At 62.2% G+C, this 56,409-nt stretch carries 52 protein-coding genes, 1 tRNA gene and 1 pseudogene (2 of these 54 running past the window's edge); 33 read left to right on the forward strand and 21 right to left on the reverse strand.

Annotated elements, in window-relative coordinates; genetic code table 11:
* On the reverse strand, positions 1 to 500 hold the 5' portion of the coding sequence (locus CVS28_RS09625; RefSeq protein WP_103465473.1) for an LLM class flavin-dependent oxidoreductase. Its footprint begins 568 nt before the window's first position; only the first 500 of its 1,068 coding nucleotides appear in the window; it begins with the start codon at positions 498 to 500; the stop codon falls past the left edge of the window.
* 96 nt (positions 501 to 596) lie between these two features.
* On the opposite strand from CVS28_RS09625, the gene CVS28_RS09630 reads away from it, so the two are divergent.
* A complete protein-coding gene (locus tag CVS28_RS09630) occupies positions 597 to 1,187 on the forward strand; it encodes a CGNR zinc finger domain-containing protein (RefSeq protein ID WP_103465472.1) in 591 nt (196 codons plus the stop codon).
* A gap of 45 nt (positions 1,188 to 1,232) precedes the next feature.
* Here CVS28_RS09630 and CVS28_RS09635 read toward each other — a convergent pair whose 3' ends face one another.
* The gene (locus CVS28_RS09635; RefSeq protein ID WP_103465471.1) at positions 1,233 to 2,180 is read right to left on the reverse strand and encodes a GlxA family transcriptional regulator; all 948 of its coding nucleotides are present in this window, start codon (positions 2,178 to 2,180) and stop codon (positions 1,233 to 1,235) included.
* Positions 2,181 to 2,243: 63 nt separating this feature from the next.
* Here CVS28_RS09635 and CVS28_RS09640 point away from each other — a divergent pair, with 63 nt between their 5' ends.
* Together CVS28_RS09640 and CVS28_RS09645 are read left to right on the forward strand one after the other, a co-directional pair.
* Positions 2,244 to 2,933 (forward strand): isochorismatase family protein, encoded by a 690-nt coding sequence (locus CVS28_RS09640; RefSeq protein WP_341476404.1) that lies wholly within the window; start codon positions 2,244 to 2,246, stop codon positions 2,931 to 2,933.
* Between the two features lie 92 nt (positions 2,934 to 3,025).
* Entirely contained in the window at positions 3,026 to 4,378 is a 1,353-nt protein-coding gene (locus tag CVS28_RS09645) for a flavin monoamine oxidase family protein (protein ID WP_103465620.1), read from the forward strand.
* A gap of 128 nt (positions 4,379 to 4,506) precedes the next feature.
* Here CVS28_RS09645 and CVS28_RS09650 read toward each other — a convergent pair whose 3' ends face one another.
* A complete protein-coding gene (locus CVS28_RS09650) occupies positions 4,507 to 5,454 on the reverse strand; it encodes a hypothetical protein (RefSeq protein ID WP_103465470.1) in 948 nt (315 codons plus the stop codon).
* Between the two features lie 207 nt (positions 5,455 to 5,661).
* On the opposite strand from CVS28_RS09650, the gene CVS28_RS09655 reads away from it, so the two are divergent.
* Positions 5,662 to 7,338 (forward strand): serine hydrolase, encoded by a 1,677-nt coding sequence (locus CVS28_RS09655; RefSeq protein ID WP_103481371.1) that lies wholly within the window; start codon positions 5,662 to 5,664, stop codon positions 7,336 to 7,338.
* A gap of 46 nt (positions 7,339 to 7,384) precedes the next feature.
* Positions 7,385 to 7,603, forward strand: a pseudogene (locus CVS28_RS09660) (IS1380 family transposase); the annotation flags it as partial.
* Positions 7,604 to 7,924: 321 nt separating this feature from the next.
* Here CVS28_RS09660 and CVS28_RS09665 read toward each other — a convergent pair.
* The 3 genes from CVS28_RS09665 to CVS28_RS09675 form a co-directional block, all read right to left on the reverse strand.
* A complete protein-coding gene (locus tag CVS28_RS09665) occupies positions 7,925 to 8,959 on the reverse strand; it encodes an LLM class flavin-dependent oxidoreductase (RefSeq protein ID WP_103481373.1) in 1,035 nt (344 codons plus the stop codon).
* Entirely contained in the window at positions 8,956 to 9,606 is a 651-nt protein-coding gene (locus CVS28_RS09670) for an alpha/beta hydrolase (RefSeq protein WP_103481374.1), read from the reverse strand. The genes CVS28_RS09665 and CVS28_RS09670 overlap by 4 nt, the downstream gene beginning before the upstream one ends.
* 940 nt (positions 9,607 to 10,546) lie before the next feature.
* The gene (locus CVS28_RS09675; protein ID WP_103481375.1) at positions 10,547 to 11,263 is read right to left on the reverse strand and encodes an NADPH-dependent F420 reductase; all 717 of its coding nucleotides are present in this window, start codon (positions 11,261 to 11,263) and stop codon (positions 10,547 to 10,549) included.
* A gap of 389 nt (positions 11,264 to 11,652) precedes the next feature.
* Between CVS28_RS09675 and CVS28_RS09680 the strand changes: the two genes are divergently transcribed.
* The gene (locus CVS28_RS09680) at positions 11,653 to 12,849 is read left to right on the forward strand and encodes a cation:proton antiporter (RefSeq protein ID WP_103481376.1); all 1,197 of its coding nucleotides are present in this window, start codon (positions 11,653 to 11,655) and stop codon (positions 12,847 to 12,849) included.
* Here the strand turns inward: CVS28_RS09680 and CVS28_RS09685 are convergent.
* A complete protein-coding gene (locus CVS28_RS09685; protein WP_103481377.1) occupies positions 12,822 to 14,291 on the reverse strand; it encodes a carboxylesterase/lipase family protein in 1,470 nt (489 codons plus the stop codon). The two genes, CVS28_RS09680 and CVS28_RS09685, sit on opposite strands and share 28 nt — an antisense overlap.
* Before the next feature lie 223 nt (positions 14,292 to 14,514).
* Between CVS28_RS09685 and CVS28_RS09690 the strand changes: the two genes are divergently transcribed.
* The 3 genes from CVS28_RS09690 to CVS28_RS09705 all read left to right on the forward strand — a co-directional run bounded on the left by CVS28_RS09690 (position 14,515) and on the right by CVS28_RS09705 (position 19,017).
* A complete protein-coding gene (locus tag CVS28_RS09690; RefSeq protein WP_103465462.1) occupies positions 14,515 to 15,096 on the forward strand; it encodes a TetR/AcrR family transcriptional regulator in 582 nt (193 codons plus the stop codon).
* Positions 15,097 to 15,337: 241 nt separating this feature from the next.
* Positions 15,338 to 16,609, forward strand: a complete 1,272-nt coding sequence (locus CVS28_RS09695) for an MFS transporter (protein WP_103481378.1) — start codon at positions 15,338 to 15,340, stop codon at positions 16,607 to 16,609.
* Between the two features lie 176 nt (positions 16,610 to 16,785).
* Entirely contained in the window at positions 16,786 to 19,017 is a 2,232-nt protein-coding gene (locus tag CVS28_RS09705) for a glycoside hydrolase family 3 C-terminal domain-containing protein (protein WP_103481380.1), read from the forward strand.
* A gap of 52 nt (positions 19,018 to 19,069) precedes the next feature.
* Here CVS28_RS09705 and CVS28_RS09710 read toward each other — a convergent pair whose 3' ends face one another.
* Positions 19,070 to 20,815 carry a BCCT family transporter gene (locus CVS28_RS09710; protein ID WP_103481381.1) on the reverse strand — a complete coding sequence of 582 codons (1,746 nt, stop codon included), beginning with the start codon at positions 20,813 to 20,815 and terminating at the stop codon, positions 19,070 to 19,072.
* A gap of 931 nt (positions 20,816 to 21,746) precedes the next feature.
* Between CVS28_RS09710 and CVS28_RS09715 the strand changes: the two genes are divergently transcribed.
* Positions 21,747 to 22,457, forward strand: a complete 711-nt coding sequence (locus CVS28_RS09715; protein ID WP_133159095.1) for a hypothetical protein — start codon at positions 21,747 to 21,749, stop codon at positions 22,455 to 22,457.
* A 69-nt stretch (positions 22,458 to 22,526) separates the two neighbouring features.
* On the opposite strand, the gene CVS28_RS09720 is transcribed toward CVS28_RS09715, so the two are convergent.
* A complete protein-coding gene (locus tag CVS28_RS09720; protein WP_103481383.1) occupies positions 22,527 to 23,189 on the reverse strand; it encodes a DUF998 domain-containing protein in 663 nt (220 codons plus the stop codon).
* 244 nt (positions 23,190 to 23,433) lie between these two features.
* Entirely contained in the window at positions 23,434 to 25,212 is a 1,779-nt protein-coding gene (locus tag CVS28_RS09725) for an ABC transporter ATP-binding protein (protein WP_103481424.1), read from the reverse strand.
* A gap of 178 nt (positions 25,213 to 25,390) precedes the next feature.
* Between CVS28_RS09725 and CVS28_RS09730 the strand changes: the two genes are divergently transcribed.
* From CVS28_RS09730 to CVS28_RS09750, 5 genes are all read left to right on the forward strand, one after another.
* A complete protein-coding gene (locus CVS28_RS09730) occupies positions 25,391 to 25,888 on the forward strand; it encodes a histidine kinase (RefSeq protein WP_103465455.1) in 498 nt (165 codons plus the stop codon).
* Positions 25,889 to 25,975: 87 nt separating this feature from the next.
* Entirely contained in the window at positions 25,976 to 26,827 is an 852-nt protein-coding gene (locus CVS28_RS09735) for a DUF4097 family beta strand repeat-containing protein (RefSeq protein ID WP_103481384.1), read from the forward strand.
* A gap of 46 nt (positions 26,828 to 26,873) precedes the next feature.
* The gene (locus tag CVS28_RS09740; protein ID WP_103481385.1) at positions 26,874 to 27,818 is read left to right on the forward strand and encodes an ATP-binding cassette domain-containing protein; all 945 of its coding nucleotides are present in this window, start codon (positions 26,874 to 26,876) and stop codon (positions 27,816 to 27,818) included.
* Positions 27,815 to 28,651: an ABC transporter permease gene (locus CVS28_RS09745; protein WP_103481386.1), complete on the forward strand. Its 837-nt coding sequence runs from the start codon at positions 27,815 to 27,817 to the stop codon at positions 28,649 to 28,651. The genes CVS28_RS09740 and CVS28_RS09745 overlap by 4 nt, the downstream gene beginning before the upstream one ends.
* A 115-nt stretch (positions 28,652 to 28,766) precedes the next feature.
* Positions 28,767 to 29,285: a hypothetical protein gene (locus CVS28_RS09750; protein ID WP_103465451.1), complete on the forward strand. Its 519-nt coding sequence runs from the start codon at positions 28,767 to 28,769 to the stop codon at positions 29,283 to 29,285.
* Positions 29,286 to 29,326: 41 nt separating this feature from the next.
* On the opposite strand, the gene CVS28_RS09755 is transcribed toward CVS28_RS09750, so the two are convergent.
* Positions 29,327 to 29,884: a CGNR zinc finger domain-containing protein gene (locus CVS28_RS09755; protein ID WP_103481387.1), complete on the reverse strand. Its 558-nt coding sequence runs from the start codon at positions 29,882 to 29,884 to the stop codon at positions 29,327 to 29,329.
* A gap of 26 nt (positions 29,885 to 29,910) precedes the next feature.
* On the opposite strand from CVS28_RS09755, the gene CVS28_RS09760 reads away from it, so the two are divergent.
* Positions 29,911 to 30,135 carry a hypothetical protein gene (locus CVS28_RS09760; protein WP_103465449.1) on the forward strand — a complete coding sequence of 75 codons (225 nt, stop codon included), beginning with the start codon at positions 29,911 to 29,913 and terminating at the stop codon, positions 30,133 to 30,135.
* Between the two features lie 74 nt (positions 30,136 to 30,209).
* On the opposite strand, the gene CVS28_RS09765 is transcribed toward CVS28_RS09760, so the two are convergent.
* The gene (locus CVS28_RS09765) at positions 30,210 to 30,695 is read right to left on the reverse strand and encodes a nucleoside deaminase (RefSeq protein ID WP_103481388.1); all 486 of its coding nucleotides are present in this window, start codon (positions 30,693 to 30,695) and stop codon (positions 30,210 to 30,212) included.
* A gap of 295 nt (positions 30,696 to 30,990) precedes the next feature.
* Between CVS28_RS09765 and CVS28_RS09770 the strand changes: the two genes are divergently transcribed.
* The 3 genes from CVS28_RS09770 to xdhC are packed head-to-tail and all read left to right on the forward strand — an operon-like array spanning position 30,991 to position 35,707.
* Positions 30,991 to 32,466 carry a xanthine dehydrogenase small subunit gene (locus CVS28_RS09770; RefSeq protein ID WP_103481389.1) on the forward strand — a complete coding sequence of 492 codons (1,476 nt, stop codon included), beginning with the start codon at positions 30,991 to 30,993 and terminating at the stop codon, positions 32,464 to 32,466.
* Entirely contained in the window at positions 32,463 to 34,859 is a 2,397-nt protein-coding gene (xdhB, locus tag CVS28_RS09775; protein WP_103481390.1) for a xanthine dehydrogenase molybdopterin binding subunit, read from the forward strand. Before CVS28_RS09770 ends, xdhB begins: the two co-directional genes overlap by 4 nt.
* An 8-nt stretch (positions 34,860 to 34,867) precedes the next feature.
* A complete protein-coding gene (xdhC, locus tag CVS28_RS09780; RefSeq protein ID WP_103481391.1) occupies positions 34,868 to 35,707 on the forward strand; it encodes a xanthine dehydrogenase accessory protein XdhC in 840 nt (279 codons plus the stop codon).
* Here the strand turns inward: xdhC and CVS28_RS09785 are convergent.
* Positions 35,704 to 36,753 carry an NADP-dependent oxidoreductase gene (locus CVS28_RS09785; RefSeq protein WP_243399804.1) on the reverse strand — a complete coding sequence of 350 codons (1,050 nt, stop codon included), beginning with the start codon at positions 36,751 to 36,753 and terminating at the stop codon, positions 35,704 to 35,706. The genes xdhC and CVS28_RS09785 overlap by 4 nt on opposite strands.
* Positions 36,754 to 36,882: 129 nt before the next feature.
* Here CVS28_RS09785 and CVS28_RS09790 point away from each other — a divergent pair, with 129 nt between their 5' ends.
* Genes CVS28_RS09790 through CVS28_RS09800 form a run of 3 tightly spaced genes read left to right on the forward strand, consistent with a single transcriptional unit; the run spans position 36,883 to position 40,121 of the window.
* Complete coding sequence (locus CVS28_RS09790) at positions 36,883 to 37,461, forward strand: TetR/AcrR family transcriptional regulator (protein ID WP_103465443.1); 579 nt, start codon at positions 36,883 to 36,885, stop codon at positions 37,459 to 37,461.
* A 31-nt stretch (positions 37,462 to 37,492) separates the two neighbouring features.
* Positions 37,493 to 38,713, forward strand: a complete 1,221-nt coding sequence (locus CVS28_RS09795) for a YihY/virulence factor BrkB family protein (protein ID WP_103465442.1) — start codon at positions 37,493 to 37,495, stop codon at positions 38,711 to 38,713.
* Positions 38,714 to 38,717: 4 nt separating this feature from the next.
* Positions 38,718 to 40,121: a mycothione reductase gene (locus CVS28_RS09800; RefSeq protein ID WP_103481393.1), complete on the forward strand. Its 1,404-nt coding sequence runs from the start codon at positions 38,718 to 38,720 to the stop codon at positions 40,119 to 40,121.
* A 305-nt stretch (positions 40,122 to 40,426) separates the two neighbouring features.
* On the opposite strand, the gene CVS28_RS09805 is transcribed toward CVS28_RS09800, so the two are convergent.
* On the reverse strand, positions 40,427 to 41,068 hold the full coding sequence (locus CVS28_RS09805; RefSeq protein ID WP_103481394.1) for an NAD(P)-dependent oxidoreductase: 642 nt from the start codon (positions 41,066 to 41,068) through the stop codon (positions 40,427 to 40,429).
* A 129-nt stretch (positions 41,069 to 41,197) separates the two neighbouring features.
* Here CVS28_RS09805 and CVS28_RS09810 point away from each other — a divergent pair, with 129 nt between their 5' ends.
* Together CVS28_RS09810 and CVS28_RS09815 are read left to right on the forward strand one after the other, a co-directional pair.
* Entirely contained in the window at positions 41,198 to 41,581 is a 384-nt protein-coding gene (locus CVS28_RS09810) for a winged helix-turn-helix transcriptional regulator (protein WP_103465439.1), read from the forward strand.
* Positions 41,581 to 41,829, forward strand: coding sequence for a hypothetical protein (locus CVS28_RS09815; protein WP_103465438.1), 249 nt, complete (start codon positions 41,581 to 41,583; stop codon positions 41,827 to 41,829). Before CVS28_RS09810 ends, CVS28_RS09815 begins: the two co-directional genes overlap by 1 nt.
* Positions 41,830 to 42,080: 251 nt before the next feature.
* On the opposite strand, the gene CVS28_RS09825 is transcribed toward CVS28_RS09815, so the two are convergent.
* The 3 genes from CVS28_RS09825 to CVS28_RS09835 all read right to left on the reverse strand — a co-directional run bounded on the left by CVS28_RS09825 (position 42,081) and on the right by CVS28_RS09835 (position 45,019).
* Positions 42,081 to 42,533, reverse strand: coding sequence for a DUF3817 domain-containing protein (locus CVS28_RS09825; protein WP_103481396.1), 453 nt, complete (start codon positions 42,531 to 42,533; stop codon positions 42,081 to 42,083).
* Positions 42,534 to 42,593: 60 nt separating this feature from the next.
* Positions 42,594 to 43,517, reverse strand: coding sequence for an oxygenase MpaB family protein (locus tag CVS28_RS09830; RefSeq protein WP_207767489.1), 924 nt, complete (start codon positions 43,515 to 43,517; stop codon positions 42,594 to 42,596).
* Positions 43,518 to 43,594: 77 nt separating this feature from the next.
* Entirely contained in the window at positions 43,595 to 45,019 is a 1,425-nt protein-coding gene (locus CVS28_RS09835) for a DUF4232 domain-containing protein (RefSeq protein WP_165788120.1), read from the reverse strand.
* Positions 45,020 to 45,183: 164 nt separating this feature from the next.
* Between CVS28_RS09835 and CVS28_RS19685 the strand changes: the two genes are divergently transcribed.
* Positions 45,184 to 45,360 carry a hypothetical protein gene (locus CVS28_RS19685; protein ID WP_165788121.1) on the forward strand — a complete coding sequence of 59 codons (177 nt, stop codon included), beginning with the start codon at positions 45,184 to 45,186 and terminating at the stop codon, positions 45,358 to 45,360.
* Positions 45,361 to 45,430: 70 nt separating this feature from the next.
* Entirely contained in the window at positions 45,431 to 45,895 is a 465-nt protein-coding gene (locus tag CVS28_RS09840) for an SRPBCC family protein (RefSeq protein ID WP_103465434.1), read from the forward strand.
* Between the two features lie 140 nt (positions 45,896 to 46,035).
* Here the strand turns inward: CVS28_RS09840 and CVS28_RS09845 are convergent, their stop codons facing one another.
* The 3 genes from CVS28_RS09845 to map form a co-directional block, all read right to left on the reverse strand.
* Entirely contained in the window at positions 46,036 to 46,536 is a 501-nt protein-coding gene (locus CVS28_RS09845) for a universal stress protein (RefSeq protein ID WP_103465433.1), read from the reverse strand.
* A 164-nt stretch (positions 46,537 to 46,700) separates the two neighbouring features.
* Positions 46,701 to 47,513 (reverse strand): putative protein N(5)-glutamine methyltransferase, encoded by an 813-nt coding sequence (locus CVS28_RS09850; RefSeq protein ID WP_103481398.1) that lies wholly within the window; start codon positions 47,511 to 47,513, stop codon positions 46,701 to 46,703.
* Positions 47,514 to 47,567: 54 nt separating this feature from the next.
* Complete coding sequence (gene map, locus CVS28_RS09855; RefSeq protein WP_103465431.1) at positions 47,568 to 48,335, reverse strand: type I methionyl aminopeptidase; 768 nt, start codon at positions 48,333 to 48,335, stop codon at positions 47,568 to 47,570.
* A 69-nt stretch (positions 48,336 to 48,404) separates the two neighbouring features.
* On the opposite strand from map, the gene CVS28_RS09860 reads away from it, so the two are divergent.
* Positions 48,405 to 49,106 (forward strand): DNA alkylation repair protein, encoded by a 702-nt coding sequence (locus tag CVS28_RS09860; protein WP_103481399.1) that lies wholly within the window; start codon positions 48,405 to 48,407, stop codon positions 49,104 to 49,106.
* A gap of 3 nt (positions 49,107 to 49,109) precedes the next feature.
* Here CVS28_RS09860 and mptB read toward each other — a convergent pair whose 3' ends face one another.
* Complete coding sequence (gene mptB / locus CVS28_RS09865) at positions 49,110 to 50,699, reverse strand: polyprenol phosphomannose-dependent alpha 1,6 mannosyltransferase MptB (RefSeq protein WP_133159096.1); 1,590 nt, start codon at positions 50,697 to 50,699, stop codon at positions 49,110 to 49,112.
* A 96-nt stretch (positions 50,700 to 50,795) separates the two neighbouring features.
* Between mptB and CVS28_RS09870 the strand changes: the two genes are divergently transcribed.
* From CVS28_RS09870 to CVS28_RS09895, 6 genes are all read left to right on the forward strand, one after another.
* Complete coding sequence (locus CVS28_RS09870; RefSeq protein WP_103481401.1) at positions 50,796 to 52,355, forward strand: glycosyltransferase family 87 protein; 1,560 nt, start codon at positions 50,796 to 50,798, stop codon at positions 52,353 to 52,355.
* A gap of 61 nt (positions 52,356 to 52,416) precedes the next feature.
* The gene (gene orn, locus CVS28_RS09875) at positions 52,417 to 53,019 is read left to right on the forward strand and encodes an oligoribonuclease (protein ID WP_103465427.1); all 603 of its coding nucleotides are present in this window, start codon (positions 52,417 to 52,419) and stop codon (positions 53,017 to 53,019) included.
* Positions 53,020 to 53,190: 171 nt separating this feature from the next.
* Positions 53,191 to 53,263 (forward strand) — tRNA-His (locus CVS28_RS09880).
* Between the two features lie 119 nt (positions 53,264 to 53,382).
* Positions 53,383 to 53,955: a peptide deformylase gene (gene def, locus CVS28_RS09885; protein ID WP_103465617.1), complete on the forward strand. Its 573-nt coding sequence runs from the start codon at positions 53,383 to 53,385 to the stop codon at positions 53,953 to 53,955.
* A 188-nt stretch (positions 53,956 to 54,143) separates the two neighbouring features.
* Positions 54,144 to 55,589, forward strand: coding sequence for a sugar porter family MFS transporter (locus CVS28_RS09890; RefSeq protein ID WP_103481402.1), 1,446 nt, complete (start codon positions 54,144 to 54,146; stop codon positions 55,587 to 55,589).
* Positions 55,590 to 55,769: 180 nt separating this feature from the next.
* A protein-coding gene (locus CVS28_RS09895; protein ID WP_243399805.1) for an acyltransferase domain-containing protein crosses the window boundary here: on the forward strand, positions 55,770 to 56,409 show its 5' portion. The gene runs 221 nt beyond the window's last position; the window shows 640 of its 861 coding nt (coding positions 1-640); the start codon lies at positions 55,770 to 55,772; the stop codon falls past the right edge of the window.

The following is a 56,409-nucleotide window of genomic DNA, read 5'->3' on the forward strand; positions in this document are numbered from 1 at the left end:
ACGGCGGGCACATCTTTGTAGGGGTGACCTTCGGGGAAATCATTTCCCAGGAATCCCAACAGTTCTGCGACTTGCTCGGGAAAGCTGTCATTTGCCGCGTGGTTGCGGCGCAGGGCCGCAGCGGTTGCTCCATCGGTGCCCGGTGCCCGCCCCAGACCGAGGTCGATTCGCCCCGGGGCCATCGCCTCGAGCATGCCGATCTGTTCCGCGATCACCAGAGGCACATGGTTGGGCAGCATGATCCCTCCCGCTCCTAACCTGATGCGGGTGGTCTCGCCGGTGAGCCTGGCCATCATGAGTTGTGGCGATGGGATCGATGCGCCGGGCATGGCATGGTGTTCGGACATCCAGAACCGCTGGTATCCTCGCCGATCGGCCAGCTGCGCCAACGAGATAACTTCATCGTAGGATTCTTGGGCTGAAACACCGACACCAGTAAGTGCATTGTCGAGTACCGACAAAACGAAGGGGGCGGTGCCGGAAAGACTTGGCTTGCTCATGAACTACCTCACTTATCACGGGATAATGTTGTTTTTGACGTGATAATCCACTGTAGGGGTTTATCACGCCAAAGTGCAACTGATACCGTGAGTACTATGACAAAGGTCCCCCTGCCCCCCGCCCCAGGCACCGCCGAACATCCGTGCCTAGCGTTGGTTAACAGCATCGTAACGCTGCCCGGCGGGCACCGGGTCGATGAGCTCAACAACCCGGAAAATGCCACCGAATGGCTTGTGATGCACGACCTCGCACCCGTTGACACCGGATTGCTGACCTACTGCCAACTTCAGCTCACGGATCTAAGGGAGAACCTCCGCAGGGTGCTGGAGTCGCACACCGAAGGCGTTGCGCCCAACGCTGAGTCGATGGACAGCATCAACCGTGCCTTGACGGCAGTGCCCAGCGCGGCGTTGCTGCAATACGACTTCACTAAAGGGCTGCTGCGGGTTGCGAACCACCCCACGACTCAGCTCGTCGATCACGCCATGGCTCAAATCGCCGAGGATGCCGCCGCGTTGTTGACCGGCCCGGATGGGCACCGCATCGCGAGCTGCGCCTCCGCACCGTGTGATCGGTTCATGGTTCGAACGCATGCAAGGAGGCAGTGGTGCTCAGAACGCTGCGGCGCCAGGCAGCGGGCCAATCGCGCCTATGCCCGTAAACTGGACACCTCTCCGGCCGGATGACCTGGGCGCTTCCATGGCACTTCAAGGATGAGCCTCGAGAGAAACCTAGCGACTGGTGAAGCGGGTTCGGTAGGAAGTCGGGGTCGTGGCATAGGCCGCGACGAAGTTCTGGCGAAAGGTCACCGGACTGCCGAAGCCGCAGGACTCTGCAATGCGGGCAATACTCCAATTTGTGGTCTCCAGCAGTTGCCGGGCATCGTCGAGCCGACGACCCAGTACCCAGCGCGCCGGTGAAAGCCCTGTGACTTCCTTGAACCTGCGAGTGAAATTCCGTTTGCTCATGGTGGCGTGCGCCGCCAAGGCCTCCACCTCAAGGTCCTGGTCCAGGTTCGCCAGCGCCCACTCAATTGTCCTGCCCAAGGGCCCGTCCATGTCAGGATCCTGAAGTGGCCGGGCAATGTACTGAGCCTGATCGCCTTCACGGTGCGGGGCGATGACGATATGACGCGCCACGGCCGCCGCGGCCACCGAACCCAGACGTGTTCGCACAATATGCAGGCAAGCATCCAAGGCCGAAGCGGTGCCAGCCGAGGTGAGCACATCACCGTGGTCTATATAGAGCGCGGAGTCGTCAAACGCCACGGCATGCGCCTTGACCGCCACGGCCAGGGCGGCATCCCAATGCGTCACCGCCGTGCGGCCATCAAGGACGCCGCTGCACGCCACCGGATATGCACCCAGGCACAGGCCCGCAATCATGGCTCCCCGCTCATGGGAATCTCGTACCAGTCGAAGGAGGGCCTCGGAGGGATCAGGCAACCCTGACAACCACGATGGAAACACCACAAGGTCAGCATCATCGGCAACCTCGGGCCCGAAGACGTCCCCAATCACGTACCCTTCGGCACTGCGCACCGACTGGCCGACCTCGGTAAAAACCCGCGCCTGCCAGTCGTCGCCCAGGCCAAGCCGCGCGACTTCGCCGAAGACGAGTAGCGGGGTCGCCAGGTGGAACATGGTCATGCCGTCGAAGGCGTGGATGGCAATCTTCATCTTGGCCTATTTCCATCGAAGATGTGCATATACGCCACTCACTGTACCTGAGAGTCCGATGACATGCTGGAATCACCAACCAAAGACAACGAATGGGAGCCCACCATGGCTGCACTGCGCCGCGCACTCGTCATCATTGATGTGCAGAATGACTACTTCACCGCTGGGGGACCGCTGGAGATCCAGTACCCAGATCGCCATGAGTCCCTGGCCAACATCACTAAGGCAATAGATCTCGCCGAAGCGCAGGGGATGCTTGTTGCCGTGGTTCAGCACCAGTACCCGGCCGGGGCCCCGGTCTTCGCCGAGGGTTCGGAGGGCTGGAAGCTGCATCCGGAGATTTCCGCCCGCCGCAAGGATTCGTGGAAGCATATCGTCAAGAGCTACGCCAGTGTCTTCGCCGGTACCGACTTCGAAGCTTGGCTGCGATCCAACGATATCGAGGCCATCACAGTGGTGGGCTACATGACCAACAACTGCGATCTGGCCACCGCAGCGGCCGCCGAACCGCTTGGCTTCGAGGTTGAAGTGCTCTCCGATGCCAGTGGCGCGGTCCACCTAGCGAACGAGGCTGGTCAGGTCGGCGCGCAGCAGCTGCACGAGACGCTGATGGTACTGCTGCATTCCAACTTTGCCACCGTTACCACCACGAATGACTGGATCCACGCCGTCGAGTCCGGGGCCGCCCTGCCCAAGGGCGGCCTGGGATCCTCCGCCGTGCAGGGTCAGGCCGCGTTCGCGCCAGTAGCCTGACCAATTAGATGCCTTTGACCTAAGGCTGGGGCTGTATCGCTACAGCCCCAGCCTTAGTTATGTGACTGAATGAGTATGTGGAGGATCTTGGCATGTTTGACGTGGACGTAGTTGTCGTGGGTGGGGGCCTAGCCGGCCTCAGTGCCGCACGAAAGTTGGTAGCGGCAGGCAAGACAGCGATCGTTCTTGAAGCCCGTGACCGGGTGGCAGGCCGAAACATGGGTGGCTTTCTCAGCAACGGAGTTCCCGTGGAGATGGGAGGCCAATGGGTCGGCCCCACGCAGGATGCGGTGCTTGGGCTCATCGAGGAGCTGGGACTCGAGACTTTCCACAGCTTCGATCAGGGCGAAGCCCTGACCATGTTCGACGGGAACTTGGTTCGCTACTCGGATAGGACGTTCGGGCTTCCGCCTGAATCGGCCGTGGAGGTTGGCCGGCTCTGGGACCAGCTGGAAGACTTGGCTTCAACGGTGGCGATTGGTGAACCTTGGGAAACCAAGGGGGCCCATGACTTGGACCGCCAGACCCTTGACTCCTGGCTCGTCTCCCACACCGAAGACAGCCTCGCCCGACGGTTCTTCCGCATCCTCGTCCCTGCGCTGTTCTCTGCCGAGTCTCCCGAACTTTCACTCCTGCACTTTCTTTTCTACGTCAAATCCGGGACCAGTCTGGATTCACTGATGAACACCACCGGAGGTGCCCAAGAGAGACGGGTCGTCGGCGGAACTCACCTCATTTCTGAACGGATGGCCGAAGCGCTGGGCAATGCGGTAAGGCTCAATAGCGTGGTTCGGACCATCCACCAGAACGGGACCGGCGTCGTCGTCGAGTATGAGGGCGGTAGCGTCACAGCGCAGCACGTCATCGTCGCGATACCGCAAACGCTGGCCGGTCGGATACGGTACTCCCCTCCCCTTCCCGCGCTGCGCGATGGGCTCACCCAGCAGATGCCAGCCGGAGCCGTCATCAAGTTCCACATCGGATATGACACGCCATTCTGGCGCGAGGACGGACTCAACGGCAGTGTGTGGAGTTTCGACGACGCTTTCAATGTCGTCTTGGACAACAGCCCGAATGACGGATCCTGCGGGGTGTTGGTCGGCTTCCTTGAAGGCTCCCATGCCCGCACCGCCAGTTTGATGGGCGCAGAGGAACGCCGCGGACTCGTCATCGAGGCCCTGGTGAAGTACTTCGGAGAGAAGGCAGCTGATCCGTTCGACATCGTGGAGCAGGACTGGACGGCTGAGGAATTCACCCGCGGATGCTACGGCGGACGGCTTGGTGCCGGCGCCTGGACGCAATACGGCAAGGCTCTCGCTGCCCCAGTGGACCGCATCCACTGGGCAGGCGCGGAGACCTCCTCAATCTGGAACGGCTACATGGACGGCGCGATCCGCTCCGGTCTCCGTGCAGCGGATGAAATCCTCCACACCACACTGAACTAACAGACCGACGGGACTCTAAGGTGCTCGCGCAATCTCTGGCGCAGGTTCGAGCGCCTAGGTGTGGCGCAGTCATGATGAGGCCATTCTACGATCCGTCCTGACACGACGGCGGTCGAAGGCACCACCGCTCAGCGCGCGGTGGGCTTCCCGTCCGCGGCCCACGCCACACCCAAGGCGAACAATGTGGACACGCCGTACTGCTCCATTGCCGCCGCAATCCGACGCCGACCCGTTCGGGGGTTGATCCCGAGCCTGCGAGATGCCGCGTCGAGAGTGACGCCCTGCTTCATCAGCACAAGAAGCGGCGCCCACGGCTGCTCCACACCACCGACCGGCTCGCCGCGTCGCCAGAGCTCGCGGAACAGGCTTCGGCCCAACTCGGCGAGGGACGCGCTACGGACTCCGACCACGCTGGACGGCCACCCCTCGCCCCATTCGATCGGCAAGGCGAGCACGTCGCCATCAATCCAGAACCAACTCGGAAGGCCGTCGAGAACGCGGAACTCCACCCCAACGGCCACGTAGCGCTCGGCGATCGCCACGAGCCGGGCGTCCCCTGCCATCGAACGCGGGAGAATGGCTCGCACCGATCGCTTGCCGGCGAACATCTCCGCAAAACGGCTGGCGCGCGCGGGATCGGTCTGCAAGTAGCGTCCTAGATCGGGAAGCACTGACCAGGCCGTGTCGCTGCCCTCCCGCGCAATGTCGTACCAGAGGTCTTCTGCCGCCTGCGGCCCATGTCGCACGAAAACGGGAACGAGATCACCGGAGGCCTCGCCCACAGCCCAGTGACGCAGCAGAGCCGGTAGGTCTGCAACGAGCGCCTCGATTCGCGAGGCAGCCTCGTCCGCCGTCTGCCGCATCGCACGCATTTCGCGTTCGACGACGTCGGCCGTCCACATCGCCGGCGTAGCGTACGCGATCATGCCATCGCGCACCGAAATCGCACCTCCGCGCGCGAGACGCGCAACGGCGTCGGCGGCCTCGCCCTCATCCGCGTGCGCAGTGGTGGCTAGCTCCGCCACCGTCTCAGGGCGGCTGCGGTAGATCAGTTCGAGCAGTTCCCTATCTTCCATGTCCACCTCCGGAGCGCGTGTAGAAACCATTATGGCGCATGTGACCGGATCCGGACGCCCTCTAGAGGCCATGTCCGGAAGAGGTGGTTGTTGTGTCCGCTTCCGTCCATGCACAATTATCTCTATGGGCACCGGAAGCCATAACTTCGTATGCGCGCGTAGGAAGCCATGGACTCCGCTAGCAGATAGTCAACCGGAGGCAGCGACATGAACGGCATGAGCAGCACGAACAAGGGCATCGCACGTATTGTCGCCGTCTCGACGGTGGCAGCACTCACGCTGGGAATGGCGGCGTGCACCGCGGGTACAACCGGAGAACCGGCGTCCTCGAGCGGGCCCGCCGTCACCATCGGCGAGGCACCCAGTCAGGACGTCGTCGATCTCTACACGGATCGTGACACAGCAGTGGCCGCGGCCGTCGCTGCCCTTCCCCAGTTCATCGAGAAGGCGCTCAAGCAGACAGGAGTGCCCGGCGCGGGAGTCGCTGTCGTCTCGAACGGTAAAGTCGTCTTCGAAGAGGGATACGGTGTGCGGGACGTAACGACGAAGGAACCCGTAGACGTCAAGACCGTGTTTCAGATCGCGTCTTTGTCCAAGCCCCTCTCGTCGAGCGTTGCGGCCAAAGCGATCACCGAAGACGCCGACCTGTCGTGGGAGGATCCGGTCGTCAAATACCTCCCCGACTTCGCACTGAAGGATCCGTATGTGACCGAGCATGGAAAGATCGCCGATTTCTTCTCGCACCGCACCGGCATTCCAACCGGTGGCGGCGATGACCTCGAGGACATCGGCTTCGATGTCGACTACATCATGGCCCGCATGAACCAGATTCCTCTGGCGTCGTTCCGCGACACATACCAGTACTCCAACTTCGGATTGACCGTGGGCGGCCAAGCGGTCGCGGCGTCGCGCGGGCAAACGTGGGCGCAGACCGCGCACGAACTGCTGTTCGAGCCGCTCGGCATGACTTCGACGACCACCGTCCATGACGAATACCTCGCCGCAGATGATCGCGCGGCGATGCACGCGCGGACCGGAGAAGGAAAGTACGAGCAGCTGTTCGACCGTGACGCTGATGCCGAGGCTCCCGCAGGCGGTGTCGCCTCCACTGCCGGCGACATTGCGAAGTGGATGAATATGGTGCTGGCCAACGGAGAGGTCGACGGCGCTGAATTCATCGACCCGCTCGTGCTCGCAAAGACCTATTCCGCCCACTCGATCACCGGCGGCGATGCCAAGAACCTGACATCGCGCACCTCGCACTACGGCTTCGGCACGAACGTCGGTGCCACCGTGACCGGCCGCGTCAACATCAACCACTCCGGCGCATTCGGGTGGGGTACCGCCACCAATGCCACGATGATCCCCGATCTGAACCTCGGGATCGTCGTGCTCACGAACGGAGCGCCGTCGGGAGTTCCGGAGGCGGTCGTTGCGGAATTCGTCGACCTCGTTCAGTTCGGTGAGGAGACACGCCCCTGGTTGGACCTGTGGCCCACCGTCTTCGCGGACTTCGCCGACCCGGCGGGCGACCTCGTCGGCGAGAAGCCCCCCACAGGCGCCGCGGCAGCGGGTCCGGCCGGCGACTACGTCGGCACGTACACGAGCCCCTACTTCGGCAAATTCGTCGTGACTGAGGAGAACGGTACCCTCACCGGCGCGCTCGGCCCCGAGGGCGGCTACACGTTCAAGATCGATCCGTGGAACGGCGACATGCTGTCCTTCGTGCCCACCGGTGAGAATGCGCTCCCCGGTTCACTCTCCTCGGCGGTCTTCGTCCGCAAGGATGCGCAGATCACCGGGGTCACCCTGACGTACTTCAACAAGTTCCCGGGGCCTGGGCAGGAGCCTCACGGGCTCGGCGTTTTCACCCGGGCCGGCTGAACCTCGATCCTCCGATAGTTGTCTTGGATTCGGGGCTGCGCCAGCCGGCGGGATGGGCAGGCTGTTCGCCGACTGCTACGCACCCCGGGCGCTGGGCTCGTTCCTGCGCACGTTCACGTTCGGGCACGTCCGCCAGCTGGGAGTCGTAGCGCCCCGGTTCCTGTCTGGGCTTGCCGCGAACACCCCCGTCTTGGTGGGGATGGACGGCGACGTTCTGGTCGATCTCGATGACATCATCATCGATATCCACGGTCTTTGGAAACAATGAAGGCCACGGACACACGCGGATTTTGGCAAGTAACCAGACCCATCAGAATCCAGATAGCGGGAGGACCATGCGAACGACGCCCCACGTCACCGTAACCCCGGGCTTCATGTCCAACATCCCGCCAACGCCTCATTCAAAATACCGCTGCAGATGCCTGCCGCAGCTGCGATTTATATGGGGTTGCCACCGAAATTCCTTGACTCGAGGGTGAAGCGGTGATCCCGTCCCACAAGCGGATCCCTATACTGCCTGGAGCGGCGCGGGGCGGTACGGCAGTGCCGCATGTTGTTCACCCGGCTCGGCCAGAATTTCCAGTGATTATCCCTGCAACGCCGCCCGCACAGCCGGCAGGACCTCGGTGGCAAGCAATTCGATGGAGCGCAGGGTTCCCGCCTGCGACAGTCCGCCGAGTCCCACCTGAGCGAGAAACCGGGTGTGCCCCAAAATCTCGTGCTCCCACAGGATTTTCTCGACAATTTCAGCAGGGCTGCCCGCGAAGAGCGCTCCCCGCGGACCGGCCCACGCGTCAAAGCTGGGGCGGTCCAGCCGGCCCGCCCGTGGCATGTTCTGCTCAATGTACGAAGAGTAGTGCGGAAAGAAAGTGCCCTTGGCCCCCTGCGAGGTCTCCGCAACATAGAAGTGGGAGGTGACACCTATCCGCCCGGGCCCACGGCCAGCAGCAACAGCCGCACTGCGGTACAACTGCGCCAGCGGCCCAAACCGTTCCGGCGCGCCCAGGATGGCCAGGTACAGCGGCATGCCCAGCCGCCCTGCCCGCTCGGCCGAGCCCGGGGTCCCGCCAACAGCAGCCCAGATGGGCAGGGAAGCCTGGGCCGGCCGAGGCCAGACCCCGGCGTCAACGAGTGGCGGCCGCGTAGTCCCCTTCCATGTGACGGGATTTTCGTCGCGGATCCGCAGGAGCAGTTCGAGCCTGTCCTCAAAGTACTCGTCGTATCGATCCAACTGCTGGCCAAACAGCGGGAACGACTCCAGGTAGGCTCCCCGGCCGGCTGTGATCTCGGCCCTCCCGGCACTGATGAGATCCAGCATGGCAAAGTCTTCAAAGACGCGGACGGGATCGGCGCTCGAAAGAACCGTCACGGTGCTGGTCAAACGGATGTGCTTGGTTTGCCCCGCTGCGGCCGCCAGGAGCACGGCGGGTGAGGAAACGGCAAAGTCCTCCCGGTGGTGCTCACCGACACCGAAAACGTCCAACCCGGCCTCATCAGCCACACGGGCCCACTCAAGAATGTCGCGGGTGCGGGCCACGGCGTCCATGGGTTTGCTTTCCGCGTCGCGGGTGAGCTCACCGAAGGTAAAGATGCCGATCTCGAACGGCGTCTCGAGGGTCATGCCGTGGCCGACTCGTGGGCACCCACCTCGAGGGCCAGGAAGTCACGCACGTCGCCGAGCTCGACAGCATTGATGCCGTGGCCCAGCCCAGGGTAGACCTGCTCGTTGAGACTGGTGTGCTGCGGAAAGAACTCGCTGCTACGGGCAATGGCAACCGGCGCGATGACTCGGTCTTCGGCACCTCGTCCCCAGAAAAGAGCGGGCCGCTGCTCAAGAAGAACACCATCTCCGGGCTGTGGTGCTCCGAGAACAAATCCTCCCAACACAACCGGTGCAACCACCCGCTCCGGCCGGGTGCGAAGCAGTTGGCTTGCCATGAGGCCGCCCTGCGAGAATCCGATGGGCACTATGCGGGTTGCGGGGTCCACGTTCGCATCAATCCAAGCCCAGATCGCCTCGCTTGCTTGTTCAACGGGCTCCGCATCCGGGGCACCAGGCGTCGTAATTTGAAACCACGCCGCGCCACCGTTGCCCAGATCAAGCGGCGCGCGCAGCGATGCCCAGGGCTGCTTGAGTCCCAGCGCAGGTGCCAGTGAAGCCAAATCGAATTCATTGGAACCGAAGCCGTGCAGGAAAAGTACCATCGCCTCAGGAACGTCATTTTCGGTCCAGCCGGGCGAGCGCACGTCGCGCAGGGTGGTGTTCATTCGCACTCCTTGGGGTAATTGACTTCATCGTGACCACAAACCAGAACGCGGCCCATGCTCTAAAGATACACCATTTACTTGTAGCTTCAACTATTTGCTGGACAATATGCAGCCTACTGCCCGACGGCGACACTCACCGTCGATGATCGGCATCTCCGGGCGTCATCATCGAAAACCCACGCTACGATAGGCCATCGCGTAGCGCGGGCAAGGCGAATATTCTGTTGTCGTCCACGCAATGCACATCAGGCCAGTGGGGGTATTGCGTGACGTACCGATCATTCGCAGCTCGGCTCTCTACGGTGAGCCCGATTCAGGACGGCGTGGGCGGCCGACCAGACCCAATTTGGGGGTCATTTTCTTGACTATCTTCACTCATCCTCCGGGAGCTATGGCAGCGAAAGTCAGATTTTCCTGCCGGAGGAGACAGCTTGGATGGCCGGAACGAACCCGCGCCTTGAACCACCCGGATTGCGGAAGGAAGAATGACCTCCTCTCGCAACCGTCGACATGCCAATAGCTATGCGGGTACACCTGCGAACGGTCATCAAATAAGAGGTTCCACGATATTTGGCAGATCAGCGTCCGGTTTTACTCACGTTCTCCCATCAAAAGCCCTGGCAAACCGTGACATGTCAACGAGGTCCGCCTACCCGCGTTTCCACGGAATCGAACGGTTTTTGACGCTGAACGACGCCTCTTGGCCTGAGGCCAACGAGATTCCGGGGATTTCCCTGGCCTTACGACTTTAGGCTGCGACAGGCGCATTCCAACCCGATTGCCGTCCTGCCGGGCAGACCCCCAAAGCAGCCCGGAAAAGGAACCCTTGGCGGACAAGGAATGTACCGGTTACTTTCAAATAGTCGCTGCCGCTTCTTAAAATGGCTGATTCGCTGTCTTGCCGCGGCGCTCGTGGACCCCAGGAGCGAGGTCGGGCAACTTAGAAGGCGCGTTCGGCGACGTTCACACGAGTCGCGGAATCCAGTGCGGCCTTGACCTGATCCGCTGGCGTCGGGCCTGGAGTTGAGGAAAGTAGCTGGTCATCGGGTGTGCTCTGGTCCGCGAGATATATGCGCGTGTATCCTGCGGACTCAGGTTCGAACGTCCACGTCTCCGCGAGCGTACCTGCATCTAGAGTGTCGAACCCAAGGCGTTCAATGATTGCCGCCGCCTGGCTTTTGGTCTGGGCGTCATTGGACGCGATGGGAAGCGCGGATCGATCAGGAGCACCACTGGGTCGGGAAAGTAGGGGAATGTGGTGCGCAAGGATGTTGCCGAAGGCTTTCACATAGCGCGCTCCATCGAGCCATCTCGCCACCAACTCACTAGTGGTCGTCGTTCCGGTGTCGAGGTCAGCAATGCGGCCATCGCGGAAGGGATAGTAGTTGCTGGTGTCTAAGACAATCTTGCCGCGCAGTAATCCGGCGGGTAGATCCTTGACAGCGGTTAGCGGAATGGAAAGCGCTATTGCGTCTCCGGAATTGGCCGCTTCTTCAACTGTGCCAGCCTTGGCCAGTGGTCCGAGCTCGGTAATGAGTTCCTGAAGCGATTCCACGCCACGGGAGTTCGCAATGACCACGTTCATATTCGATGCAACGGCTAATCGAGCGATTGCCGATCCGATGTTGCCGCTTCCGATAATTCCAAGCGTTGGCATTCCTCTTCCTTTCGATAATGTTCAGTGGTCTGGGTGCCGGTAGCTCATGTGGCAGCTGTCCCAATAGATCGAACCTCGTCCTGTGCGCCAAAATTCCCCCGTGGGGACGCCGTCTCGGGTGGCCTCGGAGCGCGACAGGTACTAGATCCGAAACCGACCCTTAGCGGCCATGACGGCCTGTGCGTCGAAGGCGACAGCACCGGATATCCGTAGTTGTCTGCACTGCCTGGATGCGTTGATTGCGGAACGACCAACCAAACGGACTTCGCGTTACTCCTTCTTATCATCCGCCCCTTGCCACTGGTCGACTCGATCGTTAGACGGTGTGGCGGTGGGGCCGTCGTCCTGCAAGACTGAGCCACAACATTCGTTGAACTGGAGGAACCGCAGTGGATGGTCTGTTGCTTAGTTTGATGGTCATTCCGCTGGTTGCCGCCGCCGCTCCCCTGCTGGCCGCTGCCATTGGCAAGGTAGCCAAAGTGCCCTTGGTGGTGTTTGAAATCGCCCTGGGCATCATGATCGGTCCCAGCCTGTTGGGTTGGGCGGAACCCACCGAGTTCGTCAAGATCCTCGCCGATCTGGGCCTGGCCATGCTGTTCTTCATGGCCGGCAATGAGATCAATTTTGCCGCGATCAAGGGCCGCCCCCTCAACCGTGCCAGCATCGCTTGGCTCATCTCCCTCGCTGGCGGACTGCTGGTGGGCATCCTGATTGCACCCACCGTGGCGGCCGGCGTCTTCATTGCAGTGGCCCTCTCCTCGACGGCGCTCGGCACGCTCCTGCCTGTCCTGCGCGATGCCAAGGAACTTTCGACGCCGTTTGGCAAGGCTGTCACGGCGATCGGCACCGTGGGGGAATTTGGCCCGCTCCTGGCGATCTCACTGTTCCTCAGCGGCCACAGCCTGGGGCATTCGGTGGTTGTGTTGCTTGGCTTTGTGCTCATTTCCGGGCTCGCCATTTGGCTCACCGGGCGCGGCGAGAACAAGGTCATCCACAGCATGGTCAATGCCACGCTGCATTCCAGCGGCCAGTTCGCCGTCCGCCTGGTGCTGCTGATCCTCGCGCTACTGGTGGGGCTGAGCATGGCCTTTGGCCTGGACATGCTGCTCGGCGCGTTTTCCGCGGGCGTCCTGTGGCGCGTGTTGATATCCGGCGCGGCGCCGCATGACAGGGAGGTGGTTGAGCACAAGCTCGACGCCGTCGCGTTCGGTTTTCTTGTCCCCTTGTTCTTCATCAACACAGGGGTTGTCTTTGATGTGGACGCCCTGCTGTCCAGTCCGCTGACACTGGCCCTGGTGCCCCTGTTCCTGGTGCTTTTCCTGGTGGTCCGCGGCCTGCCAAATCTGTTGGCCGCGCCCGTCGGCGCCACGCCACGGGACAAACGTGCCATGGTGCTATTCAGCGCCACGGGGCTGCCCGTCATCGTGGCCGTGACGGCCATTGGACTGGAGCGCGGCCTGCTGCCGTCGGGCATCGCCACCGCCCTCATTGGAGCCGGGATGCTGTCGGTGCTGCTCTTCCCGATGCTGGCGCTGCTCTACCGGCGCAAGGAAGCGCCCTACGGCAGCGGCACCACTGCGGCGTAGCCGTTGGCCATCACCGTGCTGGGGCTGTCGAAGACTTTAGTCAATCCCTTGGTGCCATAGCCTGGCCAGCCGGGGTCGCCGTCGGCCAGGAAACGTGAAGCGGCCGCATGTAACTCGTTGGCCACTGCCTGGGGCGGGTTGTCACCGGCGATGGCTGCGACGCCCTCCGTGTCGAGAAGGTCAAAGAAGAACGGCACCTCCAGGCAGTGAAAGGCGCAGTCGTGCACCGGGGAACGCCAGGAGAAACGGTACACCCAGGTGGACGCACTACCGCGGGCTTCCAGAAGCCGCGGGATGAAGGCGCGAAAGATGGAGTCGGTCAGGTACCGGCCCATAACAGCGGCGGTTCCCCCGCTCTTCACCTCCGCATTGGCCTGCAGGTACGCGCGCCGTTTGGGCCCCCGTAGGCCGATCCGCCCCAGCATGAAGCCTGCCGGGATCCACTTGAGCTTGTTTTTCGCTTCGGCGAAGATCATGGAGAACTCGTCGTCGTTGGCACCAATCACCAGCGGCTTGTCGGCGCCCACACCGGTCCTGATGGACTCGATCGTGGACTGGACGATGAGATCACCGTCCATGACGGGGCCCAGAATCAGCCCATCGTCTGCCAGCGACCGCAAAGCCTTCAGGGGCGGGCCCTCCGGCGTGGTCGCCTTCTTCTGCAATTCCAGCAGCACTTCCTCGTCCACCGATTCAAAGCCCGCGCGCGTCGCCGCCACGCCGGCGCGCTCGGCCAGCTTGGCAGCAAATTCGCGGGACTTCTGCACCGTGACGTCGGCCGCCACACCGGAGGAGCAATAGACGGCACTGAACAGGTTTTGCGCGCTCGGCATGCCCAGCAATGTCAACACGGCACCGCCGCCAGCCGACTGGCCGGCGATCGTGACACGGCCCGGGTCACCGCCAAAAGCCGCCACGTTCTGCTGCACCCATTCAAGGGCCAGCATCCAGTCCATAACACCGCGATTGTGGGGTGCCCCCTCGACCCAGCCAAAACCCTCAAAGCCCAGGCGGTAGGAAATCACTACCGTGACGGCGCCATCGCGGGCAAAGGCGGTGCCGTCGTACCAGGTGCTGGCCGGGGATCCCGACGTGAATCCGCCGCCATGAATGTAGACCAACACCGGCAGCCCAGCGGCAATGCCGGGCGACGACGTGAACACGTTGACGTTGAGGGTGGAGGGCCCTGGGACGGAGGGCTCCGGGATTAGCGTGATCCCGCCGTCATTGCCGCGCTGCGGCGTTGCCCCCATATTAAGCGCGTCTCGGACACCCTCCCAGGGACCGTGCGGCACCGGCGCGGCAAACCGCAACGGACCCACGGGAGGCTCGGCAAAGGGTATACCCAAGAAGACAGCGCATTCCTTCCGCCAGGCACCCCGGACCAGTCCCGCCGTCGTACTTGCCTCAACCTGGGTCTCAACCGAGGCATCGGCGCTCACAGCTGGATCCCGTGACCGAAAGGAAAGGGCGTGTTTGCAGTTTCCCTTTCCCCATTTTCACGCGGCATGATCATGGGGTCGACGGACGGCCCGTCAACGGATTGGCCTTGCGGATCAATAGTGTTCACACGTACTCCCTTGTCGCGGATTTATGAAAACAGTATCTTGCTCTGTTTTGGTGGTCAAGAGTTTTCGCCGCGGCAATGTGCCCTAAGCTGGCTCCATGGCTGCACGAGGATCCTACGCAAAAGGCATCGCCAAGCGCGATGAAATCTTGACCACCGCCCTGAGGGTGATTGCCGAGCGCGGCTACCGCAAAACCTCACTGCGTGAATTGGCTGCGGCGGTCGGCCTGAGCCAGACAGGGCTGCTGCACTACTTCGGCACCAAGGAGGACCTGTTTATCGAGGTGCTGCGCAAGCGCGACGACGTGGACATGGCAACCTACGGCCCTGACGCCAACCAGACCGACGTCATTCAAGGCATCCTCAACGTGATCCGGCACAATGCGGATGTCCCGGGACTGGTTCACCTGTACACACAGTTTTCAGCCGAAGCATCAGAGGCCAGCCATCCCGCCCACGGCTACTTCCAGGAACGCTCCGCCTACTTTCGCCAGATCGTCTCGGGCGCCATCAGGGAGCAGCAAGAGACAGGCCAACTGTCAGCAGCCCTAGATGCGGACTCCATCGCCCTGCTCCTGATGGCAAGCAGTGACGGCCTCCAGAGCCACTGGTTGCTGGATGACACCGTGGACATGGCGGGGCAAATCTCGCATCTGTGGGAAGCACTGACCCGCGCCTGATTCCGTGAAATTATGCGCTGAACTCATGCCGAGTTCCGTGCATAAACGCCTATGCGCTGAACCCACGGTGAGTTCTACGCATAAGTTCACGGCGCCCAACTCGGTCCGGGTTCCACGCAGTACGGAACCGCCTCCGCCGTCGCACCTCACGCACACAAAAAGCCTTGTGCTTTGAAACCGAGCGTTGTACGGTATTTGCATATGGCTCAATGACGAGCCCCCCCCAAAGAGGACTACCGACATGGCAATTGCGTCTCCGAACACCACCACCCTCGACGGTAAGGTGGATCCCCCGCCACTCGTCAAAGGCAGCGTAAAACGGCTTTTGGGCTGGATCATTCCGGCCAACATCAGCATTTTCATCATTTGGGGCGCAGTTCCCGGCATTCTTCTCCCGCTGCAGGTCGAGGGAATCGACCCAGCCAACAAGGTCGCCAATCTGGGCCTGGTCTCCACGATCAGCGCCTTTGCCGCCATGCTGGCACAGCCCATCGCGGGCCTCATCTCCGACCGCACCCGCTCCAAGTTCGGGCGGCGGGCCCAGTTGATGGTGGCCGGCACACTGGTCGGCGGCCTGGCGCTCATCGGCATGGCCATGGCCAATACGCTTCTGCAGATCGGCATCGCCTGGGTCATGGTGCAGATCGCCTACAACTTCACGCAGGGGCCACTGAGCGCAATCCTGCCGGACAGGGTGCCCCGCGCAGCCCGCGGCACCTTCTCCGCATTGGCGGGCCTCGGCGCCATGCTCGGAGCAATCGGCGGTCAGATCGTCGGTTCGATGTTCGCCACGAACATCCCCTTCGGATACCTGTTCTTTGCCGGCCTGGCCGTTGTGGTGATCACGCTGTTCGTGGTCTTCAACCCGGACCGCTCCAGCGCCGCCATGGAGCGCGAGCCGTTCTCCGCGAAGGTGTTCCTGAAGACCTTCTGGGTGAACCCCATTGCCCACCCCGACTTCTTTTGGGCCTTCACCGGGCGCCTGCTGCTTTACACCGGCTATTTCGCGGTCACAGGTTTCCAGCTGTATATCCTGGCGGACTACATCGGCCTGGGCAAGGGCGCCGCAGCAACAATCCCACTGTTCGGTCTGGCCAGCCTCGCCGGCATCATCACAGCAACCCTGATCGCCGGCCCGCTATCCGATCGGATCGGCCGCCGCAAGATCTTCGTCTTCATCTCCTCGATGCTGGTTGGCCTGGCCTTGATCATTCCCATGGTCATGCCCACCTTCACCGGCTGGCTGCTGTTCACCGTCATCTCAGGCCTGGGTTTCGGCGCATTCCAGGCCGTGGACCAGGCCCTCATGAGTGAGGTACTTCCCTCCGCCGACTCCTTCGCCAAGGACCTAGGCGTGGTGAACATCGCCGCAACGCTGCCGCAGACCCTGGCACCGGGTGTTGCCAGCTTCGTGATCCTCACCTTCGGCGGCTACGTGGCCCTGTTCCCGATCGGCATTGCCCTGTCCATCTTGGGCGCCTTCGCCGTCTGGTTCATCAAGGCAGTGCGCTAGATGATTTCACCAACATCCCGCACGACGCCGGACACCAACCGCCTGCTATTCACTGGCCCTGCGCTGCTGCTCGCCGCCGGCACGGTGTGGCAGCGGGACCGGGGAAAGCCCGTGCGCCGGCCCCGGAAAACCACCTCCACCACCTCACCTATGAAAACCAAAGAAATAGGAGCATCATGACCACCCCAGGCACCACCCCCGAAGAAATCGTTGCGGCCCTCACTCTTGAGCAGAAGGCGGGGCTGACCAGCGGCGCCGACTTCTGGACCACGAAGGACGTCCCTGGGGTTCCCTCCATCATGCTCACCGACGGTCCGCACGGTGTCCGCAAGCAGGATGCGGCCTCGGACCATCTGGGTCTTGCCGGCAGTGTGCCAGCCACGTGCTTCCCGCCAGCTGTGGCCCTCGGCTCCAGTTTCGACGCGGAACTCCTGGTTCGGGTCGGCGTTGCCCTGGGCGAGGAGGCCCGCGCCGAAAGCGTTGGCGTCCTCCTGGGTCCCGGCATCAACATCAAGCGCTCTCCCCTGTGCGGGCGCAATTTTGAGTACCTGTCTGAGGACCCGCTGCTCTCAGGGGTGCTGGGCGCAGCACTGGTCAACGGCCTGCAGTCCCAGGGTGTGGGCGGGTCTCTGAAACACTTTGCTGCCAACAACCAGGAAACCGACCGGATGCGGGTTTCGGCCGACATTGACGAACGCCCGCTGCGGGAGATTTACCTGCGCGGCTTCCAGCGTGTTGTGCAGGACGCACAGCCATGGACTGTCATGTGCTCCTACAACCGGATCAACGGCGTCTATGCTTCCCAAGACCCCTGGCTGCTGACCTCGGTGCTGCGCAACGAGTGGGGATTCAAGGGTCTGGTGGTCTCCGACTGGGGCGCTGTGGTGGACCGTGTTGCCTCCCTGTCGGCGGGCCTTGACCTGGAGATGCCCTCCAGCAGCGGCCGCACAGACGCTGAACTCGTGGCAGCCGTGAAAGCCGGAACCCTGGATGAAGCCGTGCTCAACACCGCCGCCGCGCGGGTGGCTGAGCTGGTGGCGAAGGCTGTTGCCGGTGCCGACCCCTGCACCTCATACGACGTCGAGGGGCACAACACCCTGGCCCGCGAGGCTGCAGCGGCCAGCATTGTCCTCTTGAAGAACGACGGCGTGCTGCCGCTTGCCGTGGATGCCAAGGTGGCCGTGATTGGCCATATAGCCCAGAACCCGCGCTACCAGGGCGCCGGCAGCTCGCAAATCAACCCCACCAAGCTGGAAAACGCGCTGGCGGAAATCCGCGCCCTGACCGGCACCGAGATTCCCTTCGCTGCGGGCTATGGCGAGGACGGCGCCAGCACTGCCGGGCAGAAGGCCGAGGCCGTGTCCGCCGCCTCGGCTGCAGAAACGGTGCTCCTGTTCCTGGGCGTTCCTGCTTCGCAGGAATCCGAGGGCTTTGACCGCGCGGACATCGAGCTGCCGGCGGCTCAGCTTGAGCTGCTCGATGCCGTGCTTGCGGCCAATCCCCGCACTGTGGTGATCCTGTCCAACGGCGGGGTGGTCCGCCTGTCAGCGTTTGCCGGGCGTGTCCCTGCCATCGTCGAAGGCTGGCTACTGGGCCAGGCGGGAGGCGGGGCAATCGCCCAGGTGCTGTACGGTGCAGTCAATCCCTCAGGCCGCCTTGCCGAGACCATCCCGGTTCGGCTCCAGGACACTGCAGCGTACGGGAATTTTCCGGGCGAGCACGGCCATGTCCGCTATGGCGAGGGCCTCCTCGTGGGCTACCGGTGGTACGACGCCCGTGACATGGACGTCTCCTTCCCGTTCGGGCACGGGCTCTCCTACACAACGTTCGAGTACTCCGATGCGAGTGCTGTCACGGACGACGCCGGGATCACCGTCACGCTGACACTCACCAACTCCGGTGGTCGCGATGGCGCCGAAGTGGTTCAGGTATACACGGGGCTGGCCGGATCTGCGGTTTCCCGCGCACCTCGTGAGCTCAAGGGCTTCGCCAAGGTGCACCTTGCTGCCGGTGCGAGCCAAAGAGTTCAGCTGCGGGTCCGCCGCGAGGATCTGGCCTACTGGGACACGAGAGTTTCGGCGTGGACCGTTGAAAGCGGCAACTACACGGTTGAAGTGGGCGCCTCAAGCCGCGACATTCGAGCCTCGCTTGCCGTTGACGTTGCAGGAGAGCCGATCCGGGTGCCACTGAGCGTCAATTCCAGCATTGGCGAGGTCATGGCGCACCCGGTGGCTGGCCCCATCATCGCAGCCGCCATGGGCAGCGGCAGCAACGCCGGACTCATGTCCGATCCGTCAGTGATGAAGATGCTGGCCTCTGCACCCATTGGGCGCATGATGGGCTTTCCGGGATCGGGTGTGGAACCGGAGCAGTTGGAGCAGTTGCTCGCTGCAGCCAACGCAGGTTAGACGAGTTGGAGCGCCGCTCACTGCGGCGCTCCAACCCGCTCCTGCCGGAACCTCAGGGCCGTTTTTCGGGCTCTGGAGGTTCAACCGGCGACGAAGTGCTTGAGTCGTGGCCGTGGTGCCCGAACGGGTCGATGCGCTGGCGCTTCTCCGGCGGGAGCCCCCTGCGCAACCGGGCAGTCAGTGCACGCAAATTAAGCAGCGGCGAATCCTGGTTGGGATCTTCCACCTCCAACCCGTAAAAGTCCCCAATGTGGTCCACGAAGGCCAGACGTTTGGCCTTGTCGTAGGCGCGCGACTCCCGGGAGAAGGCTCTGTAGGTAGACCAGCAAATCAAGATCAACACGAAACTAAAGGGCAGGGCAATGATGATCGCCGCCGTTTTGAGTGCCTCAAGGCCACCGGACAGCAGCAGCGCACTGGCCAGCAGTGACGTGGCCAGCGTGAAGAAGATGCGGATCCAGTTCTTGGGCTCCACGTCTCCCCCGCTGGCGATCATGCCCATGACCAGGGCGCCCGAATCTGCTGAGGTTACGAAGAAAATGACGATCATCAAGATCGCACCGATGGTCAGCACGCCGCCGGCAGGAACCTGGGCCAGCATCGCAAACAGGGCACCGGAAGTGTCAACCGTTCCATCCGGACCCACCAGCCCGCCTTGGCCGGAGAGTTCGGAGTACAGGGCTGTGCCGCCCAACACGCTGAACCACAGGAGCGTGACGAGTGTGGGTACCAGGATAACCCCGGCCACGAATTGGCGCACGGTGCGGCCCTTGGAAATCCGGGCAATGAAGATGCCCACAAAGGGGGCCCAGGAAATCCACCAGCCCCAGTAGAACGTGGTCCACGTTGACTGCCAGGCTTCGCCCTCAGCACCGGAGAAGGCACTGACATTGAAAGCCATACCCACAAAATCCTGCAGGTAATTGCCGGTGGACTGCACAAAGTTGCGCAGCAGGAACTGGGTGGGACCCACCACCAGCAGGAAAACCACGAAAATTCCGGCCAGAATGAGGTTCGTATTGGAGAGCCATTTCATGCCCTTACCCACACCCGAAAGCACCGAGAACAGCACGAAGCAAGTGATCACGGCAATGATGACCAAGTCAATGAACATGGAGGACGTGATCAGCCCGGCACTTTCCAGTCCGGCGCTGATTTGCAGCACGCCCAGTCCCAACGAGGTGGCCACGCCGAAGATGGTGCCCACCAGGGCGATGACGTCGATAACGTTACCCAGCCCGCCGCGCACCCTCTTCCCCAGCAGTGGTTCAAGCGTCCAGCGGATCGATACCGGCCGGCCGCGCCGGTGGATGGCGTAGGCCAGAGCCAAGCCGATGACCACGTAGATGGACCAAGCATGAACGCCCCAGTGCAGGAAAGTCTGCGAGAGGGCATGCTGGGCGAGCTCTCCGGGGGTTCCCGTGGTGCCAGGTTTAGGGGACGCGAAATGGCTCAGCGGCTCACTGACCCCGTAGAACACCAGACCAATGCCCATGCCGGCGGCGAAGAGCAGCGAAAACCATGAGCCCAGCGAAAACTCGGGCTCGTCGTCGTCCTTGCCCAACTTGATTTCGCCGAACTTGCCGAAGCCGAGCCACAGGCAAAAGATCACCAGGGCAGTGGCCAGGAGCACGTAGTACCAGTTGAAGTAGCCCACAATGGTGCCTTGGATCCCGGAAAACAGGGCCTCGGCGGTGTCGGGGGCGATCATGGCGAACGATGCGAAAACGAGGACTATCGAGGCCGCTGGCCAGAATACCCAGCGATGGACCGGAGGCTTGGCTTTTGTCTCTGACATTTCCCCAGCATAGGCGCATTAGGGCCGGAAAATCCTGGCTTTGGTCAACTATCGAAGGAGCGATGCACCACGTTGGTGAGGTCAGGGTGGCTGACGATGGGCAAAACCTGAGTCATCCATCCCGCCCTTGATGGCCCAGCTCCATGGCCTGAATCGTGACCACAGGGCATCAAAGGACTATCCTTGGTCCAAGTGTTCCAATGGCATCTTCGTTGCGGATGGTGGGCTCAGATGGACGTAGATCACAATGCGGATCAGCCCCTTGCCCAAGCAGACGTGTGGGACCCGCCCGATACTTCCAGCGCAGTCCTGATCTTGCCACTCAACCACTCGTTGACGTATCACGCGTCGACGATTCAGTGGCAGCCCGGTGTCCTGCGGATCGTGCTTCCCATGCATACGGAGAGACTCGAACCGTGGGCCGAGTCTGTGACGAATGAAAAGGATCGGCTCGCGTTGGTGAGCCCCGGCCCGGGGTCGGTGCTCTATCAGTCCGCCGCGGAAACACATGATTCCCCAGCCGCAGCGACAGGCCGGTTGCACCACCTGTTGCCAACAGCGCTGGATCTGAGCGGAATGGTTCTGGTGGCCCTTGAATTTCTAGCACTGCCCAGGTCATCCGCTCAGCAGGAAAGCGGACCCGGTTGCGCTGTTCTGGCCCTGCACTTAACTTTTCCTGCGTGTGATGATGAGAGCAGCAGCTCACTTGCGACCTCATTGGAGAGGCTTCGGCAGCTAAGTTACTGGAATACCGAGACCATGAGCGAACGAGGGACTGAAGACTCTCTCATGGGAGGGCTGTGCGATTTTCTGGCAACCGCTCTGCCACCCCGGTTGGGAGCCACCAAATCGTGGGACCAGACTTGGTGTATGCACCCTGTTGATGCAGAGGGACTCAGCGAAGGATGGGCGGTTCCAGGAGGAAGATTGGATGTACTTGGCCATTTCTTCCCGGGTAGTCAGTCCTGCAAGCATTTCCCTCCACCGTCGTCAGTCATTGCCGGTCCTGCGAATATCCAAATCTTGGCGGCTTCTGGTGTTGCGCGATGGTGTTTCTGTGATGGCGGCCAGCGACGAGTTCACCCGAAGCTTGCAGGCCTATTTTCATTCTGTCTATCTGGATGCGGTACTTCTGGCGCGATTACAGGCACTGCGGGCCACCGAATTGGCTGCCTTGGTCCCTTCGCCGGAATTGACGGATGTGTTCAAGTTGCGGGAGTTGGAAGGAGCCGTCCTCGATTTCCGGCGTCGGATCTGGTGGTCCTACTTGACAGGGAAACGCACCAGCCCGGGAGACACCATTCTCAACCATTGTCAGGCCGAGCTGCGGTTGGCGGAACAAGTGGATTCCCTCGCCGCCAATGCTGCGGACGCAGCGAGGCTGTCTGCGAGTCTTCACCACGAGGCCCTCACCAAGGCACAAGATCTGACGCGGGCGGCGCAAGAGCAGACCAACGTGACTATCCAGATCCTCACCGTGCTGCTTGCGCCGCTGGCACTGAGCTACGCAGCATTCACTGTGGCGGGCAGTCCCAGCGTGACATTATTCTGGATGGCCACGGACACAGGATTCGCGCTCACCTTGGTGGCCGCGCTCGTGCTGAGGACAGTACGGAAGCGCCAACACCGTGACCCACAATAGTGCCCGGGCACGCTCCCTGAAAGAGGCATCGACGTCGCCCCCGAGTGGTGAAACGATGGGTGCCGGCTGCTAGTCAGGTGCGGCATAGTTGGTGCGCCGCGGCAACCTTTTGATGGCCCTGCCCACCACCAGCACCCAGCCAAGTATTCCGGCGAGGCAGATCCGCTCCGCGAGACCCAGCAGATCCGGGCGAAGGGAGGCAGCAAGAACCAGCGAGGCGAGCCCGACGGCGGCAATTGCCGCGAGTGTGAATGCGGACCGATATGCCATTGCCAGCTCCGGGACGCAGCGGATCCAGCGGGTCAGCACGAGAGTACCCGCCAGCGCGGCCAAGAATCCCGCGCTGGCCACGTAGAGATGGATGGCTCCCCCGGCCGTCGCCACCGCCAGCCCGGATCCGGCATCCACATCGGTTGGAAAGAATGCCAGGACAGCCGAGCACAGGCCACCGGCTGCCAACAGCGCCACCCCCGTCCGCCGGAGTCCGGAGGCCGGACCGATCCGGTTGATGGCGGCGATGGCACACCCGGTCGTCACAGCCCGGCCAAGAAAATTCAGATTCATGATCCACCCAAAAGGACCTACCGCCAGGTTGCTTTCGGCGTCGCTAATCACGCTGTAGTGCGGGGGCAGAAACTGGAGCACAACGTCAACGAAGACGTACACACCCACACCGGCCATGGCTGCGGTGGCAACCCTCTCTCGGGTTTTATCTTGGGTGTGCAACGTCATGGCTCCAAGTTTTCCATATCGCCGCTGGTCCCGGCGGCAGGTTCACCGCCGGTCGCACCGTTGCGGCTCCCGTCCCGGCATTCCTTGGCGACTCCTTGCCATGGGGATCTTCCATGGTGGAGGCGCTGTGGGCCACTGCGGCCTTGACCTGGCACGTCAAAGTCATCGGAACCAACCATCTGCTCGGCGCGGATCTCGCTGCAAGTGACATGGTTATCAACCGCTCAGTGCATCGAGGGGGCACTCAGCTGTTTGAACCGATTTGGGTTGCGTGCAGGTGGGCGTATCGTCCGGAGCTCGCGAGCAGCTCATCGTGGGTGCCGATTTCAACTATTTGCCCATTTTCGAGAACCACAATGCGATCTGCCTGCCGGATGGTGGACAGGCGATGGGCGACGACCAGCGTGGTGCGTCCCTGCATCAGGCGGCCCAATGCCTCCTTGACGAGTTGTTCCGACTCGGGGTCGAGTGCGCTGGTTGCCTCGTCCAGGAGCAGGATGCGCGGGTCGCGCACCAGGGCGCGGGCGATTGCCAGCCGTTGGCGCTGCCCTCCCGAAAGGCGAGCACCACGTTCGCCAACAATGGTGTGCCAGCCGTCCTGCTGTGCGTCGACAAAATCCAAGGCGTTGGCGTCTCGCAGTGCCGCACGGATGCGCTCATCCTTCAGATGAGGCAGGCCGTAGGCGATGTTCTCACGGACGGTACCTTCGAACAGAACAGAATCCTGGGGCACCACTGAGACAAAACGGCGGGCGGTTCGCATGTCCAGGAGCTGCATGTCGACGCCGTCGAGCAAGATCCGCCCGCTAGTGGGGCGCACGAAGCCGAGCACAAGATTGAGCAAGGTTGACTTGCCCGATCCGGACGAGCCAACGAAAGCGACAGTCTCACCAGCTTGGATGTCGAGCTCCAGCTCGTGGATTGCGTCAACCTCGGAGTCCAGGTACCGCTGACTGACCGATTCAAGCCGCACATTCCCGGCCACCTTCTCAACTGACTGCTTGCCCTCATTTTGCTCCAGATCTGGATCCTGAAGCACCTCGGCGATGGAGCGCACCGACTCTAGCCCGCGCGCTCCCACCGGAATCAGCATCAGCAGTTGAGTCAATCCCTGGGTGAGCAGCGCAAAGTAGGTTGACAGCAGCACCACCTCACCCGGTGTGATCGGAAGGAATCCTGTCAGGGAAAACACGGCGGCCAGCACCAGGCACCCCACCCCGAGCAGTTGCATGGTGACCCATGAAATCGAAGCCACGTGGCCGTTGAGCATGTCCAGATGCAGGCCAGCACGCCGCACGCCGTCGGCACTGGTTGAGACACGGGTGACCGCCGTCTTTTCAAGCCCGTGCGCCCTGGTCACGGGGATCAATGACGCCATTTCACCGACTCGTGCCGCGAAGCTCTCGACCTCGAGTCGAAAAGTCTCATTGCGGGAACGTGATCGGTTGCGCATTCCATAGCGGATCCCGATCGCGATCGGCACTGTGAGGGCGTAAACGGGCAGGAACTGGGGCACGGCAAGGGCTGTCATCGTAATGGCACCCGTCATGACCATGATCGAGGACAACAGCGGATGGGTCACCTGCTGGAGCATCAGCTCGACGTTCTCAACATCACGCACCACCTTGGTCTGCACGATGGAGGAGTTCACCCGGGTGTGGTAACCGATCGACAAGCTTTGCAGCCGAGCGGCCAAAACGTTGCGCAGCTCGGATCCGGTATCGCGCACCACTGTCATGAAGTTGCGGGTGTAAATGATGTGGTTCGGGTAATTCTGCATGAGCAGTGCAGCGGCCACAACGCCCCACCACAGCACCGATTCCACCGCGCCACCTACTGTCACGATGTCTATGACCGCAGCTGTGATCACCGGGAGAAACCACAACGGGATCTCCTTCATGGCGAAGGCAAGCACAGCAACGGTCATCCGCCCTGGCCGCCTCAGCAGCAACCGGACCACGGACCGAATCGGATGGGCGCCGTTAACGACGACGACAGGTCGGGAAAGCGCTTTCTTGGACATGGTGACCACTGTAGCAAGGGAAGCGGATGTCCTTGCGGTAAATGACTTGCCCTTGACCGGTAGTGACAGCTGGACAGTGGCTCGGACAGCTCTCCACTGAAGGTTGGTTCCGTGCCCCAAATAAAATGTGACACCACAAACTATTGACGTGACACCACAGTGGTGTCATGCTGGTGTCATGGAACTAGGACACTATGTAAACGACTTGCAGCGCCAGCTATTGGACACCGCAGAGCACGGCACGGAGGAAACCCGTGCCGCCGCCGAGCGGCTCGCCGCTGGCCTGGATGCCGCAACCCGGCTGGTACTGCTCGATGCACTCTCGGCAGCCGTCGGCGAAATCACCCGCGACATGGCCCCCGGCTCGGTTGACCTGCGGCTTCGCGGGCGCGACGTTGAATTCGTAGTGTCCGCGCCAAATGCGGAATCAGATGAGGATGAAGCAACCACGGCCGCCACCACGCCCGTGGACCTCGAGGACGCGAGCACTTCCCGCACCACCCTTCGCCTGCCCGACGCACTCAAGGTGCGGGTGGACGAGGCCGCGGCCACCGACGGCACGTCCGTCAACACCTGGCTGGTCCGCGCCATAGCGGCAGCCCTTCAACCCAAGCAGCGACGCATCACGGCGCGCACGCTGCGCACAGGCGACAACTTCGCCGGCTGGGCACGCTAGCCCGCCCGGCCCACAACAGAAAAACACACCAGCCACGCGGACCCGCGGGGCCGGACCAACACACCCAAAACCGCCGGAGGTTCCACCATGCCCATTTACAACACCCCCAGCCCCATCGACCTCGCCATCAATGTTCAGGTGGGCCTGGTCGAAGTCTTCGCCAGCGACCGCACCGACACCGTGGTGAGCGTGACCGCCACAAATCCGTCAAAGAACGTTGACCGGCGGGGCGCCGAAGACACAAAGGTCGACTTCGATGGCCAGCGGATCACCATCACCGGCCCGCGGCCACGCCTCAGCTGGATCGGGCCGGGCCCCTTTGACTCGGTTGATGTGAAAGTCGAACTGCCAACAGGATCCCGACTCACTGTCGAACTCGCCGGGGGCGGAGTGCGAACCTCGGGCCGCTTGGGCGCCACCCGGATCAAGTCGTCAACGGGTTCGGTGGACGTCGACACCACGGGTGATTTGTGGTTGCGTGCAGGGAACGGCACTGCGCGGGTAGGCGCGGTCGAGGGTGGCGCCGAGATCACCGCGGACCACGGCCAAATACGGGTCGGCACGCTCACCGGAGACGCCATCCTCAAGGCCTCACATGGCTCCATCTTTATTGGGGAGTCCGGCGGCGGCCTTGACGCAAAGCTCTCCTACGGCGATTTGGAAGTCACCAAGGCACTCGGATCAGTCGCCGCCAAAACCGCCTACGGCACCATCTCGCTGTGGGAAGTCTCGGGCGGTTCCATCGAAGTGGAGAGCGGATACGGGCAGGTCACCATCGGTGTACGGGCCGGCGTCCCCGCTTGGCTCGACCTGTCGTCAAAGGACGGACATGTGCGCAATCAGCTCGACGGCGACCACGCACCGGGCACCTCCGAGCAAAGCGTGGCGGTGCGTGCGCGCACCCAGTACGGGGACATTACCATCCAACGCGCCCACTAGCGGTGGGCACGCAGTCGAAAAACGCAGGAGAAAAGGAGCAATCAAGATGACAACCTCAGCTATTGAAGTCCGCGGACTGCGGAAATCCTACGGCGCCAAGGTGGTGCTCGACGACGTCGACCTCACAGTCAACGCCGGCACCGTCACCGCCCTGCTGGGTCCCAACGGCGCCGGTAAAACCACCACGGTGCATATTCTCTCCACCCTGGTCCGCCCAGATGGTGGCGCCGCCACAGTTGCTGGCTGCGACGTGGTGCGCAATCCCGACGGGGTGCGCGCCCAGATTGGCCTCACGGGCCAGTTCTCCGCCGTGGACAACCTGCTCACGGGCGAGGAAAACCTCCTGCTGATGGCAAGGCTGCGCCACCTTGGGGCGAAGCGTTCCGCCACACGGGTGACCGAGCTGCTGGAGCAGTTTGACCTGGTCGAAGCAGCTCGCAAACCGCTCGCCACCTACTCCGGCGGTATGCGCAGACGCCTTGATTTGGCCATGACACTTGTGGCCACACCGAGGGTGATCTTCCTCGATGAGCCCACCACCGGCTTGGACCCGCGCAGCCGCCACACCATGTGGGACATTGTGCGTGGCCTCGTCGCCGAAGGCACCACGGTGCTGCTCACCACCCAGTATCTCGACGAAGCCGACGAACTTGCGGACCGCATTGCAGTGCTCGACGGCGGCAAGATCGTCGCCAACGGGACACCGGATGAGCTCAAGCGACTGGTGCCCGGCGGCCACATCAAGCTCCGGTTCGCCGATTCCACTGCCCTCCACACCGCATCCGGCCTACTCAGGGAATCCACTCTGGACGACGTCGGCCTGGCACTCACGGTGCCCAGCGACGGCGGTGTCCACGCACTGCGCACCGTGCTGGACAGCCTCGATGCGGCCAACCTTGAGGTCGCGGACCTCAGCATCCACACCCCGGACCTCGATGATGTGTTCTTCGCACTCACCGGCCGGGTCGAGTCGAAGGAAGCCCAGTCATGACCACCATCAACGCCGCGCACCCGCACGCTGCGGGCGCCGGAGGAAAATCTCACGTTGTTGCCGATTCCATCACCATGTTGCGACGCAACCTGCTGCACATGATCCGCTACCCCGGCCTGTCGGTGTTCACCATCATGGGCCCTGTGGTGATCCTGCTGCTGTTTGTGTTTGTCTTTGGCGGTACCCTCGGTGCCGGCCTGCCCGGAGTGGACCCGGCTGGCGGGCGGGCAGCCTACCTGGCCTACGTCATGCCCGGCATCTTGGCCATCACCATTGCCGGCGGGGCCGGCGGCACAGCAACCACCGTGTCGATGGACATGACCGAAGGCATTACCGCCCGGTTCCGGACCATGGCCATCTCGAGGGCATCGGTGCTCGCCGGGCATGTTTTGGGAAACACCATCCAAACCCTGATCGCCGTGGCCTTGGTGCTCGGCGTGGGCCTGACCATCGGGTTCCGTCCGAACGCCGGAGCCATCGAATGGCTGGCCGCAGCCGGCTTGATGGTCCTCATCGCCTACGCGATCAGCTGGCTCGCCGTCGCCATGGGGATTCAGGCGAAATCCGTAGAGACGGCAAGCAACCTGCCACTGCTGCTGGTCATCTTGCCCATGCTCGGCAGCGGCTTTGTGCCCACCGATTCAATGCCAGCGTGGATGCAGGGGTTCGCCGACTACCAACCGTTCACTCCGATCATCGAGACCATTCGAGGATTGCTCCTCGGAACCCCGCTCGGATGGAACGCCGCCTTGGCCGTGGGGTGGTGTGTGGTGATTGCTGTTGCGGGGTACCTCTGGTCCATGGTGATCTACGAGAGGAAGTCGGTGCGCTAAACCACCGGTGAGTGTGCAGCTGATGCGACTTCCGCGGCAGGAAGTCGCATCAGCTGCCCATTCTGTTGCGCTGCGCACCGGCGTACTGTGATATCAGCACGTGACTAGGAGGTGCATGATGGAACTATCACCAACCACCATTGTGGGACTGCCGGAATTGATGCATGCCGTACGCAAAGAAGCGCGGCAGGTCATGGCGGAGCATAAAGGAGACTATGTTGCCGAACACAAGGCCATCCTCGCCAGGCTGACCGCGGCTGATCTCATCACTGACAATGAAGCAGAGACCCTCCTGGGGCTCTACCAGACAGGCTACGACGCCGGCGAGCCCAAGGGTGACCCGCAACGCGCCTACTTTGCAACACGGGACGTTTACAGCAAAATGCTGGCGCAGCCCAAGACCAGCCCAGTGGCCCTGGTGGTCGCGTCAGCAGCTTTGGGCTCCTTTGAGCTCTCCGACGATCCTGACGGATCAACCACTGTCACCATGGCCCGGGTCAGCTACGGATCAAGTCTTGCGGGGATCGGCGCGGGGATCGGTTCGCTCCTTGGCGGCCCCGCCGGCGGCGTCTTGGGCGGAGCCATCGGCGGCCTGCTTGGCGGCATTGTTGACGACAAAAAGGGCAAGAAATAGCGGAACCCGCATGCCGTCACCCTGCCGTTGACAGCGGCAGGTTATCCGGCACGGCCACTCAAAGTGCTTCCCGTCCGTGCACGGTGGCGACGGACTGCTGCCCGGTTGGCGCACCGCACTGAGCAGTATTGCTGGCGGCCGTTGCGCGTCACATCCACCACCACTGCGGAGCATGGATCCCCCGGCGTTGTGCCGGCGGCGCACCTGCCCAGCCGAGTCATGCCCCGTGTGGTCAGATGCAGCGCGGTGCCCACGCTGATGACAGCACGCAACACGTGGGCCAGTGTCTGATTTTCATCCCTGTAGTGCAGGTGCCAGCCCTCACCATTGTGGTCAGTGAGTCTTGGATAGGCGGCCGCGGCCGCCATCTGGGCGTTGAGCAGGGCAGCCCGCTCCTCGCGGCTGGGCGCATCAACAACTGCCACCCAGCCCTCGATCACCCGGCGAACCAACAGATGGTCCTGCTGCCCGGGCGTGAAATCCATGGTCATGCCAAACTCCCGCACTCGTGCCAAGATGCCTGTCCTGTCCGAGGGAAAATCATTGGCCAGCGAGGCGGCGAGCAAAACAGCGTATTCACCGTAAGGGTTGAGTTGCATAAGACCATTACAGCATAGTGGGCCGTATGACATTCACCATCGCTGCCGAGCAGCAAACATCCCCCAGTCAACACTCACACCATGAGCACACGTGGACGGTTGAGTCGGCACACACCACCAGCGAAGGGCGCGTCCTGTACATGGTGTGCCCAGCCCCGTGCGGGGCACGCCGAGTTGACCTCCGCGTCGTCCAGGGCGCCCCGGCAGCAGCCTTGAGCAAAGAAACACAGCCCGCCCGAGCCTGGAAATAGCGGTTCCGGGCGTGGGTGGGCCCACAACTCCGAGGGGCCCCAACCGAGGAACGAGGTTGGGGAGGAGTTGGGGACTAGTAGGCCGTCCTGCCGTGATAGCCGCGCCAGGCATCAAAGGGGTCCACAGCGACTCCCCTCCCAGGGGACACTTTGGCCACCGGCATGAGCCTGCGGTCGCTGCTGGGCTCAAAGTATTCGTAAAAGAGTGCGTCATCGAAGCCGGCGGCTGCGGCATCATGGCGGTCGGCGGCGAAGTAGACGTGGCCTATTCTCGCCCACAGCGAAGAGGCCAAACACATGGGGCAAGGTTCGCAACTTGTGTACAGGGTGGCGCCTGTCAGGTCGAAATCCCCCACGCCCTGGCATGCGTTGCGGATTGCCGTGACTTCTGCGTGGGCTGTGGGATCAAGGTTCGCTGTCACACGATTCAACCCTTCAAACTCACGGCCATCCGCCGTGACCACGATGGCACCAAATGGCCCGCCATTGTTGCGCACATTTTCCGTGGCCAGTTTCACCGCTTTTGCAAGGTAATAAGCAGGCGATTGCAGTTGCTCCATGGGGCACTTCCTTTGCAAGTACAAGAAATAGGCGTTGCCAAGGCGCCCTTGGCAAACGACACTGCAGCAAATTGATCTTGACAAGACACTAACATCGGGCCGATGCGCAGGGCATTGCTTGTCGAGGTCATGAAAACTGGTGCCCGCCGCACCCGCCACGCCCCATTTCCTTCTTCCACCCCTGTATGCCAACGAAAGCCTGTAGTACTGTCAGGAATTATCCATGCCGCAGAACTAGACCCTCACATAACCCAGCCAGCGCTATCTACGACGACGAAGAAGCCGGGGCACCACAATGAATACACCCGAAAACGTCTTGGGCACCGAGCCAGCGTTCATCGTCAACGGTGCGGGGCGCTCCTTCGGCCCGGGAGCCTCGCATACAACAGCCCTTGAATGGCTGCGCAACAACCGGCTGACAGCAGCCAAGGAGGGTTGTGGCGAAGGCGAATGTGGCGCTTGTGCGATCCTGCTCGCCCAGACCGACCGGGATGGCGCAACAAGCTGGACGGCGGTCAACTCCTGCCTCATCCCGATGGCCTCACTCGACGGCCAGGAGATGGTCACCTCCGAAGGGTTGGGATCGCCAGAGCAAATGCATCCAGTCCAGGAGGCGCTGGCCTCCGGCGGAGGGTCCCAGTGCGGATACTGCACCCCCGGATTCGTGTGCGGCATGGCGTCTGAGTTTTATCGTCGGGACAGGACGCCACTGGCCCAGGATACGCAGCAGCCCACTCCCGGCGAGCGCGGCCCCAATGGGTTCGACCTTCATTCCCTCAGCGGCAATCTCTGCCGATGCACCGGGTACCGCCCCATCCGAGATGCTGCCTATTCGTTGGGAGCCCCCACCGATGATGCATGGGCCCGGCGCCGCGATGAACCTGCCCCCGGGTACCGCGCAACTGATCTCAAAAGATCCGACGGCCAGTTCGTTCGCGCCACCACCTTGCAACAAGCCACCACGTTGCTGGCCGAAAACCCTACGGCAATCCTCATCGCTGGAAGCACCGATTGGGGCGTCGAAGTCAACCTGCGGGCGCGTCGGGCACCGATGGTAATCGCCGTCGACCGCATCCCAGAGCTGGACTCAATTCTGCTCACCGACACCGAAATAGAGATTGGCGCGGCAACGCCACTTTCAGAAATTGAGCGCGTACTCGACGGCAGGATTCCCCTGCTCGCCCAGCTCATCCCCCAGTTTGCATCCCGCCTCATTCGCAACCGGGCAACACTTGGCGGCAACCTCGGGACAGGCTCCCCCATCGGAGACAGCCCGCCGGCCTTGCTCGCTCTCGAAGCCCAGATTGTTCTTACCTCGGCGGAGAGGCAAAGAGTCCTTCCCCTTGCGGATTACTTCACCGGCTACCGGACAACGGTCAAGGAACCGGGCGAACTGATCAAGTCAGTCCGCATCCCCTTGCCGCTGTCGAATCTGAGTGCTTTCCACAAGATCACCAAACGCCGCTTCGATGACATCTCCAGCGTGGCTGTCGCGTTCAGCCTGCACATTGATGACGAGGTGATCACTAAAGCTCGCATTGGACTGGGCGGTGTCGCTGCCACTCCGCTGCGCGCCTACGCCACCGAAAAGATGCTCACAGGCCAACCCTGGAACCGGGACACCATCAAGGGTGCTGCCGCTGCCCTGGGCGCCGAAGGGACGCCAATGAGTGACCACCGCGCCAGCTCCAGCTACCGCTCGATCATGCTTTCAAGCGCCCTCATCAAGCTGTATACAGAGAACAATCTGATCATGGAGGCCACACCATGAGCCATCTTTCACGCCGGTCAGCCGCTCCCGCTGTCGGTGCATCCGTGCCCCATGAGAGCGCCCGCTTGCACGTGAGCGGACAGGCCCTCTACACCGATGATCTAGCCCAGCGCACAGCTGGAGCGCTCACCGCTTGGCCTGTTCAATCACCCCATGCACATGCCCTGGTCCGCTCCATGGACACCACTGCTGCGTTGGCAATCCCCGGCGTCATCCGCGTGCTCACTGCACAGGACGTTCCTGGCATCAACGACTGCGGAATCAAACACGACGAACCCCTGTTCCCCTCCGAAGCCATGTACTACGGTCACGCACTAGCGTGGGTACTCGGTGAAGACCAAAACGCTGCGCGAGCGGGCGCCGCCGCAGTCGTCGTCGACTACCTCCCCCTCCCCTCCCTCATCTCAGTTGCGGAAGCGATCCAAGCACAGTCCTTCCAAGGGATGAAAAGAACAATCAGCCGCGGAGATGCGGATGCGGCACTGGCAACCGCCGACAGGGTCATGTCCGGTGTGACGGAATTCTCCGGGCAGGAACATTTCTATTTAGAAACCCAGGCAGCATTGGCAACTGTCGATGAAGGCGGCCAAATCTTCGTACAAAGCAGTACCCAGCACCCCTCTGAAGCCCAAGCAACTATTGCGCACGTGCTGGGCCGGGCAAGCAACGAGATTACTGTGCAGAGCTTGCGCATGGGTGGCGGTTTTGGCGGGAAGGAAATGCAGTCCCACGGATTTGCCGCCATTGCCTCGATTGGCACCCTGCTCACCGGCAGACCTGTCCGTGTCCGCCTCAACCGCACCCTTGATATGACCATGACGGGCAAGAGACACGGGTTTCACACCTCATGGGAGGCAGGATTCTCCTCGGAAGGAAAACTGTTGGCCCTCAAGGCCCTGCTGACGGCCGACGGCGGCTGGTGCCTGGATTTGTCAGAAGCGGTCCTGGCACGGGCACTGTGCCATGTCGACAACAACTATTTCATCCCCCATGTGCATCTCGATGGCCGGGTGGCCAAGACCAACAAGACCTCTCAGACAGCTTTCCGCGGCTTTGGCGGACCGCAGGGAATGCTGATGATTGAGGACATTCTGGGGCGCAGCGCACCACTTCTAGGTCTGGCTCCGGAGGAATTGCGGCGCAGGAATTTCTATCGTGACGGCGACAGCACACCCTATGGGATGCCCGTACGGCACGCCGAACGGGTCACAACAATGTGGCAGGAGGCACTAGAGCGAAGCAACTTTGCCGAACGCCGTCGCGAGGTTAATGCGTTCAATGCGGCCCATCCTGGCCGCAGGCGGGGCCTGGCGATCACGCCCGTGAAGTTTGGCATTTCCTTCAATCTTGTGGCGCTCAACCAGGCCGGCGCCCTGGTGCATGTGTACAAGGATGGCTCGGTGCTGATCAGCCACGGAGGCACCGAGATGGGTCAGGGACTGCACACCAAGATGCTGCAGATTGCTGCGACCAGCCTTGGCATACCGCTTTCCGGTGTACGGCTGGCACCCACCCGCACCGATAAGGTTCCCAACACCTCAGCAACCGCCGCCAGTTCGGGAACTGATCTCAACGGCGGCGCGGTCAAAAACGCCTGTGAACAAATCCTTGGGCGCATCGCCGTCGTCGCCGGTGCCATGCTCGGCGTCCCCGCGCAAGATGTGCGCTTCTCCGGTGGCCTGGTTACAGGTTTGGGGGTCACGGATCAGAGTTTTACCTTTGCCGAGGTTGTCATGCAGGCCTATCTGCAGCGTGTGCAGCTGTGGGCCGCCGGCTACTACAGGACCGGGGGCCTGCATTGGAATCCCGAGCTCATGCAAGGCGAGCCCTTCAAATACTTTGCCGGCGGCGTGTCAGTCACGGAGATGGAAGTGGACGGATTCACCGGGACCTACAGCACACGCCGGGTGGACATTGTCCACGACGCCGGAGATTCCCTGTCCCCGATCATTGATGTTGGCCAAATCGAAGGCGGCTACGTACAAGGGGTGGGTTGGCTTACCTTGGAGGACCTGCGTTGGGACGAAAGCAACGGCCCCCATCGAGGGCGGCTGCTGACTCAATCGGCAAGCACCTACAAACTTCCGAGCTTCTCCGAGATGCCGGAATTGTTCAACGTGCATCTGATGGAGCATGCCGAAGAAGAGGGTGCCGTCTATGGGTCCAAGGCGGTGGGTGAACCCCCGCTCATGCTGGCGTTCAGTGCCCGTGAAGCACTTCGTGATGCGATCAGTTCGTTCGGACCGGCACACCACAGCGTTGAACTGGCATCCCCAGCCACGCCGGAGGCCGTCTTTTGGGCCATCCAGGAATCATGCAAGGCTGCCGGCACCTCGTTTGAAGAGAACGCCCTCAGCGCGGCGAGGCTTCGGCCTGTCACGGTGAGGCCTTAGGGGTCATCATGGATTGGCTGGAAGCGGCGGTGAGCCTGCGCGAGCGAAACGAGACGGGCGTTATCGCCACGCTCGCCCAGGTGCGCGGCCATTCGCCCCGCAATCCTGGGGCCAAATTGGTCATCTCCTTGGATGAGCTGTGGGGCACCATCGGTGGCGGCAATTTCGAGGCCAGCGTCATAGATCGTGCACGGGAACTGATAAAGGCAGGCAACGGCACATCCGAACTCATGACCTTTACGCTCAACGACAAGGCTGCCAACGCTCACGGTGTGCAATGTTGTGGCGGAGAAGTCAATGTCTTGCTTGAGGTACTCAACCCGAGACGGACAGTAGCGATTTTTGGGATCGGGCATGTTGGCTACGAAATAGCCCATATTCTCGCCCGGCAGCCGCTGAACCTGGTCCTTGTCGATTCACGCCCGGAGGCTCTCACTCCCGGCCGCATCCGGCCCCTCATGATGGGGCTGGCAACCATCACTGTCCGCCACGAACCAGCACCCGAAGTTGTCGTGCCGGATCTTCCTCCGGGGGCTACGGTGCTTGTCCTCACGCATGACCACTCCGAAGATCTCATGGTCTGTGAGGCCGCGCTGCGGGCCGAGGTCTTCTACCTTGGACTCATCGGGTCCCGCAGCAAATGGTTGCGCTTTAGCAAGAAGCTCAAAGATGAGGGCTACGATGAACGCGACATCAGCCGGATCACTTGTCCCATCGGCATTTCAGCCATAGCTGGCAAGGATCCAGCCAGCATTTCCGTCAGTGTAGCTTCTGACCTGCTCATCCGCTGGGAAAACTCCGATGTTGCCGCAGGTGTCCCCGGGCCAGCCACCCGCCACCCGGCTTAGCGGATCACATCCGCCATGACTGCTGTCCGGACCACCATTTTGCCCGTGTTCGCACCCTGCATCATGCTCAGGAGCGCGTCAACAGCATTCCCAATGCCGTCAACAACCGTTTCGTCGTAGGCGATCTTGCCGGCCGTGAACCATGCGGTCATGTGTTCATTGAATTCCGGCGCCAGGTCAAGGTAGCTGCCCAAGGTGAAACCCTTGAGTGATAGTCCGCGGGTAATCATGTTAACCATGTTGTCCGGCCCCACCTTGCGCTCAGTTGAGTTATACCCGGCAATGGCCCCGCACAGCGCGGCCCTGCCACCTGGGTTGAACACGTCAAGGGCGGCTTCCAAATGCCCGCCGCCCACATTGTCAAAGAAGACGTCGATTCCCTCGGGGGCAGCCGCTGCCAACTGCTCGCGGACGGGGCCGCTCTTGTAGTTGAACGCAGCATCGTAGCCATACTTTTCGGTGAGCAGGGCCACCTTTTCATCAGTGCCGGCAGAACCGATGACCCGGCCAGCACCCAGGAGGCGTGCTATTTGGCCAGCGGCCGTGCCAACCGCACCGGCGGCACCGGAAATGAACACGGTGTCGCCGGGCACCATGTTGGCAACGGCGGTCAAGCCAACGTAGCCGGTGAGCCCGGTCATGCCCAGTATCCCAAGATACAGCGACAGGGGCGCGCCAGGAATTTCCGGGACGACCTTGAATCCGGCGGCATCTTCTTGCACAACATCACGCCACCCGAACTGGTGGAGTACCACGGAACCCACAGGGAATGCGTCACTGGCCGACTCCACAACGCGGCCAATGGCACCACCTGTCATGGTTTCACCCAAGCCAAAGGGCGCCGAGTAGCTCTTGGCTGCGCTCATGCGGCCACGCATGTAGGGGTCAACGGAGATGAACTCATTGACCACGCGAATCTGGCCTGGGGCCAGTTCTCCCAATTCAATCTGCACGGTCGCGAAGTCGTTGGGGCGCGGCCATCCCACGGGACGGGCAGCCAGTTGAATTTGTGTACTGATGGAAGTGATCACGAGGTGACCTTTCATGTGGAGACTTTTGACGAGCAACGACTGCCAACTGGCGCCGCGCGTTCCCGCGGAGCATCAACGTGGCATATTATGTAATGACTGGTCCACTATATATTGGACCGAACGGTTCACAAAATGAGGGGTCCGATGGGACGCACACAGGCCTTCGACACTGACGAAGCAATTCGCGCCGCGCGCACGGTGTTCTGGGAACATGGCTACGAGGATGCCTCCCTCCCCGACCTTGAGCGTGCCACAGGACTGAGCCGCTCCAGCATCTACCACGCCTTCGGCAGCAAGCGCGGTCTCTTTGACGCCGCCATCACGAGCTACCTCGCCGAGATTATTGAGCCGCGGCTGCGCCCCCTCAACGCCCAACCCGTCGCCCCGGGCGCACTCAGCGAATACTTCACCGGCCTGCGTGCCGCCCTTGCCCGGCGCGATTCGCTGTCGGCCGGAAATGGCTGCCTGCTCCTGAACGCTGCCGGCGCTCCCATCGCCAATGAGTCCGCCGTAAGCCACGCCATTGCGGGCTACCGGCACGAGCTCAATGCCGCCTTGGTTCGTGGCATCGCAGCCCACCAGCCCAGCCTTGAGGAGAACGCCCGTCAGCAACTGGCAACAGTGCTCACCTCATTGGTTATTGCAGCCATGACACTGGCTCGAATAGACAATGCCCAGGCGCTGGCAACAGTGGACACGGCCCTGGCACTTCTTCAAGGATGAACACCCCACCAAAGCGGTAGTGTGATCTGGTATGAACTCGCAAGAGAAGTCCCCCGAAAGCACCGGCTCCGCGACAGGGCAGGTGGCAGCCCCGGATCCAGACGACGCGCGCAAACTACAGGGCTTCAACGAACTAAAAAAACAGTCGTGGAAGTACATAGCAAAACGCTCCCTGACCAAGTTCAGCGCCGACGGCTGCACTGACATGGCCGCATCACTGACCTACTACGGAGTACTGTCGCTGTTCCCGGCGATCCTGGCACTTGTTTCCATCGTGGGGCTGGTGGGCCAGGCCGAACAAACCACCAAGGTGCTGCTGGACTTGGTGAGCCAGCTCGGCGGCACGGAAATAGTGAAGACCATCCAGGACCCCATAGAGCAGCTGGCAAGCTCCCGGGCAGCAGGGTGGACCTTTGTCCTGGGCCTGCTCACAGCACTATGGTCCGCGTCGGGCTACGTGGGGGCCTTCAGCCGGTCCATGAACCGGATTTACGGCACCGATGAGGGCCGTCCAGTATGGAAGCTCCGCCCGGCACTGCTGCTGGTGACACTTGCTTCCGTGCTACTGGTGGCTGCCATTGCCCTGCTGCTGGTCGTCTCCGGACCCATTGCCAAGGTGCTGGGGGATGCCATTGGTGTGGGCGATACCGCCGTGACCATATGGGACACAGCCAAATGGCCCGTGGTTGGACTGCTCACCATTGCGCTCATCGCCATCCTTTACTACTACACGCCCAACGTGCAGCAGCCCAAGTTCCGCTGGATCAGCGTGGGCGCCACCGTGGCGCTCCTTTCCGCCGTGCTGGCATCGGCCGGGTTTAGCCTCTACCTGGGGAACTTTGCAAAATACGACAAAACCTACGGCACCATTGCCGGTGTCATAGTGCTGCTGCTGTGGCTGTGGATCCTGAATCTCGCGCTGCTCCTGGGGGCCCAAGTGGATGCCGAACTTGAACGCGGCAGGCAGCTCCAGTCTGGCATCAAGGCCGAAGCCCAAATCCAGCTGCCGCCCCGCGAGATTAGTGCCAGCCTGAAAAAGCAGGAGAAAGAGCTCCTACTGGTCACCGAAGGCAAGGAACTCCGTGAAAAGTTCGCTCCGGACTCTGAATTTGAAGAGCCCGCCACTAACCCGGAAAAGAAGGCCCTGCTGTGGCTGGCCGGCGCCGCGGCCGCCGTGGCCGCCGTCGTGACGCTGCGCAAGCATCGCCGCAAGGGCAGAACCACCCGCGAACAAACCACCTCCAAGGACTGAACTCATGGCGCATTTTGACCTTGTCATCATCGGCACGGGCTCCGGGAACTCCATTCCCGGCCCCGAGCTGAGCCACCTGCGCATAGCCATCGTTGAGGACAACCTCTTTGGTGGAACGTGCCTGAACGTTGGCTGCATTCCCACCAAAATGTTTGTCCATCCCGCAGAACTTGCCGACGCCGCACGGCATGGCCGGGCATTGGGCATCGACGCGCAACTCAACGCCGTGGATTGGAAGGGAATCCGGGACAGGATTTTTGCCCGCATCGATGCGATTGAGGCCGCAGGCAGGGCTTACCGTGAGGGTCCCGACTGTGCCAATGTGAGTGTTTTTGCCGGCCATGGCCGGTTCACTGCCCCCAAACACCTGAGCGTTTCCCTGCACGACGGCGGCACCGAAGTGATCACGGCGGAGAAGTTTGTGCTGGCGGCAGGATCCCGTGCCGTGGTGCCTGACATTGAGGGCTTGCTCGACCCCGGGGTCACTGTCCACACCTCCGACACCATCATGCGGATCGACGCACTTCCCGCCAGCATCGCGATAGTGGGAGGCGGCTTCATCGCGGCCGAGTTCGCCCACGTCTTCTCCTCGTTCGGGGTGGCCGTCACGCAAATTGCCCGGGGTCCGGCCTTGTTACGCAACCAGGACCGTGACGTCTCCGAACAGTTCACCCAGGAAGCCGCGGCCCGCTATGAGGTGCTGCTCGAGGCGAGTGTTGAACAGGTCACGGCGGGCGGGTCCGGCGTCGTTCTTGAGGTCAAGGGCCCGCATGGACACCGAACCGTCACTGCCGAGCTGCTGCTCATCGCCACTGGCCGGCAATCAAACGCCGATAGTCTGGGCGCGGAGGGCGCCGGCATTGCCGTGGACGACGCCGGGCGGGTGGTGGTTGATGAGTATCAGCGCACCAGTGCGGAGGGGATCTTCGCCTTGGGGGACGTGTCCAGCGCCCATCAGCTCAAGCATGTTGCCAACCATGAGGCGCGGGTGGTCCAGCACAACCTGACCCATCCCGGGTCCATGATGGCGGCCGACCACCGCTTCATTCCGGCCGCGGTCTTCGCCGATCCGCAAATTGCCTCCGTGGGGCTGACCGAGGAGCAGGCCGGCAGTCAGGGGATTCCCTATGCCGTGAACACCCAGAGGTACGCGGACATAGCCGCGGGGTGGGCCCGGGAAGACACCGACCATTTCCTGAAGGTGCTGGCCGATCCAGTCACCGGCCAGTTGCTCGGCGCCCACATCATTGGCCCGGAAGCGGCAACGATCATTCAGCCACTCATCCACGCCATGTCGTTTGGCCAGAGCGCCCATTCGGTGGCGCGCGGGCAGTACTGGATTCATCCGGCGCTGAGCGAGCTCGTCGAAAATGCGCTCCTGGGCCTGCCGGAACCGACCGGAGGGTAGCCACCAGGGCGCGCCACCGGCCCACGGCGACGCCGATGGCGTCGGGCGCGCTCGGCTGGCAGCAGTGCTTCCGCCGGGACGCAGAGCTCCAGCGGTGAGGCCTGCAGCAATTGTGGCGCGTTGCCGACCACGGGGAATGTCTCCTGGATTCGCCCCATCCATGCCGACCGGACACCGCGAACCCTGGTGGGAACCACTGAACGCGGCACCTAGTCCAGCTGTGGCTGAAGCAGCGCATGCCAGCCACAAGCAAAGGCGCCCGGCCGAGTTTCCCCAGCCGGGCCCCTGATCAAGGCGGACTCGCTCTAGTACGCCACGGTAAAGCGCTGGCGGCGGTGCGCAGGGCTCTCGATTTCATCCACCAGAGCTGCCGCAAGGTCGGCCCCGGAGATGTTCGAATTTCCGTCGGCGTCAACCAGGAGAACGTCTCCGCCAATACGGAATGTTCCCGTTGCCTCGCCCGGGACCCAGGCGCCAAATGCCGCGGCGGGGCTCACGTAGAACCAATCCAGCTCTCCCGCACTGACCCGCAGCGCCTCTAGCAGGGCCTCGCCGGTGGTGGCCTCAGCCAGGAACTCGACCGGGAAATCGCCATCCATGAGCTTAGGGCCGCCGGGGGCAACCAGCAACGACCCGGCCCCTCCCACCACACCAAGGCGCACGCCTGCGTCTTGGGCGAGCACGCTGAGTTCTGCAACCACACCTTCCAGCTTGCCTTCAAGATCTCCGCGCGGCGACAGCGTTTCAACCACCACATCGGCGTCGGCCACCACTTGGGCCAAGAAGTCGGGATCAAAGACGGATCCGGTCACGTAGTTGGCCCCCTTCACGGCGTCGGCGGGAAGGTTTCGGCTGTAGGAAGTCACCTCATGGCCGCGCTCCACCGCCACTCGAACAATGTTGCTTCCCGCATATCCGGTTCCACCCAAGACTTTGACTTTTGCCATGATGCATTCTCCTTGCTGAGTGAGCGTACTGACCCGACTGGTCAATGGTTACTAAAAGAGAGTAGCATACCAAAGGAGAGTTAGGCGCGTTGATATACTCAGGAGACCGGGAATGCCAAGGAGAAGAATATGACCGTTTTAGAGTGGGACCCCTATGACCGCAACTGCCCGTCCCGGCAGGTGCTGGACAGGGTTGGGGACCGTTGGACGGTGCTTGTGGTTGGTGCCCTCGCCGCAGGACCGATGCGGTTCTCGGAACTTGCCGAACGCGTGGACGGCGTCTCCCAGAAGATGCTCACCCAGACCCTGCGCAACTTGGAACGCGACGGGCTCGTTACGCGCACCATGTACGCCCAGATCCCGCCCCGGGTGGAATATGAGCTCACTGACTCTGGCACCACGCTGCAATTGCCCATGAAAGCGTTGGAGGACTGGACCAAGGAGCACATGCGGGGCATCATGGCAGCGCGCTATGAGTACGACCTTCACAAGGCTGAACTCCCGAAGCCGTAGTGGCCCGGCGGGCCACTACACAATGGGCCCGACCCGAAGGCGTTCTTGCCGGGACCACAGACATCTTCGCGCGATCGGATCTGGACTTTATCTCCGCCTGTGTCACCTCCGCCGACCCTGGCCTTCACTTTCACGGCCCCATCAGCAAGGACGGCACCTTGGAGGCGGCTACACCCTTCCAAGCCACCCTGACGTCCTCGGGCACCGGCGCGCTGGTGACTGTGCACCTTGGGCAACGCCTGAACTGATCCTGCGCGGCTCGCAGGAATCTCCTGCAGGTAGCCAGTCTGCCGCCCCTGCATGCGCCCCATGACGGCACCTTGTTCGCCCAGCGGGTCCTGGCGGTGACATTCGATCTTGGCACGGCTTTTGCCAGCGACTTTGATGCACCGTCGTGCGTGGTCCAGGAACTCGCGCTGAAACTGCTTCTGGATGAGGTGGTACGGATGCGGCCAATGCCGACGAAGAGGGTTGGCTTGGCACTGGAAGCCGGGATACTTTAGGAGCGGCCGCCGGGAGGGCCAACGAACAGCATGGTTGCCATGATGCCGCCCACGAACACCACGCTGAGCAGTGCCGGGCGGTTGAGCATCCAGCGCAATACCACCTGAACCCAGTGGCTGTCGCGGGGGTGGGCAGTGGCAGAGGTGCGCCATGCGCCGTCGAGCTTGTTATTCTTTTCCAGCCACCTGTCAAAGGGGATGGTCAGGTACGGGACAAAGGCAGTGGCCGCGGCGCCAACCATCAAGCGCTTGGGCCAGCGCTGGTTCAGGCCGACCAGGACCGCGGTGGTCACATAGCCAATGAACACCAGTCCGTGCGCGAACCCGCCCACCTTGACGGGCCAGTCACCTACTCCCACGCCATATTTGAGGATCATGCCGGTGATCAGCAACGTCCAGGTGACGGCCTCGGCGATGGCTACTGTGCGGTAAAAAGTGCGTGGCGACATGGGCTGTTTACAGTCCTCGGATAGGGGGTGACGTCAAGGGGCAAAAATGCCATGCCCAGCCTAGCGGTGATTGCTGGGAGAACTCTCAAGGCCCAACCGGCGCCGGCGGGTCCGGGCGGACTTCTCGCTGGGGCTTGTTGCCCCCAAACTCCAGCCGACGACGGCGAGCACGGCCTTGGCGGGGCACCTCACCGGGAGCGGGATGGGACCCAGCCGTGGAGTGTGCAGCCTGAGTAGCTCGCGGTATTCCGGCGGCAAGGTGGCAACAGCCGCTGCAAACAAAACCTTGTACCCGAGCTGTTGGGAACGCGGCAGGGGCGGGTTCCGGATGAAGGAAACGGTTTCAGCCACCCTTGCGTCGTACCGGAGCTCGGGGGTGTAGGCCGCCAGCTGTGCCCTTAATTCTTGGACTGTTACGGGTGGGCTTTCCACCTGCATGAGGGCCCCTGCCACAGCCCAGTCGGCCACATAGGCGTCTGGTCCGCCGGGGATCGGACCGCCGTAGCCCTGGTGGGTCGCCAGAAACGCCTGGGTGAAGGCCAGATGCACCCAGCGCAGCAGATCCGGATCGTTGGCGCCGTAGTGGCGGTCTTCACCGCTGTTGGTGGTGAAGGTGCCCTGAACATACTTATGGATTCTCAACACTTTCGCCGAAGCGTTCTGCGCTGCCGTGGTGTCGCCGTAGCTGACTGTGAAGATCCAGCGAATGGTTCCCGCCAGCCGGCCCAGCGGATCTGAGCGATAGTCGGAGTGGTCATGTACTCCCGCGAGCGCGCCCGGGTGCAGCGCTTGGAGCAGCAGGGACTGGATGCCCGCCACCAGGGTGGTCATGGAGCCGTGCACAGCCCACGCCGCCGTGCCCGGCCCAAAGTAGCCCCCGTCGCTCCCCTGTTCCAGGTCAAGTTCCCACTGCGGGATGGCCGCTGAGTTGTTGCTGAAGGTGCCGCGCAATTCTCTGCGCCAACGGCTCAGAACGTTTTCCATACACCTAGTCTGACCCATTGCCGGCGCGGATGCCCCGGAAATGCAGTTGGCGGTGAATTGTTGGTCATCGAATTGTGTCAGCGAAAAAGCGGGGCGTCCGGCCAATCCCATGCCGAAACCTCCAGCTCACTGCCCTCGATGATGTCTGGTGTGTCGGTCAGGACCTGGGTGGGGACAAATCCTTCACCCTCCCTGGGTGCCACCGCCATGGACGCCGGCAGGATGTGTCCTTGCGTGGTGGAGTTGGCACCCCAGGCCAGCATTGCCGTGGCCGTTGCACCCGGCGCCAGGCTGATGGGTGCCGGTCCCGGATCGGAAAACATGTAGGAGCTTCCATGGGTCAGCGTCACCGGAATCGGGGCGCCGTCGTCCGCGAAGAACTTGACGCCGGGATACCCCTCAACGGAGCACCGCGTGGCACTGGTGTTTGTCAGCAGGATGGTCATGGCACGGTGCCCCAAAGCGGCCTCGACCCGCCCCTTCATGCTGGCGGTCAGTTGCGCCACCGTGCACGGAGGTGCGGGAATGTACGACGGCGGCGAGTAGGTGGGTGGGCCGCTTGGTTCGTCAATGGGCGGTGGCGGCGGTTGCGGCCCCGCATAGTTGAGCTTGCCGCTGACCAGTGTTAGTCCCGTGCCCTTCTCCGCAATGAAGAAGTCAGTGACCACGGCCTCGCCGGGGGTGTAGGCAAGGGGTGTGCTGCGCAGGTACTCAAGGATGGGTTGGGATTGGCTGGAATCTTCCACCGTGAGCGTCAAACGCCGCTGGGGCTGCCCGTATAGGACTCGGGTGTCCACGTCGACGCTGCGTGCGGCGAACTGTGTGCCGAGTTGTGTCACCAGTTCCGTGAGCCCGGCCCCCAGGGCTTTTCCTGCGGTGGTTATGTGTGCCCGTCCCTGCGACACCAACAAGGCACCCACGTTAAGTTGTTTCGCAGCCAAGTAGGCGCCCACGGGTTTCAGGAATTGAAATCCGGTGGTTGTCACCTCCGCCACCCCGTCATGATCCATCATGGCCCGCTCCACCCCCGGGAGCGCGCCAATCTCCCGGGCAACGGCAAAGTACTGCGCCGTGATCGGTGCCGGGCCCTGGGAGCTGTACACCCCGGCCTCGGCCCCGGCGCCCGTTGCCTCGTCGGCGTCGGAAATGCCAACCTCCCACGCAAAGCCAAGGCGCTGCCCGGCCACGTTTTCGGCAAGTGCCTGCGCTGCGGCAACTGCCACATTGGTGCCCGTACCCTTGGACACCCGCAGTCGAATGGAGACGAGCCACGTGGATACATCATCGGCTGAGCGCGGGTGGTCCTTGGGGTCATGACCTGGCTGATTGAAGATCACCTTTACACCTGCCACGCCGTCGAGGGCTTTGGCGTACTCTCCCGCGGCATCCCCGGCCTCGCGCACGCTAGATGGCGGTTCATTCGGGCCCCAGCGGCAACCTGTCATGGCAAGAACCAGCGTGAGCGCCAGCCAGGTGGCCAGTAGTTTGCTGCGGTGTTTCACCAGTCCCCCGTGTCCTGCGATGCCCGTGTGCGTTGAGTCTAACTGGTCTGCCCCAGCCGGTGTGCCTTGCCTTGGATCGTGTCCATGACAAAGCCTGTTTGGAGGTTCACAATGAGAGTGAGGCCCTTGGCACTTTAGTCCTTGTGGCCGGAGAGAAGACAGCCATGAGCAACCCACCAGCACCCATAGACCCGGAGGAAGCGTCCCGATGGGGCCGGGAAGCCGCCACGTCCCGTGAACACAGCGAGACGGCAGCCGAGGGCACCGACGGCCTGGACATGCCGGAGATTCGCATGCATTCCCAAGTGGCAGCCGAGGGTCCCGAGGGCAGCAGCGAGTGAACGTTCCGCCCAGCATGCAATCCGCCGTCGCGTTGGAGACACTGCAGCTGCGGCGGCATAAGCTGTGACCATGACTAGTTTCAGTGTTTCCCGCAGCGCATTAATCCCGGCCACCGCGGAGGAAATCTATCCGTTGGTGATCAGCTTCCGGGAATGGATCAACTGGTCACCGTGGGAGGGCCTGGATCCGGCCATGCAGCGCACGTACTCGGGCCCCGTTGCGGGTGTGGGCGCCAAGTACGCGTGGAAAGGCAAGGGCAAGGCCGGGGCTGGCACCATGGAAATTGTTGAAGCCACGGAACCGTCCAGAATTCACATCCGGCTGGAATTCAGCAAGCCGATGAAGGCGGTGAATCCCACCACGTTCACGTTTGTCCCCGAGGGCAGCGGCACCCGCGTCACCTGGACCATGACGGGCGAAAACAAGGGCTTGGGCCGGGTGTTCATGCTGTTCATGAACATGGACAAGCTGGTGGGCGGCGACTTCGAGAAGGGCCTGGCACAACTCGCAGCAGCCGTGTCCACGCGCAGCTGAAGCGAATAGGGGTGAGTGCCAGTTTGCCTGTGGCCCACCGTGGAAGGTCATTAAGTTATCCGTCTCACTGGCTGCTGACGCGGCGCATGCCCCAAGGCCCGTGTGGCCAGCACCCTCTGGCATCACGTGCTGATGAGTTCCTAACCGTGCAGCGGCGGGTGCGCGTCCACCCGGGGGATGGCCAGCACCGGAACATGCTGGGTGGCCAGGAGCTTGCGGACCACGGAACCTGTCAGGACCTCATTGACGCCGGCCAACAGGCCGGGGCGCCGGGCACCCACCACAATGACGGAGGCGGAGGCGGCCAAGGCGAGTCTGCCAAGGGCCATGGCCGGATCCCCGCCGAGAACCCTCAAGGAATACTCCACCCCTTGGGATTGTGCCGCCGTTCGAAGAATGGGTTCAAGTTCCCGCACTGCCGACGCCGCCTCGTCCTCGGGATCAAGTGCCCGGTTCAAGGATCGGCCCATCGGGTTGCCGCTGGGATCCCATTCGATGAGGTAACTGCCCGGGTCTACATAGCCGGCCATGACACTGACGCCGGTCGCTCTCGCCAACGATACGGCGCAAGCCAGGACAGCAGGATCCTGCTCTGGCAACAGCCCCACCAGCACCGCCCCTGTGCTAAATAGAGGTTCCATGACGGACTCACTCCCTCTCCGTTCGGCGTCAACAGTGCTCAAGTTATGCCCTCATTCTTATGCACCGGGCACCAAAGGGGAAGTGCCATTTTGACGTGACGTCGCAAGTCCAGCCATTCCCGGGAACGCCGGTCGGCAGGCCTTGGGCTCGCCTTGGGGCGCACTCAGAGCCGGCCGGTGACCACCGTTCCCGCCAGTTCGTCGCCGTGGGAAAGGGTGGCAGTGAAGCCGTGGGACGTCATGATCGCGGCGCTCTCCGCGCCCTGCCGGACGCTGGTTTCCACCAGCAGGTATCCACCGGGCCGCAACCAGGCCGGGGCCAGGGCCGCGATCCGGCGTTGGATGTCCAAGCCGTCGGCTCCGCCGTTGAGAGCAGCATGCGGTTCATGCAGCCTGGCCTCCGGGGGCATGAACGCAATCTCATCTGTGGGAACGTAGGGGGCGTTGGCCACTATGACCTCCACCGTTCCGCGCAGCTTTTCAGGCAGCGGAGTAAACAGGTCGCCGCAGTACGCATGCCCATGGGCGGGCAGCACATTCTCGGCTGCGCAAGCCACGGCCGCCGGATCAATGTCTGCCGCATGCAAGTCCAAGCCGCCGAACTCGTGCGCCAGTGCTGCACCCACTGCGCCGCTGCCGCAACACAAGTCCACCACCGTTGGCCCTGTCTTAAACAATCCGGGTACCGTGCCGAGGCTGTGCAGAACCTCCAGGGCCTTGTCCACCAGGAATTCGGTGCGCACCCGGGGTACAAAGACACCCGGCGCCACGGCCATCCGCAGCCCATGGAAAGATGCCCAACCCACCAGATGCTCCAGCGGAATCCCTGACACCCGCCGCGCCACCATCCCCGCCAGCTCCTGCGGGCTGGCGGCCGCGTCCACCAGGATGGTGGCTTCATCTTCGGCGTACACGCAACCGGCAGCACGCAGGGCTGCAACTAGGCCTTCTGTGTCCAAAAGCGAAAATGGCTCCATGGCTTCCTTCGGTGTTGCCGCCCGGTGGCACTGCTGCGCGAAACCGGTCCGGGACTAGGGCAGAGTCAGGATCACCGGACCATCGGCGGTGATGGCGACGGTGTGTTCACTGTGCGCTGCCCTCTTGCCCTTGAGTGAGAGCAGGGTCCAGCCGTCGTTTGCGTGCTGGTAGTCATCGCACCCGCCGGCTATGAGCATGGGTTCGATGGCAATGACCAGGCCTTCGGTGAGCTTTATTCCCCGTCCGGGGCGCCCTTCGTTGGGGACCGGCGGTTCCTCGTGCATGGCGCGGCCAATCCCGTGTCCGCCATGGTCTGCCAACAGTCCGTAGCCTTCCCGGCGCGCCTGCTTCTCAATGGCGTGGCCAATGTGGCCCATGGTGTTGCCAATCCGGGCCGCCTCAATGCCCCGGGCCAGGGCGGCGTCAGTGGCGGCGATGAGGGCCACATCCTCCGGCCGACCATCCCCGACGGTGAAGCTGATGGCCGCGTCCCCACACCAGCCATCAAGGAATGCGCCGGCGTCAATGCTGACCAGGTCGCCGTCGGCCAGCTTGTACCCATGGGGGATGCCGTGAACCACGGCATCGTTGACGCTGGCGCAGATCACGCCAGGGAACGGAATGGGCGCCCAGCGCGGGTGGTAATTCAAAAAGGCGGGGACGGCTCCGGCGTCGCTGAACACGGAGGCGGCTACGGCGTCGAGCTCCTTCAGGCTCACACCCACACCGGCATGAGCCTTGACGGCGGCCAGGGCCCGGGCCACTATCCGGCCGGCCTCACGCATGGCCGCGATTTCTGCTGCTGTCTTGATCTTGCCCATGGCGATCCCCCGGTACTTCGCTCTTGACGGTGTTGAAACCACAGTACCCAAGGCCGCTACGCTGAGGAAATGACGTTCGACGCCGGCTCCCCCAACACTTTGTTCCTCACCGCCCTGCGCCCAGCCTTGGCGGAAGTGGCCATCGCAGAGAAGGCTGAAGGAATGGCTGCATACATGAAGTCGGCCATGCCGTATCTGGGCGCCCCCTCCCCCTCGGTGCGCAAGACCGTGCGGGCACTGGCCAAGGAACACCCCTTTAGTTCCGTAGAGCAACTCCGCGCCACCGTCACTGTCCTGTGGGACGGCGCACACTTTCGGGAGGAACGGTACGCGGCCATCATGCTCACCGACTCACGCCTGGCCCGGGGCGAGTTGGGGCTCCTGCCGTTTTACGCCGTCGTGATTGAGACGGGGCAATGGTGGGACTATGTGGATTCCGTTGCCCCGCGACTCAACGACCTTCTGCAACAACACCGCCAAACCATGGATCCGGTGCTGCGGGAGTGGAGCGAGCACCCGAATTTCTGGTTCCGGAGGGCAGCGGTCATCGCCCAATTGCCCGCCAAGGCGGCCACTGACACACAGCTGCTCAGCGACCTGATGGCACCCAATCTGGCAGAGCCGGAATTCTTCATTCGTAAGGCCATCGGGTGGGCGTTGCGCCAATATGCCAGGACCGATCCGCATTGGGTGCGCGGCTACGTTGCCCAGCATGAGAGTCTGCTCAGCCCACTGTCACGCCGAGAGGCGCTCAAACACCTGAACCCCTAGAGATCAGCTTTTTACCGCGGACGCATGCTGGTCAGGCTTGTTCCGCTTGAAAAGTTCACTGGTCTTCTTGTCCCACAGAGTGAGGTACAGGAGGCCCATCACGGCAACAACAACGGCAATGCTGCGCACCACTTCCATGGAAATCCACGGGAAGACGCTCAATTGGTCGGTGAGTGCGATCAGGATGAAGAACGCACTGAGATAGAAAACAGTGCGCAGCGGCCAACCGTCATTGATCCCTGTCGTGGCGAAAAACGCCAGCAACCACACCACATACCACGGCTGAATCATGGGGGCAAGCAGAACCACCGCGGTGAACGCCCAAGCCATGCGGCGCATCACGGCATGGCTGTAGCGCTGAGGTTCGGGCAGATCCGCGCCGAGCCCACCGGAAGGCCCCAACCGGATTTTAACGAAGGCCAAAGCCATGACAATCAAGATGGAAATGACTTGGGCGACTTTTTGAATGCCGTCTGCAATGGGGGTGCCGTCGCCACCCAACCAGTCCACCAAGGAACCCAGCGAGACTGAGCCAATACCCACCGGCGCGTACCAGTGCCAGATGGTGCCCGGGGTTTGAAGTGCCGCCAACCAGCCAAACCCAAGACCGTTTACTGCTCCCGTGGCCCCCATGACAGCCATGGAAATGCCTAGTGTTGCAGCCCAGAGAGCAAATTTACGCACCCACCCGGCTCTGGACCCGGCCCACAGCAACCCCACAAAGGGCAGCGCAATCAAGGTGATGGGCTTGATGGCGATGGAGGCTGTGACAAACAAAATACCCACCACGGCCCGTTTGGTGCTGGCGTAGTAGAGGCCAGCCACCACCAGACCCATCATGAGGGAATCGTTGTGCACGCTGGCAATGAAATTCATCAGTGTTACGGGGTTTAAAACGGCAAGCCACAGCGCCCGGTGCGGGTTGAATCCGTGGCGGGCTGCCAGTTTGGGCACATAAATGGCCAGCAGAACCACGCCGGCAAGACTTGCCAGCCGGAACGGAATCAAGGCAATTTCGGGGCTGTTGGCAGGTATCAGGACAGCCAAATGCTCCAGCCACAACCACAACGGCCCATACGGTGTTGGTGCTTCAGTCCACAGGGTGTCCGGGCCCAGCAGAAAGTAGTTGTTGAGCGCGGAAATTCCGTTGGTATAGGGGTCCAAGTCCTGCTGCATGAGCCGTCCCTGGCCAATGTAGGCGTAGGCGTCACGGCTGAAGAGTGGCAAGGTCAGCATCATGGGCGCCACCCACAATATGAGGGCCTTCCTCAACACAGGGCCGGCGTCGTCGTTCCAGCCGCTCAAGTGTTGGCTCAGGCGCAGCCATGCCCTGAACATCAGCAGTGCACCCAGGCACAGCAGAACTGTTGCACAGATGACTGCTGCCGGGGTGGTCCGCGCCAGAATAAACAGGGGCGTCCTGATGAGCACCGAACTGCTGGCCAGCCAGCCAACGCCCAAAGAGCCCAGCAGCAGCATTACGGAGCCTGCAAAGCCCTGCCAGATGGCTGAGGATGTGGTGCCGGTGCGAAAAGGCAGTTTTGCGAACACCCTATTCCTCGTCTCCGCCATGGCAACGTCAGTGCTGGTCAACAACAAACTCCTGAACTATCTTTGACCCTCGTGTTAGGCCCGCTCGGCGTTCACATGGGCGGGCGAACCCGGGGAATAAGTACCGGCTGCGCTAATATGAAAACAGCCAAGGACTCCGTTCTTGGCATTCTACCCACTCCAGCTGAGCATCTCCTAAGTACCTGGGCCAAGCACCAATCGCCGCCCACGGATTGCCTGTGCCCGGCTCGGTCCACCGCCACACCCAAGAAGGACTGGATCATCTCCACGGACACGTTTTTCTCCGCCCTTGCACGACTACGGGATGCGGTACTGCCCGCCCGGATCCAGAGCTGGCTGAAAACCCCCGTGGGCATGTGGAGCGTCTTTGCTCTGGTCCATGTGGTGTTCCTTTCATTTGCTGTCCTGCTGTCGCTGCGGGGGGAAGCATATAGCGACACGTTCATCTACCGGATCTGGGCTTCGATCGACTTCGATGAGACCCGTGTGCTTGGCCCGAGCCCCTGGGTTTACCCCATTTTGGCGCTGGTCCCCATGGCCGTGGCGTACATCTTTGGCGAGGGGCCCTTCCTGTTCATCTGGGTGCTGATGATTGCCGGCTTGAACACACTGGCCGTGGGCAAACTCACGAGTTGGGGCAAGAAGCGTGAAGCCATTCCGGCCGCCCTGTGGTGGATTTCCTTCACTACTTTGATGGCGTGGCTGGGCTTTGCCCGGGTTGACGGTCTCACGGCACCTGTGGTTCTCATAGCGCTGTCCATCGGCGTGGCCAGCCCCTTCCTTTCCTCTTTCATCCTCAGTGTGGCCACCTGGACCAAGGTCTGGCCTGCCGCCGTCGTGCTGGCGCTTTTCACTGTGGCGAAGCAGCGGGTCCGGGTGGTACTGGCTGGCATGCTGGTCACGGCGTTCGTGGTGGTGCTGGCAATGAGTATGAATTCAGGCCACAAACTTTTCAATTTCCTGCTGGAACAGGGCGACCGCGGCATGCAGCTCGAAGCCACGTTCACCACACCATGGCTGTGGATGAGCGTGCTGGGCATTGGCGACGCCCGCATGTACATGAACCAGGACATCAACTCCATGCAGGTGGACGGACCCGGCTCCGAGGTCATGAGTTTCCTCATGCAACCCCTGCTGGTGGCGGCGGCGCTGCTCGTGGCGGGCCTGATTTTCTGGGCCCTGCACACTGGCAAGCGTAGCGGTGGCGCCGACAGGACATCCCTGCTGCTCTTCGGCTCGCTCGCCCTGACCACTGCGTTCGTGGTGTTCAACAAGGTGGGCTCCCCCCAGTTCATGGTGTGGCTGGGGCCTGCTGTTGCCGTGGGTCTGGCCTACCAATGGAAGGCGTGGCGGGTTCCGGCCACCATGCTCATTGGCGTGGCCGTGCTGACGTTCCTTGTCTTTCCACTCTTTTACAACGAACTTTCCAACAACAGCCCCGTCATGGCTGCGGTTCTTACCGCGAGAAACGTGCTGTTGGTGATCTTGTTTGTGTGGAGCGTGCGCCAGCTGTTCCTGCTGGGACGCATCCCTGCACCGATTACCCCGCACGACGCCGAGCCCGCCACAGCGGTTGCCTACAGTGCCGCCGCATATGGTACCGCCGGGGAAGGGCCCAGGCCTTCGAAGACCGGCACAACGGGAGAGGCTGACGCTTCGCCCGCCACGCCAAAGTAGCCGATCGGCTGACTCGGCGAAAGAAGCGCGGCAATATCGGGGTTCACGGTACATTTGACGCGTGGCTATTAATAATGAACGCATTGTGTGGATTGACTGTGAGATGACCGGCCTGGACGCCGTCAACGACGCCCTGATTGAGGTGGCGGTGCTGGTGACAGATTCCGAGTTGAACATTTTGGGCGACGGCGTTGACGTTGTCATCAAGCCCAGCGACGAGGCCTTGGCGCAGATGGGCGACTTTGTGCGCGACATGCACACCTCGTCGAAGCTGATTGAGGAGCTGGCCGGCGGCACCACCATGGAAGATGCGCAGGCGCAGGTGCTGGCGTACATCCAAAAGTATGTGCCCCAGCCCAACAAGGCCCCGCTGGCGGGAAACTCCATCGGCACCGACAAGGTGTTCCTCAGCCGTGACATGCCTGAGCTTGTGGAGCACCTGCACTACCGGGTCATCGACGTTTCCACCATCAAGGAACTCTCACGTCGCTGGTACACGCGCGCCTACTTCCAGTCGCCGCCCAAGACCGGCGGACACCGCGCCCTCGGCGACATCAAGGACAGCATCAACGAACTCAAGTACTACCGTGAAGCCGTCTTCGTGCCGGCGCCGGGGCCCGATACCAACACCGCCAAGAAGATTGCTGCCAACTACCAGGCCTAGATTTCCCGTATTTCCGGGAGATTTCCGCCACAAAAACGCGATCTAGCTCACAAAAAAGGCAAAAGAGCCTGTTTTGGTTTTGACCACCCCGCAGCTCGTGTAGACTATTCGACGTTGCCAAAAGCGCAGAGGACATTCCAAAAGGATGTTGCTGTGGTTGAAGCGGACATGGTGGGATTAGCTCAGTTGGCAGAGCGCCTGGTTGTGGTCCAGGAGGTCGCGGGTTCAACCCCCGTATCTCACCCCGAAAAGCGGTTCTGTAGGAATCGCAAAAACACCCCGGTCATTTGATCGGGGTGTTTTTCATTGCCATCAAAGATGCATTTCGTGAGCCTGAATCCCGAGCATGAAAAGGAAGCCGTCATGACCATCCTCCCCGTAACCATTTTGGGTGAGCCCGTGCTCCACCGCCGCGCCGATGAAGTCAAGGCTTTTGACGAGGACCTCAAGAAGCTCGTGGCGGACATGCACGAAACCATGGATGCGGCCAATGGCGTTGGCCTGGCCGCCCCACAAATTGGTGTGGGCCTGCGCCTCTTCACCTACCAAATGGAGAACGACGACGACGTTCCTGCCCGCGGCGTGGTGGTGAACCCCACGCTGACGGTGGGAAAGATCTCCGGCAACACCCCCGATCCCGATGACGAAGTAGAGGGCTGCCTGTCGGTGCCCGGCATCGACTTCCCGCTCAAGCGGGCCGAATGGGTGCGGGTGCGCGGATTCGACGTAGACGGAAACCCCCTGGATTTTGAAGCCACAGGCTGGTTTGCCCGCTGCATGCAGCACGAATACGACCACCTGGACGGCAAGCTCTATGTGGACAGGCTCAACGCCCGCTACGCCAAGAAGGCCAAACGTTCAGCCAAGAACAAGGGCTGGGGCGTGCCCGGTCTGACGTGGATGCCCGGTGTGGACCCGGACCCGTTCGGCCACTAGTCCCCAACTCCCTGTACAGCCGGTGCGCCAAATGTGGTGCAGCTCCCATGAGGCATATCTCACGGGATTATGCACTGCATATTTTGTTTGTCCATTGGCTGGTATGGAGTAGCTTGGCATAGAGATTATTCTGCACTTTTTGTCGACCCGGCCAGTTCCCTCATGAATGACGGCCACAAGGGGGAACCATGTCCAGCACCAGCACTCCACACTCAGGCCCCAAGGCCATTCCGCGCAAGGTGATTGGCCTGGCCGTAGCCGGCGCAGTGGGTGGCTTCCTCTTCGGTTTTGACTCCTCGGTGGTCAACGGTGCCGTCGACGCGATCCAGGGCGATTTCAAACTGGGCGACACCCTCACCGGCTTCGCCGTGGCCATTGCACTTCTTGGCTGCGCGGTGGGCGCGTTCATGGCTGGCAAGATCGCCGACGCCAAGGGTCGCATCCCCGCCATGAAACTTGGCGCGGCGCTCTTTTTGATCAGCGCCTTGGGAACCGGACTGGCCTTCAACGTCATCGACTTGATCTTCTGGCGGTTGGTGGGCGGTCTGGGCATTGGCTTGGCCTCGGTGATCGCCCCAGCCTATATTTCCGAGATTTCCCCGCGACGCCACCGCGGACGGCTGGCTTCCTTGCAGCAGCTTGCCATCACCATTGGTATCTTCGCCGCCCTGCTCTCCGACGCATTGTTTGCCAATGCTGCCGGCGGTGCCGCTCAGGAGCTGTGGCTTGGGCTTCCCGCCTGGCGCTGGATGTTCCTGGCCGGCGTTGTCCCGGCAATTGCCTATGGCTGGATTGCCTTTGTGCTCCCCGAGTCCCCACGCTTCCTGGTTCTTCAGGGCAAGGAAGAAGAAGCCACAAAGGTCTTCAAAACCATTGCCCCGGATGACGACACCGAGCGCAGCATCCGCGAGATCAAGGAAGCCGTCAAGGAAGATTCCCTCTCAGCCAAGAAGGGCTCCCTGCGAGGCAAGCGGCTTGGCCTCATGCCTGTTGTGTGGATAGGTATTATCCTCTCTGTGCTGCAGCAGTTCGTTGGCATCAATGTGATCTTCTACTACTCCACCACGTTGTGGCAGGCAGTGGGCTTCCAGGAGAAGGACTCACTGACCATCTCGGTGGTAACGGCTGTGGTCAACATTTTGGTGACACTGGTGGCCATTGCCCTGGTGGACAGAATCGGGCGCCGCCCCATCCTGCTCACGGGTTCCATTGGCATGGCCGTCTCCCTGGGCACCATGGCGCTTGCCTTCTCGGCTGCAACCGGCAGTGGCTCGGACATCAGCCTCCCGGGCGCCTGGGGACCCATTGCCCTGGTTGCCGCCAATGTGTTTGTGGTCAGCTTCGGCGCGTCGTGGGGGCCGCTGGTTTGGGTGCTCCTGGGCGAGATCTTCCCCTCACGCATCCGTGCCCGCGCCCTGGGTTTGGCAGCCGCAGCCCAGTGGGTGGCGAACTTCCTGATCACCTTGACGTTCCCGGCCATGGCCGCCGCATCATTGCCGCTGACCTACGGCATGTACGCCCTCTTTGCTGCCGCATCGTTCTTCTTCGTCATGTTCAAGATCCCCGAAACCAACGGCATGTCCCTGGAACAGGCCGAGACGTTGTTTGTGAAGAAGCCCAAGGCCGAACAGTAACGTTGCCGCTGCCCCGCACTTATGCGCAGAACCCACCTTGGGTTCTGCGCATAAGTGCTTCTGCGCGGAACCCAAGCCGAGTTCAACGCATAATTTCACGACACATGCGCTACAAACCATGCGTGGCTGTAAGACCGAGTGGTGCCAGTGCAGTGCTCAAGGGTTCGCTAAACTAGCCCAATGACCTCCCGCACCGCCATGAGCCCAGAGCAGACACTTGACTACTTGGGCGTTGCCCCAGAAGATCGGGCCGACTGCCTGGCACTGTTGCAAGCCCCGCTCAGCCCGGCCGCGGCCACAGTGCATGAGCACCTTGTGGCGCGCCTTGGCAGTGCAGATGAATCGGTGCCGGAGCTGGGCACCGATGACCTCCCCGTGACGGAGCTGGATTGGCTGCGCGCCATGCTGGACTTTGTCCCCACCATCCTGGAGTGGCACGCGGGGCGCAACATTCCCGATGCCGTCTCCCGCGCCTCGTTGGCCGATTTTGGCCGCAACATGGCCATCAACCGCCGCGTCCACAACCGGTTCGGCATGGACACCTACAAATGGCTCAACCACCTTTTTTCCGGCCGCATCTACCAGTTGGGCCGCCTGCAGTACTTGATCCACCAGCCCACGGCCGCCATCCCCGGGGTCGCTGCCGGTGAATGGATCCTGGGTATTCACATCCCCGAGGGCGGCGGACTGGGTGCGGCGGTGGTCAATGACAGCCTGGCCCTTGCCCGTCCGTTCTTTGCCGAACACTTCGCGGACCAGCCGGTCGCCACAGCCAACTGCGAGTCCTGGCTGCTGGATCCCTACCTGGCCGAACAGCTGG

The organism is Arthrobacter glacialis (assembly GCF_002909415.1).
Taxonomy (GTDB): Bacteria; Actinomycetota; Actinomycetes; order Actinomycetales; family Micrococcaceae; genus Specibacter; species Specibacter glacialis.

Bases quoted from the DNA above. Each gene is read 5' to 3' on its own strand.
- CVS28_RS09690 (WP_103465462.1), top strand. From the start codon at position 14,515: ATGGCTGCACGAGGATCCTACGCAAAAGGCATCGCCAAGCGCGATGAA.
- CVS28_RS09725 (WP_103481424.1), bottom strand. From the start codon at position 25,212: ATGTCCAAGAAAGCGCTTTCCCGACCTGTCGTCGTCGTTAACGGCGCC.
- xdhC (WP_103481391.1), top strand. From the start codon at position 34,868: ATGGATTGGCTGGAAGCGGCGGTGAGCCTGCGCGAGCGAAACGAGACG.
- CVS28_RS09630 (WP_103465472.1), top strand. From the start codon at position 597: ATGACAAAGGTCCCCCTGCCCCCCGCCCCAGGCACCGCCGAACATCCG.
- CVS28_RS09710 (WP_103481381.1), bottom strand. From the start codon at position 20,815: ATGTCAGAGACAAAAGCCAAGCCTCCGGTCCATCGCTGGGTATTCTGG.
- CVS28_RS09640 (WP_341476404.1), top strand. From the start codon at position 2,244: ATGCTGGAATCACCAACCAAAGACAACGAATGGGAGCCCACCATGGCT.
- CVS28_RS09765 (WP_103481388.1), bottom strand. From the start codon at position 30,695: ATGGAGCAACTGCAATCGCCTGCTTATTACCTTGCAAAAGCGGTGAAA.
- CVS28_RS09760 (WP_103465449.1), top strand. From the start codon at position 29,911: ATGACATTCACCATCGCTGCCGAGCAGCAAACATCCCCCAGTCAACAC.
- CVS28_RS09830 (WP_207767489.1), bottom strand. From the start codon at position 43,517: ATGGAAAACGTTCTGAGCCGTTGGCGCAGAGAATTGCGCGGCACCTTC.
- CVS28_RS09810 (WP_103465439.1), top strand. From the start codon at position 41,198: ATGACCGTTTTAGAGTGGGACCCCTATGACCGCAACTGCCCGTCCCGG.
- CVS28_RS09665 (WP_103481373.1), bottom strand. From the start codon at position 8,959: ATGACCCTCGAGACGCCGTTCGAGATCGGCATCTTTACCTTCGGTGAG.
- CVS28_RS09870 (WP_103481401.1), top strand. From the start codon at position 50,796: ATGAAAACAGCCAAGGACTCCGTTCTTGGCATTCTACCCACTCCAGCT.
- CVS28_RS09845 (WP_103465433.1), bottom strand. From the start codon at position 46,536: ATGGAACCTCTATTTAGCACAGGGGCGGTGCTGGTGGGGCTGTTGCCA.
- CVS28_RS09705 (WP_103481380.1), top strand. From the start codon at position 16,786: ATGACCACCCCAGGCACCACCCCCGAAGAAATCGTTGCGGCCCTCACT.
- CVS28_RS19685 (WP_165788121.1), top strand. From the start codon at position 45,184: ATGAGCAACCCACCAGCACCCATAGACCCGGAGGAAGCGTCCCGATGG.
- CVS28_RS09795 (WP_103465442.1), top strand. From the start codon at position 37,493: ATGAACTCGCAAGAGAAGTCCCCCGAAAGCACCGGCTCCGCGACAGGG.
- CVS28_RS09805 (WP_103481394.1), bottom strand. From the start codon at position 41,068: ATGGCAAAAGTCAAAGTCTTGGGTGGAACCGGATATGCGGGAAGCAAC.
- CVS28_RS09740 (WP_103481385.1), top strand. From the start codon at position 26,874: ATGACAACCTCAGCTATTGAAGTCCGCGGACTGCGGAAATCCTACGGC.
- CVS28_RS09755 (WP_103481387.1), bottom strand. From the start codon at position 29,884: ATGCAACTCAACCCTTACGGTGAATACGCTGTTTTGCTCGCCGCCTCG.
- CVS28_RS09670 (WP_103481374.1), bottom strand. From the start codon at position 9,606: ATGAACACCACCCTGCGCGACGTGCGCTCGCCCGGCTGGACCGAAAAT.
- CVS28_RS09745 (WP_103481386.1), top strand. From the start codon at position 27,815: ATGACCACCATCAACGCCGCGCACCCGCACGCTGCGGGCGCCGGAGGA.
- CVS28_RS09785 (WP_243399804.1), bottom strand. From the start codon at position 36,753: ATGAAAGGTCACCTCGTGATCACTTCCATCAGTACACAAATTCAACTG.
- def (WP_103465617.1), top strand. From the start codon at position 53,383: ATGACCATCCTCCCCGTAACCATTTTGGGTGAGCCCGTGCTCCACCGC.
- CVS28_RS09655 (WP_103481371.1), top strand. From the start codon at position 5,662: ATGAACGGCATGAGCAGCACGAACAAGGGCATCGCACGTATTGTCGCC.
- CVS28_RS09730 (WP_103465455.1), top strand. From the start codon at position 25,391: ATGGAACTAGGACACTATGTAAACGACTTGCAGCGCCAGCTATTGGAC.
- CVS28_RS09860 (WP_103481399.1), top strand. From the start codon at position 48,405: ATGACGTTCGACGCCGGCTCCCCCAACACTTTGTTCCTCACCGCCCTG.
- CVS28_RS09675 (WP_103481375.1), bottom strand. From the start codon at position 11,263: ATGCCAACGCTTGGAATTATCGGAAGCGGCAACATCGGATCGGCAATC.
- CVS28_RS09635 (WP_103465471.1), bottom strand. From the start codon at position 2,180: ATGAAGATTGCCATCCACGCCTTCGACGGCATGACCATGTTCCACCTG.
- CVS28_RS09800 (WP_103481393.1), top strand. From the start codon at position 38,718: ATGGCGCATTTTGACCTTGTCATCATCGGCACGGGCTCCGGGAACTCC.
- CVS28_RS09695 (WP_103481378.1), top strand. From the start codon at position 15,338: ATGGCAATTGCGTCTCCGAACACCACCACCCTCGACGGTAAGGTGGAT.
- CVS28_RS09750 (WP_103465451.1), top strand. From the start codon at position 28,767: ATGATGGAACTATCACCAACCACCATTGTGGGACTGCCGGAATTGATG.
- CVS28_RS09890 (WP_103481402.1), top strand. From the start codon at position 54,144: ATGTCCAGCACCAGCACTCCACACTCAGGCCCCAAGGCCATTCCGCGC.
- CVS28_RS09770 (WP_103481389.1), top strand. From the start codon at position 30,991: ATGAATACACCCGAAAACGTCTTGGGCACCGAGCCAGCGTTCATCGTC.
- CVS28_RS09825 (WP_103481396.1), bottom strand. From the start codon at position 42,533: ATGTCGCCACGCACTTTTTACCGCACAGTAGCCATCGCCGAGGCCGTC.
- map (WP_103465431.1), bottom strand. From the start codon at position 48,335: ATGGGCAAGATCAAGACAGCAGCAGAAATCGCGGCCATGCGTGAGGCC.
- CVS28_RS09735 (WP_103481384.1), top strand. From the start codon at position 25,976: ATGCCCATTTACAACACCCCCAGCCCCATCGACCTCGCCATCAATGTT.
- CVS28_RS09850 (WP_103481398.1), bottom strand. From the start codon at position 47,513: ATGGAGCCATTTTCGCTTTTGGACACAGAAGGCCTAGTTGCAGCCCTG.
- xdhB (WP_103481390.1), top strand. From the start codon at position 32,463: ATGAGCCATCTTTCACGCCGGTCAGCCGCTCCCGCTGTCGGTGCATCC.
- CVS28_RS09650 (WP_103465470.1), bottom strand. From the start codon at position 5,454: ATGGAAGATAGGGAACTGCTCGAACTGATCTACCGCAGCCGCCCTGAG.
- CVS28_RS09645 (WP_103465620.1), top strand. From the start codon at position 3,026: ATGTTTGACGTGGACGTAGTTGTCGTGGGTGGGGGCCTAGCCGGCCTC.
- CVS28_RS09790 (WP_103465443.1), top strand. From the start codon at position 36,883: ATGGGACGCACACAGGCCTTCGACACTGACGAAGCAATTCGCGCCGCG.
- CVS28_RS09720 (WP_103481383.1), bottom strand. From the start codon at position 23,189: ATGACGTTGCACACCCAAGATAAAACCCGAGAGAGGGTTGCCACCGCA.
- CVS28_RS09840 (WP_103465434.1), top strand. From the start codon at position 45,431: ATGACTAGTTTCAGTGTTTCCCGCAGCGCATTAATCCCGGCCACCGCG.
- CVS28_RS09715 (WP_133159095.1), top strand. From the start codon at position 21,747: ATGTACTTGGCCATTTCTTCCCGGGTAGTCAGTCCTGCAAGCATTTCC.